Origin of the sequence: Mucilaginibacter sp. SG564 (assembly GCF_013149275.1) — a bacterium.
Taxonomy (GTDB): Bacteria; Bacteroidota; Bacteroidia; order Sphingobacteriales; family Sphingobacteriaceae; genus Mucilaginibacter.
Genome location: NZ_JABGNA010000020.1, coordinates 1 through 55048 on the forward strand (window position 1 = coordinate 1; position 55048 = coordinate 55048).

General features: G+C 44.6%; 49 protein-coding genes. 29 read left to right on the top strand and 20 right to left on the bottom strand.

Annotation, left to right across the window (positions count from 1 at the left end):
* Together FHW89_RS27100 and FHW89_RS27105 are read left to right on the top strand one after the other, a co-directional pair.
* On the top strand, positions 1 to 1002 hold a 1002-nt coding region (locus tag FHW89_RS27100; RefSeq protein ID WP_172338178.1), incomplete at its 5' end, for an RHS repeat-associated core domain-containing protein.
* A complete protein-coding gene (locus tag FHW89_RS27105) occupies positions 968 to 1381 on the top strand; it encodes a hypothetical protein (RefSeq protein WP_172338179.1) in 414 nt (137 codons plus the stop codon). The genes FHW89_RS27100 and FHW89_RS27105, both read left to right, overlap by 35 nt.
* A 74-nt stretch (positions 1382 to 1455) precedes the next feature.
* On the opposite strand, the gene FHW89_RS27110 is transcribed toward FHW89_RS27105, so the two are convergent.
* Positions 1456 to 1809: a helix-turn-helix domain-containing protein gene (locus FHW89_RS27110; RefSeq protein WP_172338180.1), complete on the bottom strand. Its 354-nt coding sequence runs from the start codon at positions 1807 to 1809 to the stop codon at positions 1456 to 1458.
* A gap of 142 nt (positions 1810 to 1951) precedes the next feature.
* Here FHW89_RS27110 and FHW89_RS27115 point away from each other — a divergent pair, with 142 nt between their 5' ends.
* Positions 1952 to 3565 (top strand): hypothetical protein, encoded by a 1614-nt coding sequence (locus FHW89_RS27115; protein WP_172338181.1) that lies wholly within the window; start codon positions 1952 to 1954, stop codon positions 3563 to 3565.
* A gap of 592 nt (positions 3566 to 4157) precedes the next feature.
* Here the strand turns inward: FHW89_RS27115 and FHW89_RS27120 are convergent.
* The 18 genes from FHW89_RS27120 to FHW89_RS27205 form a co-directional block, all read right to left on the bottom strand.
* Positions 4158 to 5111 (bottom strand): hypothetical protein, encoded by a 954-nt coding sequence (locus FHW89_RS27120; protein WP_172338182.1) that lies wholly within the window; start codon positions 5109 to 5111, stop codon positions 4158 to 4160.
* 8 nt (positions 5112 to 5119) lie between these two features.
* The gene (locus FHW89_RS27125) at positions 5120 to 6574 is read right to left on the bottom strand and encodes an MBOAT family protein (RefSeq protein ID WP_172338183.1); all 1455 of its coding nucleotides are present in this window, start codon (positions 6572 to 6574) and stop codon (positions 5120 to 5122) included.
* 624 nt (positions 6575 to 7198) lie between these two features.
* Positions 7199 to 8347: a type II secretion system F family protein gene (locus FHW89_RS27130; protein ID WP_172338184.1), complete on the bottom strand. Its 1149-nt coding sequence runs from the start codon at positions 8345 to 8347 to the stop codon at positions 7199 to 7201.
* Positions 8334 to 8843 (bottom strand): hypothetical protein, encoded by a 510-nt coding sequence (locus FHW89_RS27135; RefSeq protein WP_172338185.1) that lies wholly within the window; start codon positions 8841 to 8843, stop codon positions 8334 to 8336. The genes FHW89_RS27130 and FHW89_RS27135 overlap by 14 nt, the downstream gene beginning before the upstream one ends.
* Positions 8824 to 9198, bottom strand: coding sequence for a hypothetical protein (locus FHW89_RS27140; protein ID WP_172338186.1), 375 nt, complete (start codon positions 9196 to 9198; stop codon positions 8824 to 8826). Before FHW89_RS27140 ends, FHW89_RS27135 begins: the two co-directional genes overlap by 20 nt.
* A complete protein-coding gene (locus FHW89_RS27145) occupies positions 9186 to 10442 on the bottom strand; it encodes a hypothetical protein (RefSeq protein WP_172338187.1) in 1257 nt (418 codons plus the stop codon). Before FHW89_RS27145 ends, FHW89_RS27140 begins: the two co-directional genes overlap by 13 nt.
* A 9-nt stretch (positions 10443 to 10451) precedes the next feature.
* Positions 10452 to 11051: a toxin-antitoxin system YwqK family antitoxin gene (locus FHW89_RS27150; RefSeq protein ID WP_172338188.1), complete on the bottom strand. Its 600-nt coding sequence runs from the start codon at positions 11049 to 11051 to the stop codon at positions 10452 to 10454.
* Positions 11048 to 11554, bottom strand: coding sequence for a hypothetical protein (locus tag FHW89_RS27155; RefSeq protein WP_172338189.1), 507 nt, complete (start codon positions 11552 to 11554; stop codon positions 11048 to 11050). Before FHW89_RS27155 ends, FHW89_RS27150 begins: the two co-directional genes overlap by 4 nt.
* Positions 11555 to 11559: 5 nt before the next feature.
* Positions 11560 to 12519: a hypothetical protein gene (locus FHW89_RS27160; RefSeq protein ID WP_172338190.1), complete on the bottom strand. Its 960-nt coding sequence runs from the start codon at positions 12517 to 12519 to the stop codon at positions 11560 to 11562.
* Positions 12520 to 12597: 78 nt separating this feature from the next.
* Entirely contained in the window at positions 12598 to 13119 is a 522-nt protein-coding gene (locus FHW89_RS27165) for a hypothetical protein (RefSeq protein WP_172338191.1), read from the bottom strand.
* 1 nt (position 13120) lies between these two features.
* Positions 13121 to 14344 carry a hypothetical protein gene (locus tag FHW89_RS27170; protein ID WP_172338192.1) on the bottom strand — a complete coding sequence of 408 codons (1224 nt, stop codon included), beginning with the start codon at positions 14342 to 14344 and terminating at the stop codon, positions 13121 to 13123.
* 2 nt (positions 14345 to 14346) lie between these two features.
* The gene (locus tag FHW89_RS27175; RefSeq protein ID WP_172338193.1) at positions 14347 to 16281 is read right to left on the bottom strand and encodes a type II secretion system protein GspD; all 1935 of its coding nucleotides are present in this window, start codon (positions 16279 to 16281) and stop codon (positions 14347 to 14349) included.
* Positions 16282 to 16288: 7 nt separating this feature from the next.
* On the bottom strand, positions 16289 to 17722 hold the full coding sequence (locus FHW89_RS27180; RefSeq protein ID WP_172338194.1) for a GspE/PulE family protein: 1434 nt from the start codon (positions 17720 to 17722) through the stop codon (positions 16289 to 16291).
* Positions 17713 to 18216, bottom strand: a complete 504-nt coding sequence (locus FHW89_RS27185; RefSeq protein WP_172338195.1) for a hypothetical protein — start codon at positions 18214 to 18216, stop codon at positions 17713 to 17715. The genes FHW89_RS27180 and FHW89_RS27185 overlap by 10 nt, the downstream gene beginning before the upstream one ends.
* Before the next feature lie 25 nt (positions 18217 to 18241).
* Positions 18242 to 18619: a general secretion pathway protein GspG gene (locus tag FHW89_RS27190; RefSeq protein WP_172338196.1), complete on the bottom strand. Its 378-nt coding sequence runs from the start codon at positions 18617 to 18619 to the stop codon at positions 18242 to 18244.
* A 576-nt stretch (positions 18620 to 19195) separates the two neighbouring features.
* Positions 19196 to 20254: an alpha/beta hydrolase gene (locus tag FHW89_RS27195; RefSeq protein WP_172338197.1), complete on the bottom strand. Its 1059-nt coding sequence runs from the start codon at positions 20252 to 20254 to the stop codon at positions 19196 to 19198.
* A gap of 89 nt (positions 20255 to 20343) precedes the next feature.
* Positions 20344 to 21576 (bottom strand): winged helix-turn-helix domain-containing protein, encoded by a 1233-nt coding sequence (locus FHW89_RS27200; protein WP_216650703.1) that lies wholly within the window; start codon positions 21574 to 21576, stop codon positions 20344 to 20346.
* Between the two features lie 11 nt (positions 21577 to 21587).
* Positions 21588 to 22418 carry a hypothetical protein gene (locus FHW89_RS27205; RefSeq protein ID WP_172338198.1) on the bottom strand — a complete coding sequence of 277 codons (831 nt, stop codon included), beginning with the start codon at positions 22416 to 22418 and terminating at the stop codon, positions 21588 to 21590.
* Between the two features lie 393 nt (positions 22419 to 22811).
* On the opposite strand from FHW89_RS27205, the gene FHW89_RS27210 reads away from it, so the two are divergent.
* From FHW89_RS27210 to FHW89_RS27295, 18 genes are all read left to right on the top strand, one after another.
* Positions 22812 to 22964 (top strand): hypothetical protein, encoded by a 153-nt coding sequence (locus FHW89_RS27210; protein WP_172338199.1) that lies wholly within the window; start codon positions 22812 to 22814, stop codon positions 22962 to 22964.
* 119 nt (positions 22965 to 23083) lie between these two features.
* Positions 23084 to 24757 carry a tetratricopeptide repeat-containing sensor histidine kinase gene (locus tag FHW89_RS27215; RefSeq protein WP_253952334.1) on the top strand — a complete coding sequence of 558 codons (1674 nt, stop codon included), beginning with the start codon at positions 23084 to 23086 and terminating at the stop codon, positions 24755 to 24757.
* A 10-nt stretch (positions 24758 to 24767) separates the two neighbouring features.
* Positions 24768 to 25433 (top strand): response regulator transcription factor, encoded by a 666-nt coding sequence (locus tag FHW89_RS27220; RefSeq protein WP_172338200.1) that lies wholly within the window; start codon positions 24768 to 24770, stop codon positions 25431 to 25433.
* A gap of 642 nt (positions 25434 to 26075) precedes the next feature.
* Positions 26076 to 26351: a hypothetical protein gene (locus FHW89_RS27225; protein WP_172338201.1), complete on the top strand. Its 276-nt coding sequence runs from the start codon at positions 26076 to 26078 to the stop codon at positions 26349 to 26351.
* 265 nt (positions 26352 to 26616) lie between these two features.
* Positions 26617 to 27177, top strand: coding sequence for a hypothetical protein (locus FHW89_RS27230; protein ID WP_172338202.1), 561 nt, complete (start codon positions 26617 to 26619; stop codon positions 27175 to 27177).
* Positions 27167 to 28504 carry a DUF4407 domain-containing protein gene (locus tag FHW89_RS27235; protein ID WP_172338203.1) on the top strand — a complete coding sequence of 446 codons (1338 nt, stop codon included), beginning with the start codon at positions 27167 to 27169 and terminating at the stop codon, positions 28502 to 28504. Before FHW89_RS27230 ends, FHW89_RS27235 begins: the two co-directional genes overlap by 11 nt.
* A complete protein-coding gene (locus tag FHW89_RS27240; protein WP_172338204.1) occupies positions 28464 to 29471 on the top strand; it encodes a DUF4407 domain-containing protein in 1008 nt (335 codons plus the stop codon). The genes FHW89_RS27235 and FHW89_RS27240 overlap by 41 nt, the downstream gene beginning before the upstream one ends.
* A complete protein-coding gene (locus FHW89_RS27245; protein ID WP_172338205.1) occupies positions 29468 to 31123 on the top strand; it encodes a hypothetical protein in 1656 nt (551 codons plus the stop codon). The genes FHW89_RS27240 and FHW89_RS27245 overlap by 4 nt, the downstream gene beginning before the upstream one ends.
* Positions 31120 to 31623 (top strand): hypothetical protein, encoded by a 504-nt coding sequence (locus FHW89_RS27250; protein WP_172338206.1) that lies wholly within the window; start codon positions 31120 to 31122, stop codon positions 31621 to 31623. Before FHW89_RS27245 ends, FHW89_RS27250 begins: the two co-directional genes overlap by 4 nt.
* Positions 31620 to 32558 (top strand): hypothetical protein, encoded by a 939-nt coding sequence (locus FHW89_RS27255; RefSeq protein ID WP_172338207.1) that lies wholly within the window; start codon positions 31620 to 31622, stop codon positions 32556 to 32558. Before FHW89_RS27250 ends, FHW89_RS27255 begins: the two co-directional genes overlap by 4 nt.
* A 198-nt stretch (positions 32559 to 32756) precedes the next feature.
* Positions 32757 to 32978 (top strand): hypothetical protein, encoded by a 222-nt coding sequence (locus FHW89_RS27260; protein WP_172338208.1) that lies wholly within the window; start codon positions 32757 to 32759, stop codon positions 32976 to 32978.
* A gap of 188 nt (positions 32979 to 33166) precedes the next feature.
* Positions 33167 to 33724 (top strand): hypothetical protein, encoded by a 558-nt coding sequence (locus tag FHW89_RS27265; protein WP_172338209.1) that lies wholly within the window; start codon positions 33167 to 33169, stop codon positions 33722 to 33724.
* Positions 33725 to 33782: 58 nt separating this feature from the next.
* The gene (locus FHW89_RS27270; protein ID WP_216650704.1) at positions 33783 to 34349 is read left to right on the top strand and encodes a hypothetical protein; all 567 of its coding nucleotides are present in this window, start codon (positions 33783 to 33785) and stop codon (positions 34347 to 34349) included.
* A 121-nt stretch (positions 34350 to 34470) separates the two neighbouring features.
* Entirely contained in the window at positions 34471 to 35547 is a 1077-nt protein-coding gene (locus FHW89_RS27275) for a type I restriction endonuclease (RefSeq protein WP_172338210.1), read from the top strand.
* Between the two features lie 11 nt (positions 35548 to 35558).
* The gene (locus FHW89_RS27280) at positions 35559 to 36452 is read left to right on the top strand and encodes a hypothetical protein (protein WP_172338211.1); all 894 of its coding nucleotides are present in this window, start codon (positions 35559 to 35561) and stop codon (positions 36450 to 36452) included.
* Between the two features lie 670 nt (positions 36453 to 37122).
* On the top strand, positions 37123 to 38070 hold the full coding sequence (locus tag FHW89_RS27285; protein WP_172338212.1) for a hypothetical protein: 948 nt from the start codon (positions 37123 to 37125) through the stop codon (positions 38068 to 38070).
* A gap of 229 nt (positions 38071 to 38299) precedes the next feature.
* A complete protein-coding gene (locus tag FHW89_RS29240) occupies positions 38300 to 42055 on the top strand; it encodes a DUF5977 domain-containing protein (protein WP_172338213.1) in 3756 nt (1251 codons plus the stop codon).
* Between the two features lie 20 nt (positions 42056 to 42075).
* A complete protein-coding gene (locus FHW89_RS27295) occupies positions 42076 to 45594 on the top strand; it encodes a DUF6443 domain-containing protein (protein ID WP_172338214.1) in 3519 nt (1172 codons plus the stop codon).
* 312 nt (positions 45595 to 45906) lie between these two features.
* On the opposite strand, the gene FHW89_RS27300 is transcribed toward FHW89_RS27295, so the two are convergent.
* On the bottom strand, positions 45907 to 46104 hold the full coding sequence (locus FHW89_RS27300) for a hypothetical protein (protein ID WP_172338215.1): 198 nt from the start codon (positions 46102 to 46104) through the stop codon (positions 45907 to 45909).
* 283 nt (positions 46105 to 46387) lie between these two features.
* On the opposite strand from FHW89_RS27300, the gene FHW89_RS27305 reads away from it, so the two are divergent.
* The 8 genes from FHW89_RS27305 to FHW89_RS27340 all read left to right on the top strand — a co-directional run.
* Entirely contained in the window at positions 46388 to 46852 is a 465-nt protein-coding gene (locus FHW89_RS27305; RefSeq protein WP_172338216.1) for an SMI1/KNR4 family protein, read from the top strand.
* Positions 46853 to 47243: 391 nt separating this feature from the next.
* Positions 47244 to 47600: a hypothetical protein gene (locus FHW89_RS27310; RefSeq protein WP_172338217.1), complete on the top strand. Its 357-nt coding sequence runs from the start codon at positions 47244 to 47246 to the stop codon at positions 47598 to 47600.
* Positions 47601 to 47804: 204 nt separating this feature from the next.
* Entirely contained in the window at positions 47805 to 47942 is a 138-nt protein-coding gene (locus tag FHW89_RS27315) for a hypothetical protein (RefSeq protein ID WP_172338218.1), read from the top strand.
* 502 nt (positions 47943 to 48444) lie between these two features.
* A complete protein-coding gene (gene kwaA / locus FHW89_RS27320) occupies positions 48445 to 48999 on the top strand; it encodes an anti-phage protein KwaA (RefSeq protein ID WP_172338219.1) in 555 nt (184 codons plus the stop codon).
* Positions 48999 to 50033 carry a Kiwa anti-phage protein KwaB-like domain-containing protein gene (locus FHW89_RS27325; RefSeq protein ID WP_172338220.1) on the top strand — a complete coding sequence of 345 codons (1035 nt, stop codon included), beginning with the start codon at positions 48999 to 49001 and terminating at the stop codon, positions 50031 to 50033. Before kwaA ends, FHW89_RS27325 begins: the two co-directional genes overlap by 1 nt.
* Positions 50034 to 50064: 31 nt before the next feature.
* A complete protein-coding gene (locus FHW89_RS27330) occupies positions 50065 to 50286 on the top strand; it encodes a hypothetical protein (RefSeq protein ID WP_172338221.1) in 222 nt (73 codons plus the stop codon).
* Between the two features lie 342 nt (positions 50287 to 50628).
* Positions 50629 to 51693 carry a hypothetical protein gene (locus FHW89_RS27335; protein ID WP_172338222.1) on the top strand — a complete coding sequence of 355 codons (1065 nt, stop codon included), beginning with the start codon at positions 50629 to 50631 and terminating at the stop codon, positions 51691 to 51693.
* A gap of 29 nt (positions 51694 to 51722) precedes the next feature.
* A partial coding sequence (locus FHW89_RS27340) for a hypothetical protein (RefSeq protein WP_172338223.1) occupies positions 51723 to 55048 on the top strand: 3326 nt, incomplete at its 3' end.

A 55048-nucleotide genomic window follows, 5' to 3' on the forward strand; every position in this document is an offset into this window, starting at 1 on the left:
AGGGCATTGCCTAAAGACGCGGCAAGTTACAACTATGAATACACGTTAACCGATCACCTGGGCAATAGCCGGGTAAACTTTGATACAGGCACGGGGACAGCCAGGCAGGTACAGGTAGATGATTACTATGCTTTCGGGATGGAGATCAGCACGAGTGTGGCCAGTCCAAAAAATGAGTATCTTTACAATAAGAAGGAGCTGCAGGAGAACCTGGGTTTATATGACTACGGTGCGAGGTTCTATGATCCGGTGATTGCCAGGTGGACGAGTGTTGATCCGCTGGCAGACAAGTATCAATCTTGGTCGCCCTATAATTATGGATTGAATAATCCTATACGGATTTTCGATGTAGGGGGAATGGCTCCGGCTGATATTCATATAACAATCAGCGATAAGCCAGTTGGATCTACGCAAATTCGAGTGATCGGCAGCGAGAGTGTTAAACAGCCTTATGGTTTCACTATGTCAGTTCCAACATACCAAATGACTATTACAGATGATGCAACCGACAAGGTTTCAACATATACAGTTACAAGAGACGCTCCTATATTAAACTTTGGCGACAAAGGCTCTGAAGGAAGTTACAATGTAAATAATACTGCCTTTGAGCCTAAAACATCTGAAGGTTCATATAACGGTATTATGGTTAATGATTATCCAAAAGACACAGGTTTTCCGGCAATTGTGTTAACAAATAAGGATGGCTCAAGAGGACTTGCAGCAGAGCCAATGCCCGGCGCACTCAGAACAAAGCCAGATGTAGCGAAAGGTGTATCTATACATGTAGGTGGAAACTATACAAACTTAAGTGGTGAAGGTCGAACAACGGGCTCCGAAGGATGTTTTACATGTGTAGCAGGTAATAAAACCATTAATGCAGTCGGCGCAGATATAAATCAAAGATTAGACGCCAATAAAAAGGCAGGTACAGGAACAAATATTGATATTACAGTTCAGAAAAGAGAAGATGTTAAAAAGAAACTTACAGCGACAGGGCAATAAATTGCTTTTCATTTCCCTGTTAGTTATGATCTGTTTTATAAGCAGTTCATTCCAACATAAGAAGCAGAGTATACACAAGACTTATAAAAAGCTTATCATTGGAAAATGGGTTTATAAAAGCAAGGAGGTTGGAGATGTTATGATGGTCTTTAATGGAGATGGTTCTGGTTTAAGACGAATGGATTCAACTCAAACAACGTACAAGTTCAAATATTGTCTTGTAAAAGATTCTATTCTTAAAATTGTTGTTGGAACACACAAGCCTGAATTGCATGTGATAAAAAACTTAACTGCTGCTACTCTAAGCATCAGAGAATATCCTTTTAAAAAAATCCGAGAGAGTATAAGCTTTTTTGATACAGACTACAAAAAAGAGTAGATTATGGCCTTATTATCAGTTATATATAAAACGACAAAAGCCCCTGCAAAGGGGGTTTTGTTTGTTAAATAGCCTTACTTAGCTAATTCCTGGATATGCCTTTTAGTAATAAAGGCATCAATAAAAGTCTTCACAAGGTGCTTGTCCTCCGGGCTAAATAACTCCACTTCTTTAAACTGTTTAAGCAGTTCCCGGTCGGTCAATTGCGCTGTTACGGATGCATCGTTCACATCATCATTTACCAGGTAATCGGTAGTGGTGTCCAGCGCTTTGGCCAGCTTGGAAAGCATATCTGCTGCGGGTTTAGCTTTGCCTATTTCATATCGGCCGATCTGTACATAAGAGTTCAGGCCGGCGATTTCGGCAAGCTCTGCCTGTTTCAATCTTTTTTGCGTACGTAACTCCTTGATCCGGGTTCCTAAACTCATTATTCCTTGTTCCTATCACATCAAAAATACTAAGAATGATACATAAAGTACGTGGTAAAATACAAATGGGTATCATTTGCGTTTATACAAGCACCATACTTATTATTGCAAAATAAAAAAGTAGTATACAACATCATTTCCAATGAATATAGTATCTAAGCTTATTGTAGAAAATCCTGAACTATTGTTATACATTGATGGTAAACTGCACATTACCGTCCTGGGGGGCATCAAACTGACCGGCTTCGACCGCTTAAAAGTAATATTAAAGATAGTCTGCGGTGGCAATACCAACAGGGCTTTCCGCCACAACCTTGACTTGTACAACAGCGTTCACACCGAACAGCTGATAGAGAAAGCCGGTGATGCGCTGGATGTGGCTGCGGCTGAACTGGCCGGGGTGATCAGCCGCCTGACTGCTGCCCTGGAAGATTACCGGACTGAGCGGCTGGAAGCCATGAAGTCAAAACAGGCAGAAAAGAAGCAGCTCACCGAGGCCGAGCGGAAAATTGCCCTGCAATACCTCAAAGCGCCCGGCCTGCTCGGACGGACCCGGCAGGCGATCTCGGCCAGCGGTATTGTCGGCGAGGAAGTTAATAGTCTGATCGCCTACCTGGTCTATACATCGAGAAAACGGAATACACCATTGCACCTGATGTGCCTGGGGCCATCCGGTACCGGCAAGACCTGGCTGCAGGAAAGGGTCAGCGAATTGATCCCTGAAGAAGACAAACTGGAGATCACTATGCTGTCCATGAATGCCTTTTACTACTTTGGTAAAGATGAATTGAAGAATAAGTTATTGCTAATCGAGGATATGGACGGTGCCGATAACGTGCTGTACCCGCTCCGGGAACTGCAAAGCAAGCGCCGGATCAGTAAGACGGTGACCCTGAAAGACAGCAAGGGTAACCTGAAAACGGTTACGCTTAATGTCGAAGGCCCGGTATGTGTAAGCGGGTGTACCACCCGTGAACAGCTTTACGAAGATAACGCCAACCGCTGTATCCTGCTGTACACGGACGGCAGCCCGGAACAGGATAAAAAGATCATGGACTACCAGCGCAGGCAAAGCGCCGGGCTTGTGGATCAGCAGGCCGAGCGCAACGTGCGCGAACAGCTGAAGAACGTGCAGCGGCTTTTGCAACCCGTCAGCGTTAAAAACCCGTTCGCCACCTACCTGCAATTGCCGGAGGCCATCTTTAAGCCCAGGCGTACCATGCTGCTGCTGCTTTTGTTCACCGAAACCATAACGTTCTACCACCAGTACCAGCGGGAACTGCAAACCGATACTACTACCGGTAAGCAGTACGTGGAAACTACGATTGAAGATATCGAGGTGGCCTTTTCACTGCTGGAAACAACCCTGCTCAAAAAGAGTGTTGAACTGAACGATGCTTGCCGTACTTTCTTTGAGAAGCTAAAGACCTGGTTAAAGCAAAACCATACCGAAAGCTTTTATAGCAAAGATATCCGCTCCATGCTTCGGATAACACCTAGTAGTATGCAACGTTACCTATATGTACTGGAACTGATGGGTTACATCAAAATAGTACGTGGCAGCAGCTACAAAGGCTTTGAGTATAAGGTAAACAGCTGGAATGACCTTGAATCCCTAACCAATGATACCCGGCAAATGGTCAAGACTATACTGGAAACGATCAATTCAGTAGCCCGTAACCCAACAGTAACCCAAACCAGCGATGGGTTACAAAAAGTGCAGAAAGCCAGCAAGAAGAAGTCAGTAACCCAATAAGCCTATAAAACAAGAGGGCACACAATTTAGCAAACTAACACATGAACCGTACCTACACCCGTTTACATGCTGGCTTTACCGAATGGCTGCGCATACTGAACTTTGAGCCGACCATGATGTCCCACTAATTTGGCTGATTGTCATGATAAGGCGGGATGCCGCTCCAATCACAGAACACACAGAAAAAGAAAACGAGATTGAAGGGCTCATGCTAAAAAAATGAAATACTTATACCTCTTACTATTGACGCTGATTATCACATGTCGCCATCGGCGGTATCTCTCCGAACAGATTTGATCGGCCCGTCACCAAACGCAGCGGCACTCGGTAAATATGGATTGATCCCGTTAATTTGTATACCGGGGTTCCAGATATCGCCATAAATCTTGGAAATGCCGAAGGCGGGGGGATTTCTGTTCCGATTAGTTAAATTATCATCATAACGGACTGCACTCGTGGGGAAAAGCATCTTGGGCGGGGTTGGCCGGTAAACGCGGATGGGATAATCACCAGGATCATTAAGGATAAGCTTGATGAAAATTTTTTATAATTTATTCAGATAAAAAATATAATTATCATCATTGCATAGGTCCTATTTATTATATGCCAAACTTGATTTTAGGTCATGAATCAATAATTTGGTTCTCATATCTACCCCCTTTTTAATGAGGTGATACTTGGTATCAAAGCATAGCGAGTCGGGTATTCTATATTGATAGGGGTTTCCCAGCAATTTAAAATTCGCCTTTTTCAATTCATATGAAACTTGATTTATTTGTCCAACGCTTTTCGCAAATGAGCTTGACTGAAGGCCAGGATAGGTAATATAAACTATTGCTCCTTTTTGCTGAGCAGCGGCTTGAAATGCTTTCAATTGTTTTATAACATCAAAATTAAATTGGTCGCCTTTATTTTTAATATCCTCGGGTGGAACGGTTATGCCTTTTAACTTCCAATGAACCGTAGCATCGCCAAACTTATCAAATGAACTTTTTAAATAAACTGAGTCTGACGGTGAATAAATAGGTATTCGCTTGAAATACAAATTTCTTAAATTATATTTTGAATAGCCATATTGGATAATATATGGGGTTAAATGTACCCATTGGTCAAAAGTTAAATATTTGTAATCGCTTTTTGAAACGTCAAAAATGGTTCTGACGAGCTCGTCACTCCCCAAAAAAAGATTACCATAATACTGTTCATATTCTGGAGAGATGATAACAATATCGCCTTTTTTTACAAAAGGAATAGTGTGCGATAGCATATACATCAATCCAATACCTGCATGTATTGCAGTATTAACAGGTGTTATTTTTAGCGAATCTTTTATTGTATAACTATCTATACCAAAACTAACGTTCGAGCCTCCTATGAGTATCACTCTTGGAGAGGGCGTATTTCTCAATAAAGAATCTTTTTTTATTTTACCAGATAATAAGGAATTAGAGACGTAAGCTGTTGGTGGAATAACAAGTATCCCTAAAATATTAAAAGAAACAAGTAAAAAAATAAAAATTGCGACACTGCGGATAAATGATTTCATAATCAACTTTAGAAATGAAAATATATAAATTGCTGTTGTTGATCCTTACTCCAAATAGCGATAGTTATAATAATTATTATATAAAATGGCCACCTGATAAATCGTTTGGATTTAACAAAAAGTGTTTCTAACGCGAAGTTTTGTTCGCGGCCCGCCCACTCTATTAATAAGAATAATAATATCAACACATCCAGCGCATAAATATTAAATGTAAATGAAGCAAGATGTGGGAGGGTAATTAATGATGGTGAAAAAATCGCAGAAATATAGGATATCGCCGCGGTCATATTTTCGGCTCTGAAAAAAATCCAAGCTAAGGTTGTCAAAATGAAGGTTATAATAATACTTAAGGTCTCTTTAAGCGTGGGGAAATTACGGCCTTTGGCAACTATTTCCAAATTGCTTCGATTTTTTTTGAGCAACAATAATGGTAAAAAATATACAGCGTTTAAAAGTCCCCAAACAATAAAAGTCCAATTCGCGCCGTGCCAAAAACCACTAATTAAAAAAATTAAAAATGTATTTCTAACTCTTATCCAGGTACTTCCTTTGTTTCCTCCTAGCGGAATATAAACATAGTCTCTAAACCAAGTGGTTAATGATATGTGCCATCGTCTCCAAAACTCAGCGATATCACGGGAGAAATATGGATAATTAAAATTCTTTAATAATTCAAACCCAAACAGTCTGGCAGTTCCCAGGGCGATATCTGAATATCCGGAAAAATCACAATATATTTGAAATGAAAAGAAAACTGCGCCTATAAAGTAAGCGCTGCCTGTATGTGATGTAGAAGTATTATTAAAAATTGAATTCACTACTTCAGCACAATTATCCGCTATCACTACTTTTTTGAAGTAGCCCCAAAGTAATTGCCTTAAGCCGTTAACAGCTTGGCTGTAATTAAAATATCTTTTTTTTTGAATCTGCGGCAATAAATGAGTAGCCCTTTCAATAGGGCCAGCCACCAGTAAAGGGAAAAAGCTTACAAAAAGTGCATAGTCAACATAGTTTTCTACTGGTTTAACTTTTTCTCTGTAAATATCTGTTATATAGGATAATTCATGAAAGGTGTAAAAGGAAATACCCAGTGGTAATATCAAATTTAGAATACTCACATTAATTGGAATTCCAATAGTCCCAAACGCGGAAGAAAAGGATTCAATGAAAAAGTTGAAATATTTAAAAAAGAATAATATCGCCAAATTGAAAATTATACTGGTTAAAAACCACAACCTCTTTTTCGGTCCTTCTGCATTGTGAATTTTTTTGGCAACTACGAAATCGAGGGAAATGGAAAGTATCAGCAGTAATAAAAATCTGTAATCCCAATAAGAATAAAAGAAAAAGCTTGATATAAGAAGTAATACATTTTGGATTCTTAAATTTTTACCTGTTAGAAACCAATATAAAATAAATATGATTGGCAAAAATATGGCGAAAGCAACAGAATTAAAGAGCATATTATGGAATATGGATTAAGTGTCCAAATATACAATCCGCTATCCAAATAACCATTTTTTAAATAAGCCCCCAAGTAGTCTAAGTGAGATGCCATCCGATCAAACGAGCTGGTGTAAAATGGTGGAACAATTTTTTATACTATTATGGGGTAATACCATAGGTGAACAGTCATTTGTTTTGTCAACTTAAGGCTGCAGAGACAGAAGGCGCCGGGGTTTGTTATTTTTTCTTTATTTTATTAGACGTCATTCAATAATCCAAGCCTGGTTTTACTTTTCCTGGTTGAGTAGTTTACGCAAGCCTTTCCTTTATTTACCTTTCGTTTCTACTTGATGTGAATGAAGTGTCGGTACCAATAATTTACCCTGTAATATTCGAGTTTTTAATTACATCCAGGAAGTTGGAGCAGTTCTGAATGTTTTGTAAATATATATCGTAAGGTTCGTAATTCATCTGCATCAAAAAATGGTTAGTAGTTCGGCCGCCAGTTAGGTTGGCATAAACACCGGCTTTGACAGCTGGAATAGCTTCACGATATCCTCTGTTCTTTCCTGATTGGCATTAAAGGCCTGCTAAAGTCATCACCATGGTGACGTAGTTTTAAGAAAACGCCTGAGGCTCTGCTATTGAAAAGTATTGCTCATTTGGAACATGGGCAGGTACATGGCCACCATGATAATACCGACTATAAGACCCAATACCAGGGTGAAGACAGGCTGCATGACGCTGTTCAGTGTGGCGGTCTGATATTCTACTTCTTTGAGGTATTGATCAGACAAACGACCAAAAAAAATGTCCAGTTTATTACCTTCTTCTGCTATTTTGAGTTGCATGATCAATTTAGCGGGATAGATCTTGTAATCACGCAGGCTTTCGTGTAAGGAACGGCCTTTCAGGATCTCGTTTTCCACCTGTCCTAGTGAAGATTCGATCGGATAATAACCGATCATCTTTTTACTCAGCGTGATGGCTCTCAGCAGGGGAATGCGGGCGCCCAGCAGCAGACGCATGGAATTACAAAAGCGTGCCAGGTAAACTTTTTGTACCAGATTACCGATGACCGGTAAACGGAGAACCAGTGCGGCGGCGGTTTTCCGGAACTGCTCGTGCTTACGGAAGTACCAAAGCAATCCGCCGCAGAGCATGGTGACCAGCAGGACCGGCAGAAAATAAGTTTGTATCGCTTTGGACAGACTGATGATCTGTTGGGTGATCCAGGGCAGTTCCCCGCCAAAGCGCAGGAAAACGTCGCCAAACATCGGCACCACGAATTTGAGCATGAAGAAAACGGCGCCCACAGAGGTGCTCATCACGATACAGGGATAGGTCAGCGCAGAAATTACCCTGCGCCGCTGCTGTATCTTGTTCTGATAGAAGTTGGCGAGATCTTCGAGCACCTCGGTCAGCTGGGCGGTTTCTTCACCGATCTCGACACTGAAAACCTCATAGGCGGAAAATTTTTCGCTTTGCTGTAATGCCTGGGAGAAGGGGGCGCCTTTGAGTATCTTGTCCTGGATACTTTGAAACAATTGCTTGTCTTTTTCGGTCTCTTGTCCGCTGGTGATCAGTTCAACGCTGCTTTTTAGGTCAATACCGGCCCGGAGCAGAGAGCTCAGTTCAAGATAAAGGGCCTCTTTTTTTTTATCATTCAGTTCTTTGTTGCCGAAGCTGATGTCTTTATTCATCAGGTCATGAAAGCTGTTCCTCCGGGTGACGGGGGAAGAAGGGGCGCTTTTTTTACGCTCGTACCTGCTGAGATCAATGGATGGCATCGGTGCTGGGTTGAAAAAGGTTTTCGGAACTGTATAACTTATGGTAATGATACGGAATTTTTTGCTTTTGCAGGAATACGGTCAATTGCAGATCGTCAACGGTATTATCCGGTCCGGTCTGGGTGCTATCTGACCGGAGCTCTTCAAAGGCGGTGACGGGAGCGGTACTTTGCACGTAAAACGTATCGGTCAGCCCCCGGGTCCGGAGAATATAATCCGGCCGGAATTCATAGTCAGTAACCATACTATCACCGTGAAAGATCAGATGCCGGTCTTCCAGGGTGATCAGCCGCGCTTGTATAAAATCTTTTTTCAACAGTTTATCCAACTGCAACACGGTCATCATATGCTTGTTTTTGGTATTAAAGGATTGATAGGAGCGGCTGATGAGGAGGTAAGCCGAATAGGAAAATCCGATCAGGATAGCGGTAACGACCATGACCAGGATAGTTTCCATGATGGTAAAAGCCGGAAGTTTAATGTGCCTCGTTTGCATGGCTGATGATTTGCTGTAATTGCACTAACTGCTGGTGGTTTTCACCGAATGCGGTCAGCTCAATTTGAATAAGTCCCGATCCCGGTCCGAAGGGGCTAACCTTTTGCTCGATCTCGAATTCGTCGACCTGGATATGCTGGTTATCGGTATTGCCGTTTTTAACCGTTTGATATAAGCGTTCCTGCAAAATGGCCTGTGCCCGGATTTTCCTGACGGAAAGGGATAAACGGGTCACATTCGTATAGATCATCATGGCGATCCCGAAGACCAGGACCATAATTACCATCGCGATGACCGCTTCCATCAGGCTGGAAGCGGATAACCTGCCCTGAAACCTGATTTTTATTTTAACCATTGCAGTATGTGTTGGGTGGCGCCAGCGGACGGGCTTAAGTTGCTGCTCAGATAATACCGGGATAGAGCGGTCATATCGATACGGGTATTGACCAGGTAGTTCTCGTAAGAGGTGATGCTGTTTTGGTAAAGAAAACGGGAGGTCATGACGCTGCCGCGAATAGTTACTCCTTCCTTTAAAGAAAGGATCCCTTGTGAATACACCTGGCCGGAGACGACAGCGTTTTTGGCGAGGCTGATCACAGGTGGCAGTTTGCTGCTTTGTTTTTCATAGGTAAAGATCAGTCCTGCAAGACTGCTGTGTTCACCCAGACTTATTTTTCCAGGTAGGTCGGTAACGCCGGAAGTGTTCCTGACTAAGGCCAGGCAGGAGGGATAAGTAAAGTGACAATTGCCGCCCACGCTGAGGGAGTCGGTCGCGTAAAGTTGACAATGACCATGAAAACCGCTTTTGACCTGTATGGATTTCGCCACAACGATGACATTTTCCAAAGAAACCGTACTGTCGATGGTCAGCGTAGTATCCGAGTATAAGATCAGGTTTCCGTTAAAGCTTGCGTTTTGCAGGGTGGCCTGAGCCTCTAAGCGGATCACCCGGGTGGGTAGCCGGAAAGACCGGGTTGCTCCGGCTGACGGTCCCGGGCGCCCGCTGTTATCTGCGGGCGCCCGGAAAAGATGCTTGATCATTTCCAGACGCGGGCCGGCAAGTGGGGGTAGCTGCCGGTCGCTGTCATAGATATGCCCTTTGACCAGTTGCTCATCTCCGCTATAGGACTGGTTATCCAGATAGGCGGTTTTAACGCCTGCTTTCGGAAGACGTGCGTCTCCCTGGATACTTGTTTTTCCGCTGAGAGAAAGTGGCCGGTCTTCATCGATCAGGTAAATGGAAGACCATTTGCTGGAATCTACCTGATTGGCGATGCTGAAAACTCGCCATAGCGTGTCCCGGTGACTAAAGGTTTTGATGACCCCAATGTCGAATATCCCCCAGGGGTATTTCTGAAGGATGACGGAATCTGTAGATGCCCCGGAGAAGGACAAACTCTGGGGTTCCCGGTAGCTGCTGTCTGTATTGTTCAACAGGATCTGGATACCGGAATTGCAATTGTTGATCAGCCGGTCATATTGAAAATGAAGCTGGTATTGCGACCGGTAAAAATAAGCCGCGCTGATCAGCGCGGAACAAATGAGGCTGATAACAAGCGCGATAATGATCACCATATATAAAGAAGAGGCTTTGAGCATAGCTGATCATTAAACCGCCGGTTTTACTGCGGACTCTTTCTTCTTTTGGAACAGGTGCAGCCGTTTCAGGATATTGCCTTTTCCCGGCGGCAGGACTTTGCCGCTTTTATAACGCAGGGTTTTAACGGAGTCTGTACCCATATGAAAGGTAACGGGGCCATCCAATAGATCATGTTTGTAATAACCTGAGGTGCTGACTTTGCCATCGGTGGTATACCATTGGAACGGTCCGTTTTGTTCACCCCTTGCCCAGGTGACCAGGCGGCTCATTTTTCCGGTCTCGTTCCATTCTTTCCAGATGCCGTCTTTCAGTCCTTCCGCGAAGGTCCCCTGCGTCCGCAGATTTTTATTGAGAAAATATTCTTCATAAACGCCATGGAGCAGGTGACCGCTGTAACCACCCTGTGTTTGGTGGATCCCGCCGCTTCCGTACCAATAATACAGACGGTCGGGAATGGTTTTGGGTGTAGCCGAAATAGCTAAGATCCCGGCACGTATCATCCTGTCCGTATCATTAATACGGACCTGGCTGATGCCATCACCGGGTATCTGCTGCGCCCGTACTAAAGCAGAACATAAGAGCAGTATGGAGAGTAGCAGTTGTTTCATATTGCAGCCGGATTGATCGGTATAAATTTATGGTGCCCCTGATAGTCGACGCTGACGGAATCCCGGAGGTTCCGGAGCAGTTTAACCGGTCCCGAACGTTCTCCTTCAGCGAGCATCACAGGTTTTCCGTTGATCGTCATAATGGCGATCAGCTTCTTTGACCCCGGGTTACGGATAAAGCCCCGGTAGCTGATCATATCCCAGTTGATCAGGGATTTGACAGCTGGCCGGGAGATATTGACATTGGAAAGGACTAGTTTTTTTACAGGTATGCTGCCCGCTGTGTCCCTGAGTCTGGTCTGCCCGAAGGGATCCCGGTACCCGGTATGCAGGTGCACGGTGTCGCCGATGAGCGCATGGTCATTGTAAATTTCACGGGGTTTTGTTTGTGGGAGGGGAAGGCCGCTGTCGCCATTAAGGGCGGCAACGACGCGGTAAATGATCGATCCCCAGATGATCACGACCAACAGCCCCAGCAGATAATTTATCTTTTTACTTTTCATCCGTGTTATTGTAATGTGAAGCTCCGAAGTTCGCTGCTTTTTCCTTCATTACCGATCGCGTCCAGTGCGCTGACCTGCCAATAGATCCGGTCACCACTGTTACCCAAATTAAAGGAATAGCTGGTCGCGGTCAAGGTCAAAGGGAAGGTACTGCTGTACGGCGTGCTTTGGTCGCTTTTGTATACATATAGCTTGTAACTCGCCGCTGAGTTTACTTTATTCCAGGACAGGGTGAGCGGTTTGCTCAGCGTGGTGTTATCCTGGGGCTGAACGAGGGTAACCGTCCCCGGCGGAGTGGAATCATAGCTGAGTTGGTTAATAGCTGACCATTTGGACTGACTCGAGTCGTTCTCCGCCCTGACCCGCCATTGATAAACCTGGTCCCGGGGGAGTTTGAATGAAAACTGCTGACCCGGAGTCAACTGATCTTTGACCAGGGCGCTTTCATCGGCAAAGCTGTTGGTATCGATCTGCAAATGATATCTGGTCGCTTTATACAGACTGCTCCATTTGAAAATAACCGTGCTTTGTGTAGTCGCCGCGTTATTCGCCGGGGAGGACAGGACGGGGATTTGATTGGTTAGGGAGGAAGCCAGAATAAGCAGGTTCCTGGGTTCGGTATATCCGGTTTGTGTGCTCCCATTCTCCGCCCTGACCCGCCACTGGTAGGTTCCGGGATCCAGGGTCTGTACGAATTTAGTGCCGCGGATCAGGGTGTCCAGCACCAGGACGCCAATGGAATCAAATTTGGGAGAAACTACCTGGAGACGATAGGATAAAGCGTCTTCTACACCGTCCCACCAGAAAGTAATATTATAACTGGTGCTTTGATAATTATCAGCGGGTGCATTGAGTTTGACCGTCCTTTTACTGATAGACGGTTCAATAAACTCTTTGCAGGAGGAAAGGCTTTCCGTTAATAAAAGCACGATGAATAAGCAGGTGGACACGTATTTAAGTTTCATTCGCCGACAAATAATTAATCGCATTCAAAAATAATATATACAAGGGTAATAAGCTAACGTTAAACATGTTACCCCGGGTCATTTACTGATTTCCAATAAAACCTCCAGAACCGGCGTGCCGGAGGCGGCAGGAGCGACCTTTCGGTCTGTTCGGTAGACGACAGATCTGGGAAGACCAATGCCCCTGGTGGACTCCAGTTCATACAGGAAGCGGTTCAGGGAAAAAAAGTCTCCGGTAAAACGAAGTTTTTGCAGAATGGCGCGATCGGTATGAAAGATGTCCTGTTCAGCAGGCACACCGGTTAACCGGACATGCTGTTTTTCCGCCAGTATAGCGATCTGGCTCAGGGTATTGCTCCGAAATGATGCGGTATCCGAGTGGTAAAGCGCTAATGCCCGCTCCAGGTTCCTTGATTTGCGCTCCATGTAGCCAGGCTGATAACTGAGGTCATTATTTGCCGCTAACTCCTGGTTTAGCTCGCGGTAAGTATGCCATTCATCCAGGGTTCTGGAGAACGCCAGCCCGTAAGAAATAAAAAACAAGAGAACGGCACCGGTATACACCAGGTAATCTTTTCGAAACGGCCAATACTTCCACATATCAATAAGTAATAAACAGGGTAAATACCCCGGTGTTTAATTCACTGTTGTAATCATAACTCTCCAGTTGCACATCTTTGACCCATTTGCGGCTTTTGATCCGGGCCAGCCACTCATTGACCGGGATGATCTGAGGGCATACGCCTTTGACCACAATACGGCGGTCTGCAAAGTTGAGCGTATGTTTATCTTTACTTTTTCGCTCATCAATGGGATTGACAGCTACTTCCTGCCAGGTGATCTCCGGTGGCAAGAGCGAGGCGATCTCATCTATCCGTATACTTTTCCGGCCGCCTTCATCCCAGCCCAGGTCCCGGAGCAGATGTTCTTTTTTGTTGATCTTGGTGATCATCCGCTGTTTTTGGTTCGCATTTTGTGTGCTGCTGCTGACCTGCCCGGATAGGGTATCATTAGCCCCCTGCAGCCAGGAAAAAACCAGGAAATTACAGAGCAATACGATAAAAAAGGCCAGCAGCACAATAAAGGCTTTAACGCGGATCTTTTTCATTTCCATTGCCTGGTTAAAAGCGGTATCCGGCACTGGGGCCGATGCCTTGCTGGGATGAAGCCGGGTAGCCATCACCAGTTGAAATGCCGAGGCGTAAGGTATGATCAGTCTTTGATCGATGGGCTCGTTCTCTACTTTGAGCGGAAAAGCTGCCGGGGCGAGTTCCGGTTCCTGATACCGGACGCTTGTCCAGTTCAGGGATATATCCCGCGAAATGGTATGACCGTTGAAAATTACCTCTTCATTATAAATATTCAGTTGCGGGAGAATATGCTGGACCGGAAAAGGACCCAGGCTCAGCATCAGCACCCGGAAGCCCTGCTTGTCCAGTAAGCTTATCCATTCGTCCGCTTCTGAACGGCGGATGATCGCGGCAAAGGAAATATCCGCGGAACGGAAGTGCTGTACATAAAAATCGGTCATTTCCGCCCGGGGTAGGAGCACCGCGAACTCCTCCGGTCCGATGTCGTCTACCCCCGGCATTTGCTTGTAGAGAATGCCTTTCCCGCAAAGGTTCAGGGATACCGGAAGCTTGGTGTCAAATCGTTTTCCAAGTTCTTCTATCTTACTGACCGCGGTGATCTTTTTCTCCAGGTGGAGTTTGTTGTTTTTAACCAGAATCCCGCATCCGTCCAGCTGTATCTGCCCGTCGCGGCTGATCGTGATACTGAGCCCCGTCGCCTGGTTAATATTATAATAACTTTCCAGCAGTGACATGTTTAACGGATTATAGTAGACTTGATAAATAATACAGTGTATATTTTAGCGTTTGTCTTGCTGCGACTGCTGAATAGCCATTTCAACACCGGTATCCGGGATAGTATAGGGATGCCCGAAGCATTTTCGTCCGCTTCTGTACGTTCCAGACCTCCGAGTACGATGGTATCGTCGCTATGGACACGCAGGCTGGTTTCGAATTTATTGTTAGACTGAGGCGGTGGTGACCCGTCGGTCGGAAAAGCAGTAAACTCTGAATTATTGACGGTTATTCCCAGCGTGACCTGGTCATTACCGGATACAATGGGTCTGATATTTACAGACAAATCTGCGTTCACTTCCTGGAATACATTCGTAAAGATGGTCTGCGCACTGTTGGTAAACGGGACAAGATTCTGAGTGGTGTTTTTATAGTAGCGTTTATTACCCATGTTGAGTTTGGCAGAATGTCCGTTCAAGGTAGCCATTTTGGGAGTTGAACGGATTTCTATGTTATTTTTAGCCTCCAACGCATTTAGTGTCAGGTAAAAATTGGGAGTAACATGGCCGAGGTTGACGGAAGTAAACTTACTCATGCTGCTTAAAAAATCATTAAGCGGTTTGGATCCGAAGGTATAGTTCAGGCCGGACAATACCGTACCGCCTGTTTTTACGCTGTCAGAGACACCTGCGGAGATCCCGGTCGATACCGTACGTGTTTTTCGCACGTCAACCATAATCACTTCAATGAGTACAACCGGTACTAATTCATCAAGTTGCTTGATAAACGCCTCAATTTCATTGATCTGCGCAGCTGAACCGGATAACATAATGGTATTCTGGTCACGGAACTCCTTAATTTCCATACCTCGTTTCCAGTCAGCCGGAATCATAGATACGACCGTGTCAATCGTTCGGTTTTGCAGCCGCACAGCTTTAAATGTACGTAAGCCCTCCAGTTTACGGTCTCCGATCAGGTAGACTCCTCGTTCCGTGTGAAATGTATATTCCGTACTTTTAAACAGAAGATCAAGAAAGGTATCATAGTTCACATCGCTGACATGTATGGTAATCGCGCCTTTGATATCGGAGTACAGGGAATAGCTTTTACCGGTCTCCTGTGAGGCCTGTTTAACGAGGTCAAGGATCGGCGCGTTAACAGCGTCGACCGAAATGAGCTTTTGCCCGCTCACGGAGCGAACAAAAAGACCGTTTGCCCCCGGCTGCACCTGGGGACCGGTCGCGCGAAAGGTCTTTCGGATATCGGTGTGATGGTCACCGTTGACATAAAGTTCTTCATTCTCACCTAAAGGTTGAAACAGGTAAAAATTATCGGTGGTACGGACCATCTTGATCTCGTTGCCATAAGCCAATTTTTCTAAGGCGACCTCAAACGGTGCGTCCCGGATAAATGCGGTAACCCGTTTGCTTTGCAGCGCGCCGGGTACGATAATGTTTTTGCCTGATATTTCGGTGATTTTTTTGGCAACGGCGGGTAAACTATCTCCCTCGAGTTCCATAGAAAGCAGGTCACCAGCGGCAGCATAACTTATCTTAAACTCTTTAGGTTTGGCTTGCGGAACCGGGTTTCGGTAGGGGCTAATATAAATGATCGAGCCCACGATCGTGATATCCAGATTATATTTTTGTGCGAGCAGCAGCAGTACATTCTCCGCGGTAACACCATTGAAGGTATCATTAACCTGGAAATTTAGTGATGGGTCAACGCTGACACTCAGGTCGTTAGCCCGGGATAGTGCGCCGATATACTGTTGTATAGAGACCCCGGTCACCATGAGCTGGATTTTTTGGTTCAGGCCAGGGACCAATCCGGCGGCGTTGTCTAATTTAAATTGCAACGCCTGTATGCGGTCCCCCTGCTGTGCCTGTGCCCATAGATCAGGGGCGTTAACGCTCAGTAACAATATCCATAGGATTCGGGTAAAGGTTTTGTGCATAGAGGAATTAATAATTAAATAAGAGCGGATAAATTTCTTCCAGGGAGGTATCGCCCTGGCTGAAGATATGGAATGCGTTTTCAGCCAGCGTTTGTATGCCTCTGTCTTTAAGCAGGCGCGCGATCTGCGTGTGGCCTGCCTTGATCTCCTGCGCCAGTTCCAGGTCAACGGGGATAACTTCATAAACGGCTTTCCGGCCTTTATAGCCGGTATAATAACAGTGTTCGCAACCCCCTGCTACATAATGCTGTTTAACTTCGTGGTACGGCTTGAACTGGCCAGGGTAAAGCTTAGAACTAAAGTCCTGCTGTTTCTTGCAATGCGGGCACAATAAACGGATCAATCTTTGTGCTGCAGCGGTATTGAGCGTGTCGGCCACCTGAAATGCCGGAATGCCCATATCGATGAGACGGGAAACGATACCCCAGGCGGAATTGGTATGGATTGTCGATAGAACGAGGTGGCCGGTAAGGGCCGCGCGGATGGCCATACCGGCTGTTTCCGGGTCCCGGATCTCACCGACCATGATCACATCCGGGTCCTGTCGCAGAAATGTCCGGAGCGCGGCGGCGAAGGTCAGGCCTATAGACTCCCGCAATTGCACCTGGTTGACCCCTTCCAGTGTGTACTCGACGGGATCTTCTATCGTCAGGATATTCCGGGTTTCCTTGTTCAATAATTTGAGGGTGGCATACAAGGTGGTTGTCTTACCGGAACCGGTCGGCCCACTGATCAGCAACAAGCCGTTCGGTCTTTTAGCGCCTTGCAGGTAGTTGGCCAGGTCGGTCCCGGAAAAACCCAGGCTGTCCAGTTCGATGCCCGTAGCATCGTTATTCAGTAGCCTCAGGACCACTTTTTCCCCATAGAGCGTCGGCAGGACCGATACCCGTATATCAAACTGGTATTGTTGGTAGCTGAAGTTGATCCGGCCATCCTGGGGGAGTCTTTTTTCAGCGATATCAAGCTCGGCTTTGATCTTGATCTTGTTGATCAAGGCCGGGTAATCGTCATTTTTCAGGAGATGGCGCTCTACCATATTACCGTCAATACGGATCCTGACACGGCATTTTTTTTCGTAGCGTTCGATATGGATATCGCTGCTTTTCAGGTTTTTCGCTTCTCGGATCAATTGGATCAGAAAATCCTCAGCATTCTGATTGACCGATACCCGGACCGCGGTCGTGGACTCTTGTATATAATATTGGGATAGCAGCCTGTTCACTACCTCCGACCTGATCGGGAATAAGCTTATCTCCAGACCGGATACGATCTCTAATTCCGCCTGAAGCGCATTCAAATCCGTTTGCTCATCGCAATAAAGCTCCAGAAGACTGGCGGATGCTAGTTTGGGCAGGACACGATAATGCCAGGCTTGTTCCCGGGAAAGCATATGCAGATCTGCGGTCTGCAGAACAATGGACTCCGATTGTTTTACATCCATGGCGTATAAAATTGGAGCAGCCAGCTATCGTTAGTCACATTCTGGTGAAAGAGCCACCAGTCACTGGAAAAAAAAAATATAAGGAACAGCGCTTGTAAGCCCGCCAGAGGGATTTGTTTGTTTTTGTTTACCGTCCACCAAACCAACTGGATCAGCGCGGTAAAGAAAAGGCTGCTTACAAAAAAGAAGAGAAAGTTCAACACGGACAGGCTACAGGCGGGTACTAAAAAGAACAATAGATCTCCGCTTCCGAGGTGCCGTTTGGTGATGTTGACCAGGCGCCCGGATCTGATCCCTATATACAGGGTAAGCAGTAACAAAATAATGAGCAGCAGGCTGATATTGATCAACAGTTCCGGCCAGATATCCGCGAAAGTCACATGGGATAGTAATCGCAATAGAATGCCTCCGCCCAATAGGAACGGAAAGATTATCCAGGAAACCGCACGATACCGAAGATCCTGTATCCATACGAGCCCCAGTAATAGCAACACCAGAATTTGTAAGTAAAGCTGCACGTTAATCCTTCGTCACTTCTTTCAATACTTTATTCTCGTCGATCTCCCAGACATCAAAGACGCCATTGCCATTAAAATCTACTACCGAGGTTGCTCGTGCTTTAAATTCGGTATTGCTCGCGCTAATAATCTCGATCCGGTAATTGGCACGGGCATCTTTACTATCGGTCACCAGTTTTTCCTGGACGAATCCTAACTCATCCATATCGGTCGTATATCTGGAATATTCGTAGAAATAGCTTTTTTCCAATGTCTGCAGGTGTTCCAGTTGTAGTTTGGCCTCGGTCGATTTTGCCCGGGTAACTACGGTTAACAGGTAAGGTAAGGCCAGGAACGACAGGATGCCGATAATGATCAGCACGACCAGGATCTCTGACATGGTATAGGCTTTTAAACGTTTGTTTAATTTAGGTTTAAGGTACTTCACAAAATTATCCCAATGACTTAACGGCCACTAAGATAAGTAATAATATAATATATTCGACAAAAAAAAATATTTGTTACAAACAATACTTTTCATTATTTGTAGGGGGCCTTCTGAAGACCGGAAAAAGCCTGGTAGGGACATTTAGGAAGACCCGTAGCGTATTGCCTGGGATCGATTTAGATACCGGTCTACAGGACCAAATTACCGTGGTCCCCCTGTTGTATTGTTCTCCGGGCTGCCGTCATGTTTTTCAAAAGATAGAATCTGCGCCTATTATCATGCGGGCAGGAAGATATAGATGCAACCATACCGGATTTTGAGGGTTATTAACAGGCTTCCAATTTGGGCCGGTTGGGGTTTCTGGACGGGACAATCCCATTTTTTAACTGAAAAAATAGGGATAGTTCATAAGTTTTTTTATTTGTTTAAAAGTTTGTTGCTATTTCTTCATCGCTAAACTGTTCACGTAAATCGAAAGGTACGGGAGCCAGCTACAGGTACCTTAGTGCAAATGGCCAGGAAGGGTAATTACAGCCATTTGCTAAACCAATCCAGTGCCATTTTAAAATGTTCAGTCGTGGAGGTATGGAATAGTTTAGGGGTAGTATCACGACTTATTTTGTTGGCCGCATTTTTGGAGCGGTAAGCCTGCATGGCCGACGCATAAGCGATATTGGCGCCGGGTAGCGGACAGTTTGGATCGTTTTCGGTGCCGAGAACCAGCAGGGGGCGTGGTGCTATGAGTCGTAGTAATGACGGGCAGTCAAATTCCCCGGTAATATGGGGCAGCAATTTATCCCATACTGCTTTTACATTCTGTTTGTTTACGGCCGAATCGCCCAGGTCTTTAGCCGCCTGCAGGTGTGTACCCCGGATCGTACCTGCACGCCCCTGCCATTGGTCATTAACCAAAGACCATTGAAAGCTTTGTACGGAAATATCCAGCACGATCACCCTGATCCGCGGGTCCACCGAGGCGGCAAGCCATGTTTCTATTCCGCCCATGGAGATACCACCCATGCCTATGCGGTTGGGATCGACATCAGGCCTGCTGGTGAGGTAATCGGTCACCCGCCACAGGTCAAAAGCGGTGTCAAATAAAAAGGGATGGGTTTGATGGGCCCTGTCTTTGTTTTCCCATGCAGCGGTTGCAGCGGCCACGTATTCCCTTGAACCATGCGCTCCCCCGGCGATCCGTTCACCATGAAAGCGGGCATCAATAGAGACACCCATAATACCTCTTTTAACCAGCTGGTATAAAAACTTCCTGTTATCTTCCTTTTTGCCGCCCGTGCCGTGTAAAAAAATAACCGCAGGGTATAACCGCATACCTGTAGCTGGTTTATAAATCAGGATAGGTATCCGCTCGTTCTTTTCGCTGTAAATAAAGCCGTGCTCGATGATAACCGAATCTGTTTGAATTACGTCGAAGGCGGGGTTTAACGGAACACGTGGGCGCTCCAGAAGCTTTTTGAAGTCAGCCGCCACCTGGTCGGTGGCAGGGTAATCAATTTGCTGTGCGGCAGAGGACAGTACGCGCAACACGAATAGCATGCTGACGCAAAATACTTTGATCTTAAACGGCATATGGGAATGGATTTGCGAATACAAGGTATAAAACACAGGGCTTAATTATTGTAACAATATGAATATGACTAGGGCGTCAAAGATGAGATTTACCGGAAAGCCCGGGTGATAACTTCCAGATAAATCGGGTGATTGGATTTCTTAAAGTCAACGTCCCTGCATTGGTTGAATTGGACGAATGCTTGTAATGCCCTTATTATTTCCCCGAGCCCGGTTTCGCTGAGTTCGACGGCCTCGAAGTGTAAATTATGGACGATGAATAGTTTTTGTTTACGGTCGGCTTTGGCATCCATCCGGGCAACAAAAGTATCACCCAGCAATATAGGCAAAGAGAAGTAGCCATACTTCCGTTTGGCGGCCGGTACAAAACATTCGATCTGGTAATCGAAATTAAAGAAATCCCTTAAGCGGTGCCGGAAGACATTCAGGATATCAAAGGGGGAGAGAATAAAGGCTTCGCCTGACAGCTCGATTTCCGTTTTTTGTTCGGGTAACATATACAACTGGGCATTTTTCAGCCCCTCGACGATGACCGTTTTTAGCTCACCGGCCTCGACCATTTTTTGCAGTTCTTTTTTAACCAGATTGCCTTTTACACGGCGGGCGCGCCAGGCTATTTCCTTCGCGTATCCGATGCCCAGGGCACCTAAAGTAAGGCGGATCACCTGGCGGGCGAACTCTTCGGGATCAGGTATGGTTTGATCTATATCTGCCGGGATGAGGTTGTGGGGGAGGTCATAGATTTTATGAAATGCTTTTGTGCGGCGGATCATCAACTCACCGTTAAGGTAAAGCCGTTCAAGCGCTATTTTGGCTGGGCGCCAGTCCCACCAACCCGAGCTGGCCTCCTGGCGGTCATTTTCAAAATCCCCGACCATCATTGGACCTTCGCGTTCCACCCGGTCCAATATCTGCTTCATCAGATGGCGTTCCGGTTTGGTCAGCAGTTTTTGCTGTGTGGCAAAGGCTTGCTTGACCGGTAGTGAAAAACGGAAGTCGGGCATAGGGAGATAACCGGCATCAGAGGTGAAGTATTCAAAAATCCGGCCATCTTCGGTCAATTCCGTTAACCATTCGGGCTTGTAGTCTGGTATGCGCGTGGCCATGACATGGTGATGAGCCCGTTCTACTACATAATTAGTATCCAATTGTACAAAACCCAGGTGGGTGATCAGCCGGTAAACGGCTGCTATACCCGTTCCAAACTGTGCTTTCCTGGAGAGCCCTGCGGCCTCAAGTATGATCTTGCGTGCCTGGGCTTTGTTAAGTATAATAGATTCCATTATGCTAAAATACCGAAAAATATAGATGGGATTCACCATGGGGAAGTCCATTAATGATGGTCCGGCACATGATAGATATATTTATTAAGGATATAACTGCTCAGTCGTAGCAGGTGTCTGCTGGTATCGACCGGATGGTTCCCACTGGCGGTATAAAATTCTATCCGCCCATTAATTTTGATATACCAGACAGATCCCAAGGAATGCGGTGTAAGGGTATCGGGCTGGGTAATGCGTCTGAAGTGGGTGATTTTCTGCATATCCAGTAGATAAAACGGGGTTTCACCAGGCGGTTGATTACAGGGGACGGCTTGATAATGGTCCTTATCCCAGTACATACATCCCCCCTTTATCGATGTAGATGCTGGTTTTAATATAAAATAAGTCGTGATACCAACGATGGTGGCGGAGGCTGCTAAAAGGATGAGCTTTCCGGGCTTTTTTATAGAAGGGATTAATCCTGCTGGTCCGGGAAGCTGGGATGACCGGGTATCTACGAGTTGTTCCGGTGCATCCATTTTGGGTCTGCTCAGGGCTGGCTGAGCCGGGTATGGTTCCCCCGGACGGAAGGGCCTGGGTTCGAAATCAATGAGCCAGGCCAGTAGCTCAATATTCTTTTCACTGGTCCGGCGCTGGCCGCTTTGTTTTAGATAGGTAACCAGCGGCCTGAATTTATCGGGGTCGGTTTTCCTGATCGCGTTTCTATAGCTTGCCGGATCCTCCTGCCGATCAAAAAAGGAGTGGAGTAAATTTTCGTCTTTCCGGTGATATCTTTTTTCGCAGACACGGAGGCATTCCGCTTTGAGCCGGGCGGCCGTGGGATGGCTCAGATGGAACGGGAGTTCGTTCTGCGCTTTCTTGTCGTGATAGGTTTGTAACACGAGTGCTTGATAATCAGCAAACATCTTTCAACTTTTTTAAGGTAAAGCTAAGGTAAATTCAGGAATACCGGAGGCATTTCAGGAATTCTTCCGGAATTATAGGAATTACCGGAATTCCTTGCTTTTAAGTGTTTTAGGCCCCCATACCTTTGTTTCGAAATCAGCAATGAGCCCGGTTCGCTACCGGGGCCATTTATACAAAACTGGTTTCGTCAGAGCAAAGAAAGCGGGGGCTGATAGCCGGCTTGGGAAGCAGTTAAAGGTTTCCGCGATCAATGCTCACACTTCCCAAAAAAATGTGAGAGGCGCCTCTTACGCGGTTTGCAGCGCTGTCCCCGGGAACAGTTCCCGGGGATGCCTGCAGGATTTATTCACCTTTTAAATTTTTTGAAAATGTTTGAGCTATTTTTTGCGCTCTTCCTGGCATACTCATGCCCTGCGCAACACCATAATACCCATCCGAATAATATAACCATCGTAGCCCAGGATGATACTGGCGGGGAAAACGGACATGTTCCGCCGGGGATTACACCTCCGAATCCCTAAGGTTATATGGACCAGCGTAAGGCAAGAGTGATCTTGCCTTACTTTTTTGGTGACTATCCCGCCTGGTAAGGCTCCTAATTAACAGTTTTAATTTTTTATTTTAGATCAAAATTTAACTGTTGAAAAAGCGCTTATTTCTTTTATTGCTGCTGGTGCAGGGCCTGCTGTCCTGCCAAACGAAAAATCCGCCCCCCGGGAAGCCGGTTAAAACCGCGGATTATAAAAAAGCAGAGTCTTTTTTATACCGGCAGAATGATTCCGCTTATTATTATTTCAATAAGGTCGTGGCTGTCTCGAAAGATAGCCTGCAGATCGCTATGGCCTACAATAATATGGCGGTGATCCAGTCCGACGCGGGGGATTATTTTGGGAGCCAGGAAAGCCTGGCGACCTCGCTGAGGTTTTTAGACGAGGAGAAGGAAAAAAACTATCCCTGTCTTTCCTCGGATTATAATGAACTTGGTGTGACCAATGTGAACCTGAAAAATTATGAGGCGGCGCTTCCTTTTTATGACCAGGCGATCCGGTTTACCAGGAAGGAGGCTTTCAAGCGGATTTTTCTGAATAATAAGGCTTTGGCCCTGGAGAAAAAGGGGGATTACGTGGGGGCATTGGCCCTATACCGCTCAACCATCAGCCAGACGCCGAAGAACGGAAAAGAATATGCCCGGATATTATCCAATATGGCCAGGACCCGATGGCTGCAGCGACCGGGATATAACGCGGCTCCTGAGCTATTAACGGCGCTTCGGATTCGTCAACGGGAGAAAGATCTCTGGGGGCAGAATGCCAGCTATGCGCATCTGGCTGATTATTATGCGATGCTGAAACCAGATTCGGCTTTTCGGTATGCCGGGGAAATGTATAGGGTAGCAAGGCTTATTGCAAGCCCGGATGACCAGCTCGAGGCCCTGCAAAAACTGGTCAGGCTCGGTCCCCCGGAGGCCATAAAGGGCTACTTTTTCCGTTATCAGCAGCTCAGCGATAGTTTGCAGGCTGCGCGGAACGCGGCGAAGAATCAATTTGCCTTTATTCGTTATGATGTAGAAAAAAACAAGGCGGATAAACTGAAATTCCAGCGGGACAATACGGAAAAGAAATACCAGCTTGTGCGGCAGCGTATCCTGCTTTATGGGCTTATTTTGGCGGTTCTGGCCGGGGTGGTTTTCGCCGTGTTCTGGTACCGCAAGCGAAAGCAGCGCTTAGAACTGGAGGCCCAACGGGCGATCTCGGAACATCAATTCCGGACTTCGAAAAAAGTACATGACGTAGTGGCCAATGGTTTGTACCGGATCATGTCCGAAATCGAATATCAGCACGCGATCGATAAAGAACAGTTATTGGACCGCATTGAGGTGTTGTACGAGCAATCGCGTGATATTTCGTATGAAAAGCAATCTGTCGCGGAAGATAATTTCCAGGACCAGGTGACAGCCTTGTTGATGGCTTTTGCGAATGCAGGCACCAAAGTAGGTATGGTGGGCAATGCGCGGGATATCTGGGAAAACGTTAGCGCGCCGGTCCGGGAAGAGGTACTGCACATCCTGCAGGAGTTGATGGTCAATATGGCCAAACACAGCCAGGCTGCCCATGTGGTTGTCCGGTTTGCGCGGGAAGAGAACAAGGTGGAGATTCATTATGCGGATGACGGGCTGGGCTTTCCTGCCCAAGTCACGTATGGTAACGGGCTTCGAAATACGGGAAACCGTATAGACCATATACACGGGGCTATTACCTTTGACACATCTGCGGAAAAAGGCCTCCAGATACAGGTTTCTTTTCCCGTGGCTTAATCGATCAATTATGTTCCAAAATGTATTAATTGCTGAAGATCATGAGCACACGAGTATTTCGGTGCGGAAGACGCTTGAGGACCTGGGTATCCTAAGTCCGCGTTATGCCTATTATTGTGATGACGCGCTGATGTGGGTGAAAAAAGGTATTCAGGAAGGTAATCCTTATGATTTACTGATCACCGATCTTTCTTTTGATGCAGATCACCGGGAGCAGAGGATTCCCGGTGGAGCTGAACTCATTCAGGCGGCCAAGCAAATACAACCTGATCTAAAAACCCTTGTCTTTTCGGCGGAAAGTAAGGTTGCTGTGATCGACGGCCTTTTTAAGGTGCAGGGTATTAACGGCTATGTGCGCAAGGCAAGGTATGATGCGCAGGAGCTGAAAGCCGCGATGGAGGAAATTTATAAGGGTAAGCTGCATTTTCCCGCCCATTTCCGGGAAATGAACAGACAGAAAAATGCTTATGCGTTCAGTAACCTGGACATCACTATTATTTCGCTGCTGGCACAGGGCGTGCTTCAAAAAGATATCCCGGCTTATTTAGCGCAAAATCAGATCCGGCCATCCGGTTTGAGCAGTGTGGAAAAACGATTGAACCAGATGAAAGAGGTTCTGGAGTTTTCGAAAAATGAGCAATTGGTGGCCTTCTGTAAGGATATGGGGATGATTTGATTGTTTCAGAACACTTTCTGCGCAAATATGTCACAGGGTTTCTCGTTTGGATCTACATGAGAAGGTCGTTGGTTTGAACCCAGTTTCGGGATGTCAATATCAATGTATTTCTTAACAGCTTCGTCATCTTTGCTCTTATAACTGATAGGAGCTTACGACCATCCAACCCTTTCTTTTCTTGCGCGTTGCACGCTAAACAAGGTGTTGAGGACACGGCGGTCGTTTTCGATTTCGAGCCCTGTCATCATTTTATTTTCCGGCAGAGACATGCCCAATGGCTGTTCGATAGCTTGTGGTGCGACACCCACGGATTACAATATACAAATCATTTGATAGTTCTCGGGCGCATTCCTGCTGAAGCGGTCCCATTTCGTGAGTAGTATTAGATCGATCTGATCTTTTCGACGCCTTAGATATTTTGCCAAATGGTAAAAAAAATACGAAATGTCGAAAATGCTTTTTGGGTCAGGAAATCAGAATGATTCTTACCGGGAGAAAAGGAAGTCTAATAAATGAAGTGCTGTGTCGCAAAATTAGGGTATCGAAAATAGATTCGCTGTTTTTGCTTTTACGGTTTCCCGTAAGAAAAGCCTTTCATTCCTGTATACTTTTGAAATACCATTAACGATTAAATTAATTCAAATGTCATTTACAAAAGCAGATTTACGCGGTAACTATAGCTGGATACATACTCAGGAGGATGATCCTAAATTAAAAGGTGAGCCGGATAGCAGTTTACTTAATCGTTCCGAAGGATATGAGGTATTGTATATGATTAAGAAACTGATGGCAGCGTGGGGGCTGACAACAGTGCTAGCGGGACAGAAAATAGAACGGATGATCAAAGCTCACCCGGCTCATTTAAGAAGTCAGGAGCATGTAATGAACTGGATCTATAATAATTGGAGTAGTTATTAAACCAACTGAACCAATTAAGAGATAGATCGTAATGCACGATAGTCGTGTGTCCGAATAGATATTACAACCTAAACCTTATCACAATCATGAAAAGAATATGTAAATCCGCGGCAGTGGACGCCATTTTAAGTAATAGCAAGCTTTTTTCGAACCGATCAGTTTTGTTGTCGGGGAATATCCGCCGCCGCCGTTTAAGCCAAAACCGCATATTTTTTTCTGTCATACGACCCCTTATATCAACCGTTAATGTCTTATTTATCAGTTTATGAGCAATCGTCGATCCCGGATTTTTTTGATGATATTTTGCCGTTGGACCTGGCTGGCCTGTGGATTGAAGCCTCTTCGATTTGCTGCTCTCGATACCGACCAGCGATTGCTGTTTACCGGTTCGTGTGTCCGGCTCATCTGGGATATTCGCGGCGCCTATCTGGTGAATGTTTACGTTGATGGGAAAAAGATAGGCTCCTATCTACCCAAAGACTATCCTGTTATTCCGGTACCGGCTTCCGGCAGACTGGAAGTGAAGGCCTGTGGCGTCTACGGGCGTATCCGGAGGTCATTGCATTTAACGGTCCGGGAGTTAAACTATCGCGAAGCAGGAGTGCCCATATGGACTAAATCCGATCATTTACAGCCGCCCGTGGTACAGGATTTTTTGCTCCGGTTAAAGAATCCGGAGCCCCGCACGCCGCAGCCGGTCATTTACCTGAAAGATATTTTACTGGATACACCTTATCGGAAATACCTGGAGACCGCGTTACAGGAACGCCTGATTCAGGATCAGTTCATTATGGAAAAACCAAACCCTTATTCTCATGGAAACTAATTATTACAAAAATCCCACCCCAACCTGGGTGATGCGCCAGTTCTGGAAAATATCCGGGGCAGATAGGTATATCCTGGAAAAGAGCACTTATTCGGATCAGGTCAAATATACCTGTATGGGCGGGATCGTATTGGCTACCGGTGTGATGGCCGCTTTGGCTGGTGGCTATGCGTTTTACACGATCTTTGCGCCCAAGGGGGACGCTATCGATGATATTAAAACGATCGTCCATTCGGGGCAATATGATCCAACAGATATACCGACCTTATTACTGGCTGTTCTTTTTGGCCTGATCTGGGGAGCGATCATTTTTAATATAGATCGCTTTATTGTGACGAGTACCGGAAAGGGCGATGGCACCGAAGCGATCACTAAACAGGAGTTAAAAAGCGCCCTCCCCCGCATTATTATGGGGACGATCATCGCTTTAACGATTTCCAAACCTGTAGAGATCCGGATGTTTAAAAGTGAGATCGACGCCAGGCTTTACCAGGTCCAGCTGGAAGCGCAAAAGGAATATGAGATCAAAACCCGCAAAAACTTCGAGGACCGGATCAGGGATCTGGACAGGGAAAACGCGGGTATACAAAGCAGGATCGATCAGTATATGAAGGTGATCGCGACCAAGGATTCGCTCTGGAATATCGAAACCTCCAAGGGGCAGGGCGGGCGAGGAGAGGGGGAGGGGCCTATGGCCAGATCCTATAAAGCGGAACGGGACCGGGTGGAAGCGGAAAAGGATCAGTTTACGGAAATGAATAAATCCAAGATCCAGGACATCGAAAAACGACGGTCCCGGATGAATGCGGAACTGGAAGTGGCTTTGAAAAAGAACAAGTCGGTGTCCGCGGGTTTGGATGGTCTGCTGGAAAGGATCAAGATCTCCCATGAACTGGCGCCTGGCATTTCTATTTTTATTACCCTGTTGTTCATGGCTATCGAGCTGACCCCTATATTTTTTAAGATGATGCTGATCAAAGGGCCGTATGATTACCTGGAAGAGAATATCAAAGACCTGGTCAAGGCGCAGAACGGCATAGAGATCCATCATGATTATTATAAGGATAAGGAAGGTATAGAACGGGAACTGGTCATCCAGCACGAGGTTGGACGAATGACCAGTATGAAAGCCCGGGTCATTGAAGCGCAAAAAGAGCTGAACGAATATATTATTGACCGCTGGAAGGAACAGCAAAAGGCGCATATTGATGCGAACCTGGATGCTTATGTCAGTACCATCACGCCCGACGGCATCGACATTAAGGAGCCGGAGATGACCGCAGCGGATGAAGAGAGAGACGGGATATCAGCACAGCATTCATCCTAAGGCGATGGCAGGTATCGTGGAATACTTTTGTAAACATTCCGGCGAAGATTGGTGGATCATCAATCACTGTGGGCACCGGGGTATCCGGGGTCGCTTCGCCCTGGTTGGGCTGGTGGCATTCCTGGTGGGTATGCTGAGTTTCTTATCCTGTTGGTATTCTTTTCAGATGTTGTTTGATAGCGCCTGGATGGCGATACCGGTTTCGCTTTTGTTCGCGTGGATGATCAATAATATTTACGAGGTACTGTTGACCACCTTATCCAAACCAGTATTGCGCATGAAATATCAAGGGGTCATCAAACACCTTTCCATTATTCTAAGGGTGGGTTTTGTCATTTTCTTTGCTGTATTTATTTCCAAACCGTTGGAGGCCTGGGTTTTTGAGCCCCAGCTTTCGGGTAAAGTGGAACAGCTCAAAGCAAGGCAAATCGGGAGGGCGGAAAAGGAACTGATGGCGCGATCGGCCAAAGTGGAAAAAAGGCTGTTAGCGGCCATCCGGCACAAGGAGCACCTGGGCTACCCGGCTCAGGATATCCAACCCCTACGCGACGAGCTCAGTCGCCTGATATTGGACAGGGAAAATGCGCTGGAACGTGTTAGTTTTGTGATTGGCAGGGCGGATTTCTTTGTGCAACGCTTGCAGCTGTTGGTCAGTGGCGGGTTATATATGCTGTCCTGGTTTTTTACGGTGATCGTGGTGGCCTTATTCCTGCTGCCCTTTTACCTGAAATGGCATATGGATATCTCTAACCCTTATTTTAAAGATAAGAGGGCTGTGTATGAAAATATCATTCTGCAGGATTACCAGGAATTCAAGCGGACCTATACAGACCTGTTCGAGGACCAATACCGGTTGGATATCCAGGTCGGGGAGACCTATCAGGATCCACCTTTCAATACCGAAAGAATAGTAGAAAAACGAGACCTGAAGGATCAGGAAGATTTTTTAGAACGGATTTACCGATGAGCAATTTCTGGACAGAAGATACGATCACGACCGTGCAGCGCACTTTTATCAAAGGTACGTTTACGGGGAAGTATTATGCGGAACATCGCGGGGAGTGGTCACAGACGCACAGCGAGTTTTATCATATGCATATCTATCAGGCGGAAGTCAGGCTGGAAGAAGTACGGAAAGATGAGGAAGGGGATTTTCCGGAGGTGACGGGGATGCGTTCCTTCAAGGGAACCTTTGGTCAGCCGATCAGTTGTTATGACCCGGGTTCCGGGGCATATTTTCAGCTGAACCTGGAAGAGCCGCGGATCGCGGACCCGGTACTGTCCAAAGTGATGAAAGAGGACAATGAGCACCTGGGGACCATATCCGGTACGATCTACGGTTATATTTCCAAAATACTGACCGAGCGGGTCAGGACGGAACACGTGTTGCCGGACCCGCCTCCCTTCAGTGCACCGGCTCCTCCGGTCACTGCCGCGGCTTCAACGGGTACTGGGGGGAAGGCCTGGACAAGGACGGCCAACTTTGAGTATAGCTATATCCATGGTTCACGGCATCGCCGGGATTATTACCGTCATGGGAATGGCGCTTACCGGTGGGGGGACTGGTATGCGGTGGAAACGGGATGGTCGTTTACGACCTTGATCAAAACGGTTCTGGGTATTTGCTTCATCGGGCTGCTCTTACTGTGGCTGATCAACTGGTCATGGCCGGGCCTGTTTGTTTTGGGGCTGATCTTATTGGCGGCGATCACTTCCCGTGTCGGGCGTACCGGTTGGGGAAATACTTTCCGCTCCATATTTTATGGGTTACTATGCCTGTTGTACCTGGCCGGGATCGCGATTAGTATTTTCCGGGTGTTCCAGGCCCGGCATCCTGGTGTCCCCCGGCCGGATCAGCGTACCGACAGGCGGGATTTCACCCGGACACAGCCGGTCAGGCACCGGGCTGTCCGGAAAGAGATGCAGAAAGAGGATGACGAGTGGATCATTCATCACCGGGCCTGGACCGATCAGGATGGTCATCCGTACGAGGGCGATGTCAGGGTACTCCGGTCGGCGTACCGGCGCGCGGTAGCGGAACACGAAGGGCTCAAGGATGTGCGTTCCTTATCCGATGTTTATACGGCGATGACCCTGGCGGACCGATCACGGCTGAACGGCGTATACCCTTTGTTCGACAGCCTGCGCCGGGTTAACCGGCTGGATAGCCTGCAATTCGCGCAAATGCTGGTGGGATTTGTACAGGATATTCCTTATACGACGGTAACAGAGGGTAGCTGCGGCAACAGTGCTGCCGATCTGAATTTAAGCGGACCCGAGGGACGGGTGAAAGCCTGTCTGGGGCATATCCCCTATGGTGTACAGTCTCCGGTGGAGTTCATGGCGAATTTGGAAGGGGATTGCGATACCCGGACGCTCTTTTTGTTTACTTTATTTAACCATTACCGTTACCGGGTGGCTATCCTGGGGAGCACGGCGTTTCGGCATTCCCTGCTGGGTCTGGAGTTGCCGCTGCCGGGTTCGGCGAAAATGGCGGGACCGCAGCGTTTTGTGTTATGGGAAACGACGGCGAAAGGATTTACCGCGGGGCGGCTCAGCCCGGAGGTCGATCATATGGACTACTGGGATTTTTACCTGATTAATACACTTTCATCATGAAATCATCATTTTTAATGGCCGGAGGCATTATGCTGGTGCTGGCTGTCGTATGGACTTACTTATTTGTTCTGGTAGTGACCGCTGCTTTCCGGAAAAAGCATTTTCCCAGGGAGTCGCCAAATCCGGCACAGGCGCTGGTTTTAGCCGGTAAAACATTGTCGGGTATCATCCTGATCACGGCTTTGTTCGCGCCGGTGCGGGACTTTCTGCTGGTGGTGTCTTCCCTTAATCCATGGCGCTCGGGGGCTTTCCTGAGTTTTCTGCTGATCTGTTGTTGTCTGACCGGTGTCGCCTGGGTGATCGCTGCTGTTCTGGAGGGCCTGTTGTCCCGTCAGGTGTTCAAGGGGCAATCCCTTCGGGTCGAGTTACAGCATGGTAACCTGGCCGTTGCGGTGACCCGTGTGGTTCTGCTGCTGGGTTTTGCCTGGGTTTTATGGTTTGGCCTGGGTATGGTCCTGCAGTCATTTATACCCACGCCGATGATTCCGACGATCAGATGAAAAAGTGGTTGTGCTGTGCTTTACTGGTATGGCCGCTTGCTTTATTCGGCGGACAGCGGGATACTTGTTATACGGGGATATATTTGAAAAATATGTATGATCTCCGGCCGGAGGAATATGCCTGCACGACGGATTTCTGGATGTGGTTTGATTACCGGCGTAAGGGTTTCGACCCTTTGAACAATGTCGAGCTGATCAACGCGAAACAGGTGTCCTTTGCTGATCCGTATTACGCGCGTGCTGACGGGCGTCTGTTACTGGCGAGCGAATCGTGCCGGGCGATTCTGATCCATGACTGGAAGCTGAAGAATTACCCTTTTGACCGGCAGGCGCTGCAGATTCAATTGGAAGCGGGCTTGGATACATCCAGGATGATCTTAAAGGGGCAGGCGGAGGGTTTAAAGCTGTATAGCGGGCTGGGGCTTCCAGGCTGGCATATTATCGGCTATGGGGCGAAAGAGAGCCTGGTGCATTATGATTCGGACTTCGGGGAGCGGCGTTTAAAAGGGCATAGTGCTTTTTCCCGGATCACGTATGAGGTCCGTATTCAAAGGAACAGCTGGGGGCTGTTCTTTAAATTGTTCATCGGGTTATATATCTCTTTTGCTGTGGCCGTTTTGGTGTTTTTTGTGCCGCCGGCGCGTGATCAGCGCTTTGGCTTGAGCATCGGTGGCTTGTTTGCCGCGGTGGGCAATAAATATGTTATGGACAGTAATATTCCGGCTACGACGGCCTTTTCCTTTGTAGATCAGATCCATGACCTGACTTTTTTGTTTATCCTGGCAACTTTGGTTTTATCGGTGGTCTCCCTAAGGATGGCGGAGAACGGGAAACTGGAGCGGGCGCTGAAATTTGACCGGCGCGCTGCCTGGGTGGTGCTGGGTTTGTATATGGAGATGAACCTGGCCCTGATCGCTCTGGCCACTTCGGGATGAGATGACGTCGCAGGAGCTGGAAAACGGGTGGGCCTGGAAGGGGAAAAACAGGTCAGGAGGATCGCGTTCTTATGGAGACCTTTCTTATGGAGGAAGTAGCCTGAATAGTGTCATGGTTTAGTGCTCCATATAGACACATGAGGATATATTTTGATTGATCACCTGCATTTATTAAAAGTATTATTTAAACCAAATCACATGAAAAAGTTAATTGTGCTCTTGTTGTTGGGGCTTTGTGTCCTGACCAATTGTTCTAAAAAATCCGATGTCAACACGGATCGGGGTTCCGGTAATTCCAATTGCGGTACCTATAAAAGCGGTCAGCAGCTCTATTTAGGTCCGGAGGGTGGCTGCTACTATATGAGTTCCGGGGGAAATAAGGAATATGTGGAGCGGTCGGCTTGTAAGTGCGGGCTGTAAGACAGGAACGATTATCTCATCCGATGGTTCGAAAATGGTATGGAACAGGCGGTTGACCTCGTCTCGACAATGGGGGCGTTTTTTATTGTCAGATGACCTGACGCATGGTCAATGGGTTTACGGGTTCCCGTAAAAAACACATCTCCGGACTTGATACTTTTGAAGCGTTACCTTAATCTAAATTCATCATGATAAAGTATATCCGATCAGTTATTTACCTCGTAGGTATCCTGTTACTGGCTTCTTGTGCCGGTCGTGATACGCAGATTGCTGAAAATACTTTTATTCACGGAAATAAGATCTATAAGGTAATTGATAATGAGCTCCGGGAAATAGGGGACCTGGCTGCCCGGGACATCAAGAAGTTCGAGGTTTCTAAACCCAAACAAAGGGATTTGGGGGTAAGTACCCTGAGCTTTGTCAAGCCGGGTGCATCAACCTCGCTCAAGGCTTTGTACCGGGGTAATTTTCTTTACTATAATTTAAGAGTGTCCGATCTCAATGACCTACGGGAAAATTACTCGCTCAACGGAACGCTGACGATTCAGTTTATAGATGAGTTTGGATTCATTCTGCATTCCACACAGATCCCTGTTATGGAATTGGTGGGCGTCGTCAATGATAACAACAAGGTGGAATACCTGATGTACAATGGTAAAACGGAGATGAGTACGGAAATCAACGCTGCTATTAAAACGTACAGTGTCGCCGCCAGCGTCAAGCGTAAAAGTTTATATGGATTCTAAATCGTATCACTTTCTGAAAACAGTCTATCAAATAACCTAAAACAAAATTTGTCACACCATGAAATTGTCATCTGTTAAAATGATCCAGGCCCTTATGTTATGCGGTTTTATTTCAACTGCTGCCTGGTCTCAGGAAGTCAAAAAAGAGACGAAGGTCTTTGAAACAAAAATGGATAAGTTCTCTTCCAAAACGGGGACGATATCCAAGTTTGTGGATTTCCGGTTGCCTGACCTGAAAACCGGCTATACAAACGCGGAGACCAGGATCAGGAAGTTAATGAGCGGCACGGAGTCGCTCTATTTTTATCAGATCGAGAAGAAAGGTCAATATAGCAATACGACGGCTTCGATCGAATATTCCGATTTGTTGGAAGTTATCAAAGCATTGAAAACCCTGACACAGGACGTTGAAAAGGATATCGCGGGCAATCCGGACTACCTGGAAAATAAGTTCGTCACCACCGATGGTTTTCAGCTTGGCTATTATGTTGAAAAAGGAAGAAGCACCTGGTATGTGAAACTGGAAAAGTATGGCACTGACAATACTTTGTTTATCAAAGACAGGACGGTCATTGAAAGTGCTTTCGGAGAGGCCAGGGCAAAAATTGAAGATTTAAGGAAATAAGAACAAACGTACGGATAACAGGGCGGCATTGGAATGAGGCCTGTTTTGACAACCGTGTTATCCTGCATTTAAACCTGCGGCTGAATTTTATCAGTTGCGTTGAACCTATATCACTATCATCATGGATTTTAAAGATCAAATATTACAACTCGCTGGGCGTGTCGAAAAGCTGTTACCCCAGCTGAAAACGGAAGAGGCGACCAAAAATGCGCTCATCATGCCTTTTATACAGGTATTGGGCTACGAAGTATTTAACCCTTTTGAGGTCAATCCGGAATTTATTGCGGATATCGGTATCAAAAAAGGGGAGAAGGTCGATTACGCGATCATGAAGGATGGGGAACCTACGATTCTGATCGAATGCAAGCATCACCTGGAGAAGCTGGATCCGCACAATTCGCAATTGTTCCGTTATTTCCATACGACCAAGGCGAAGTTCGGTTTACTGACCAATGGACTGACCTATCGTTTTTATACGGATCTGGACGAAAAGAACAAGATGGACAGTGCGCCCTTCTTTGAGTTTACGATCACGGAGATCAAAGAGGCAGAAATTGTAGAGTTAAAAAAATTCCATAAATCATATTTTGATATAGAAAGTATTACGAATACGGCCAGCGAACTGAAATACCTGAACGAGCTGAAGAACTTATTGAATAAGGAAATGCTGGCGCCTTCGGATCATTTTGTTTCTTTCTTTACCAAGCAGGTCTATGCGGGTGTGTTGACGGCTAAGGTTAAGGAGCAGTTCGGGCCGATCATCAAACGCTCTTTTACGGTATTGATCAGCGATGCGATCAACGAGCGGCTGAAATCTGCGCTTAACCAGGAAAAGCAAATTGAGGTGGCGGAAGCGGGTAAACTGGAAGAGGCTATGGCGACGGAGCCGGCCTCGAATATCGTAACGACAGAAGAGGAGTTGGAAGGTTTCTATATTGTGAAATCCTTGCTGCGTCAGCATGTTGAGGCGAAGCGGGTCACCTACCGGGATGCGCAGTCTTATTTTGCGATCCTATTGGATGATAATAACCGTAAAACGATCTGCCGTTTGTACTTAGGCGGTACTAAGGAATATCTGGTGGTGCTGGATGAGGCAAAAAAAGAGGTAAGATATGAGCTGCAATCCCTGGACGGGATCTATCAGCATGCGGAGGCTTTGCTGGCTGCGGTGGCGAGACTGGAAAAGGCTAAAGTTTAAATCTTAGTAGGATGTATCGGTTTAATGAATATCGTGCTGCGGTACTCCGGGATTATGAAGAACGAAAGACCGCTTGCAGTCTTTCGCATGAATTAACGCATCCAACGGCGGCGAATCTGCGGCGGGAAGCGGTTAATGCTTGTGAAAGCCGTTTCAAAGGATCTGACGAAAAGCTACTGGCTTCATTTTTTCAGCAACGCGAAGACTATACGGAATATGCACGGGTGATCAGAAGGGGAGGCGTTAATAGTTTTAGAGCACTTAGTAATCTGTTAAACGGAGAAGTCGCTGAACCCGGAGAAAGGCAAATAGAATTATTAGCCTGGTTAACCGATTTCACACCCAGGCCATACCAGGAGTACCTGAGGCTATACCCGGTTCCAATTGACATAGCCGGTCCGGTTGAGCCAGAGGATATCCCGACCGCTGTTGGAGATGATCATATTGGAACGCGAGAGGATATGATAGTGGAGCCGCCAAAAGAAAAACAAACAGGGCTGTCGGTATTGACTTATCCCTGGTATGTGATAGGGTTATCGGCTATGTTGCTGCTGGTCGTAGCGCTCGCTGTGATCTACCGACCTTTTGATGTAGGAAAATGTATACGCTGGGATGGAAAACAGTACGAGGTCGTTACCTGCGATGCTTTTCCCGGGGACCCTTCGGTCATCCCGTATGATCGTGTTAAATTGAACGACTTCAAATTGGTCCTCCGTTATGATACTTTGACCACCTATTCACTTGGAAAAGTTTGGTATGCCAAAAGAAAGGACGAATATGAGTTCTTTACTGCTGCTGGTGTCCACCCGGTGTACCGGGATGTGCAGTTGAAACCATTGAGCGATTTTATTTTGAATACCGTCGTCCGAAAAAAAAAGGCGCAGCTTCTTTTGAATGGCCATTGACTGAGCCGTTGTCAAACTATCTTCCCCAGGCAACCGGTGATTTCAAATTAATTGCAGGTAGCATAAAACGGGTTCTGCTCTTGTCGGGACTAAAAGCCAGTAATTCATTGTAATCACTGGCTTTTTGCGTCAAGGGGCGAAATTGTAGGGAATATTTTTTTAGTTGATTTGATGTTATTTGAACTTAAACAGGGATCAACTTATTGATGGATTTTCTCTTATAGCTTGTTAACACCAACCTCAGGTCATAATTATATTTAGCTATTAACCTAGCAGTTATGATGGTCAATTATGAAGAAATTATGAAGATGTGATATTCGTTGGGTTAGTGATATTGTTTATTATACTTAAAGGATATAGCTTTATTGCGGGCTAACCCACGTAAGAATTAAATAACAAGATATTTAAACCTATCACAATAATATGAATACTTTTCCCTTAGAGTTCTCCTAAAGCAATCAATCACCTGCTAACTTGTAATTAAGTAATTTAAATATCATTTAATGTGGTTGTTATTTCTTAAAGGAGATGCTGTGTTGTAAACTTTTAAAAGCTAAATCTATCTATAAATAAAGGCTTTTGAAGCAAGCATGCTTAACCTCTGTTAAGCCCACAGTGAGATCATTCTAATACTCTAATATAATCAAACCCAACCTATTCCGATTAAATCATGAAAAAAGTAAGTTTAACCATTCTTGCAATGCTGTGTATTGTGCAACTGTGTCATGCCCAATGGACAATCGCCGGCAACAATATTTACAATAGTAATACAGGAACTGTTGGTGTAGGCATCAGCAGCGGCTCGGCTAAGTTCGCAGTCTATCAATCTAGCGCTTTAGGCAGCGTAGCCAAAAACAATCTTTTGTTGAGTTCGGTGGGTGGTTCAACCACGAATAGTGTCCAGAACAATATATGGCTGGTCCGGAACGCGGCAGGGAGTGATTTTACCACCAGCAGGCTACATGATGGGATATCGATTGATGGTTCCTACATTACGCCTCAAACCGATACCCGCACCTGGTGGGAACGCGATCCGACCTCAGATATACAATCATGGGGAACAGCAGCAAACACTTATTTAACGATTAAACAAGGTAACCTGGGATTAGGAACGACAGCACCTGCAGCCAAGTTGGATGTTACTGTCGGTAGCTCCAATTTTACCAATAATATCAAATTCGGAGATACCAATCCGGGGTATCTGGCTGCGGGTACAACCGGGATATTCATGAGCAATAATGTAGGCACGCCGGTATTTACAGTATTACATATGGGTAATGTAGGTATCGGTCAAACCAATCCACAGAATAAGCTGGATGTGAACGGAACTATCCACTCAAAATCGGTATTGATCGACTTAAATGGTTGGTCAGATTATGTATTGAAGAAAGCCTATCAATTACGTCCGTTAAGCGAGGTAAAAGACTATATCGAACAAAACCAGCATTTACCAGAGATCCCGTCAGAACTGGAGATGATCAAGAAAGGACTTGATGTGAGTGAGATGAATAAGCTGTTGATGAAAAAGGTGGAGGAGCTGACATTGTATCTGATCGAACAAAACAAACGAATAGATCAGCAGCAGAAGCAGATCAATAGCTTGCTCAAAAAGCGATAAGAGTTGAGCAAACCGCAAATGATTATTACACTAAATGATTTATAATTTTTATATGAAATTTGATCAATTTAAAACAGTCTCAAAAAGAGCTTTTCTATTAAGACTACTGACCCTTATCGGGATTTGTATAGTCAATAAGGCATTTTCCCAAACAGACCAGTCGATTATTCCTAAGGTTTTTCACGAGGCGCCCAATTCGGCTTCCTTAAATAGATATGGGGACTATCCTGTGAATCTAAGTACAGGCGTACCAGCCATTACGATTCCACTATATGAAATAACAAGTGGAGGCTTTAAAATCCCTGTTACATTGAGCTATCATGCCGCTGGAAATAAAGTAACTGACTTGGCCAGTTGGGCCGGATTGGGCTGGTCTATTGATGCGGGTGGAGAGATTTCCAGGAGGGTACAGGGCGGTCCGGACGATAATTCTAATGGATATCTGCACGGTCATTTGCGTGACGCATCTACGATATCCCCATGTACGAATAATGATGATGTCATTTATTTGATTAGTAACTCCTCCGGGGAATACGACGCTTTGCCGGATATCTTTTCCTATAATTTCCCTGGTGCCGATGGGAAGTTTTTTCTGAATGGACAAAACAATTACCAGCCAACTTTAATCCCGTTTGCTCCGGTTAAAGTAAACAGGAATCCAAAACCAAACGACCCTAGCAGTATTGCTTCTTTTAATATTACCGATGATCATGGGAATATTTATGATTTCGGCACTACAGGAGCAATTGAAAATACAAACTCTTTTTCGGGAGGGGTCTCTACTCAAAGTCAATCAGCATGGATGTTAGAACGGATGCTGTCACAGGACCGGAGGGATACGGTATTCTTTAATTATGTAAATTCTATCGTAACCACCCCTCCGGAAACATCAGAATCATTAACCGTTGACGATGCGGTGAGTAGCGTTGGCTTGCCAAGTGCGCCCAATCCATATTTCGAAAACAAAGGGACACTCAACCCGGTGAGTTATGAAGCATCCACAGTCAATGAAAAGCAAATTAATAGTATATTATTTAAAAATGGCAAGGTATTATTTCATCAAAGCGATGCCGATCGTCAGGATCTATTGACCTCTTCCGGGGTGAAAAGTCTGAAAGATATACAAGTTTACGCTTACGATTATAAGACTAAGGCATACCAGTTGCTAAAAACCATTAAATTTTTCCAAAGCTATTTTATCAAAGACAATGATGCGACAACACAACGCTTGCGATTGGATTCTATCCAAATTTTAAATGCTCAGGGTCTGAGTATCCAGCACTACCGTTTTGAATATAACCCTTTGCCTTTACCAAAATATACTACGTTTGGTAAAGATTACTGGGGCTATTACAATGGAAAAGATGGGCAGAGCTCGCTTATCCCGCAACAAACAGTTGAATTCAGTAATTCCGGGGCGGGTACCATAAGCACGTATACGATTGGAAGTGATACACCCAATGGCAGGGACCCGGATTCAGTATACATGCAGGCGAGCATCCTGACAAAGATATTTTATCCGACAGGGGGGTACACAACATTTAAATATCAGACAAACCAATACAGGGATACTGATGGAAGTACTAAACTGGCGGGAGGATTAAGAGTTACTTCTGTTAATAGTTTTGATGGTGTCAGTCCCTATCCATTGAGTAAGACCTATCAATATTATAGTCCGGTAAAGAATTTTGTTCTAAATAATTATTTCTTTACGATAACCCGGCAACATAAGTATTGGGCAGGAAGTAACGACGGAGAAGTTGTCGCAGGTAGAAAAAGAAGTCGTATTTTTATGTCTGCCCCTACAAATCAATTGTTGCCATGGGATGGTAGTCCGGTAACATATACGCAGGTGGTGGAATACCAAGGGAATGGGGTGTATAACTCTGGTAAATCAGTGTATAATTTTACCTGGAGTAATGATCTGAATGCTGCCAGAGCTACGGAGAAGCCCTTGGCAAGTAGTTTCTTTTTTTTACGTGGTTTGTTGTTAAGTAAATCGATATATAAACATTTACCCAGTAATAATTATCAGATCGTAGAGCGGGAGACTCATAAATATACCGCTTTTCCATTAACCTGGTATAACAATGTTGGCATCGCTTCAGTGAAACAGGTGGTTAATGAAGGCGGGGCAGGTGGGAGTTTTATGCATGATGCTGCCGGAGAAGAAGGTCAGGATTGCCAATACTGGCAGTTTGCCCGTTATGATATCCCTTCTGATGATAATTATCAGATATCGAAAGTAGTAAACGTATATGATCAGAACGACACAACCAAATTTACAACCGATACCGTAAAATATTATTATGATAACATTGTTCATCAGCAGGTAACGCGGGAAGTTCATACAGACAGCAGAAATAAGGTGACCGCAAGCCGGGTTAAGTTCCCGGCGGATTACATCCCGTCAGGAGGCTCCGGTACCGGTAACGCGGTGTTGGATAAAATGCTTGAAATCAATATGCAGGCTTTCCCTATTGAAAGCTGGGATACACTTAAAAATGCAACGGCAGGCATCATATCCGGGCAAGTAAATTCATTTTCCATTGCCAAGGGAAAAATGGGGGCAGTTGTGCCGGATAAGATCCTAAAATTGGGTATTATAAAACCTTTAAGTGATTTCACTCCTTCCGGTATATCCGGCGGACAGCTGGTATATGATAACCGGTATATTCAGAAAATAAGTTTCGATGCATATGATACAAAAAACAACCTGACCAGATATACGGTAGATACGAAAACGCCGACAAGGATCATATGGGATTATTTGAATGATTTGCCGATTGCAGAGGTCGTAAATAGCCCGGATACAGCAGCTTATACCAGTTTTGAAGCCGATGGAAAAGGTAACTGGGCCTATAGCGGTGTTCCCATCGCTGATAATACAGCTCCATCCGGGAATTTGGCTTATAACTTATCCTCCGGATCAGTAACTTTTAACGCTTTAAATAATACGAAACCCTATAGTATTTATTATTGGAGTAAAACGGGTTCTGCGAGTGTAAACGGCAGTACAGGAACGATGGTTATGACCAATAGCAAAGGATGGAGCTTATTTAAACATAGTCTGGCCCCGGGAATCGCCACGATCACGATGAGTGGTAATGTGATTATTGATGAATTAAGGATGTACGCTGACGGAGCACAAATGAAGACCTATACCTACAGACCATTAATCGGGATTGGCGACATAACGGATGCGAAAGAGAATACACAGTATTTCGAATATGATGACTTTCAAAGACTAAGCAATGTCAGAGATACTCATGGTAATATAATCAAGAATGTCGCCTATAATTACGCGGTCAACAAAACGCTCCCCCAGGAAATATTCTTGAGTGCCCCGGCTCCCGGTACATTCACAAGGACTAATTGTGGCACAGGGCAGATTGGTTCCCAGGTGTCCTATACAGAACCTTATGGGAAATTTACATCCACGATCTCGCAGGCAGACGCGGATCAGCAGGCCCAAAATGCATTAGCCATTGATGGCCCTAACTATGCAAACACCACGGGTACCTGTAGAACGCCCTATCTGAACGCGGAGACATGGCACGATTATCAGAAGAATAATTGTGGGGTGGGATTGGCAGGGTCCACTGTAAGATATACGGTTCCTTTAGGCACTTACAGCTCATTAATTTCACAAGACGATGCAGATCAGCAAGCCCAAAACGATATCGCGCAGAATGGTCAAACCTACGCGAATAATAACGGCAGCTGTCCTAATGGCACTGATATAGCACAATGGCATATCAGTGCATCGGTTCCTTCTTCAACGGGACATACGATCAATGTAACGGTTACACGGCCAGCGGGAGATATTAATAATGTAAATACAGCTAATATCAGGATTCCGGCTAAGAGCTTTACCGGTATCGTCACGATGCCATCCGGTTCAACCAGTGTCACCAAAACGTTTACTTTCGCCACGGCGATCGGCACATCATCGGTAAGTGTATTTTTAGATTCGATCAACTAATTAACCTAAACACGTATCACATGGCTATTAAACAATATAAAATAAGCAAAAGATTACTGCTGGTGATCAATCTCCTGTTTATCGGATTAGGCGTAAAAGCACAGACGCAAGTGACCGCTCCAATGACAAATACGCCCGCGCCAGGTGAGTATTTCAGTACCAGTAGCATTACATTAAATCCGGATTTTAGCTTCACTGCGACTGCGGGGAACTCGTTTCATGCCTATATTCTAAGCCCGGATTGCTCGCTCATCAATAACGGATTTAGTGCAAATCAGAACTTTGTTGTGACATCGGTGCCCAGAATACCGATGAATACTTTTACCCTGACGGGGAAGACAAGCTGCGATATTATGCAATCGGTCGCTTATTTTGACGGACTTGGAAGACCGTTACAAACGGTACAGGTAAAAGGGTCTCCGGCAAATAGGGATGTTGTGCAACCCGTAATCTATGATCAGTTTGGGCGGGAAACACAAAAATATCTTCCTTACACCGCGACAGGGGCGGACGGAAGTTTTAAGGGAGACGCCCTGACTTCAGGGGCAGGGGTATTTAATTTTTATTATCCCTCGGGCAGTACTGCTGTTTCCGGTGCGCAACAAAACAATGGCATAGTATATAACCCGGCTCCTTACGGCGTAACAAATTTTGATTCCTCACCGCTTAACCGGGTAGAGGAGCAAGGTGCTCCGGGAACGGACTGGCAGCCTATAACAGGCAGTATCTCTGGGCATACGGTAAAAACGACCTACAAGGTAAATAATGTCGTTGGTTTTATAGATACCGCAAACACTTACCAGGTAGCATTATATTCAGCAACGGTCAATGCTGATCAGACCCGTACGCTGGTTTTGGGAAACGCGAATGGTAATTATTACCAGGCGGGTCAGCTTACCATAACCATTGCAAAGGATGAAAACAACAAAAACACCAGGGGAGGAAGTGTAGAAGAATACAAAGATAAAGACGGGCATGTAGTATTGAAACGCGCCTTTAATTTTACGGGTGGCGTACTACAGATTTTATCGACATATTATGTGTATGATGACCTGGGTAATCTCGCTTTTGTGCTTCCTCCCAAAAGCAATGCGGATAATGCGCTGCCTTCGCAGGCGATCCTGAATAATTTGTGTTATCAATACCGGTATGACGAACAAAACAGGCTCACGCAAAAAAAGATTCCTGGTGAAAACCGGGATTGGGAGTACATGGTATATAACAAACAAGGGCAAATAGTGCTCAGTCAAGATGGCAGGCAAAGAGTAACCAACCAATGGACTGCATCCAAATATGATGCCTTGGGCCGTGTGATCATGACGGGACTATGGAATGCCGGTTCGGTGATTCCTCTGTCTACATTACAAGGTAGTATATATTCCGGAGATCAATGGGATGTACGCAATTATACAGACAACAATACGGGGTATTCAGTGACCAGTTATCCGGCGTTAAGCAGCATATTGACGATTAATTACTATGACGATTATATTAATATTCCTGGTAAACCATCACAATATAGCGCTCCAGCAGGAGCCAATCCGATGACCACAGGTTTATTAACGGCAACCAAAACGGCTATTCTTGGTAGTAGCAATATGTTATTGAGCGTCAATTATTATGATGATCTGGGCCGTACGATACAGAGCTACAGGCAGCACTATTTGGGTGGCGGTATACCGAACGCGGGGAACTACGATGTGATTACGAATACCTATGATTTCAGCAACGCAGTGATCTCAAGTACAAGAAATCATTATACATCGGCAAATGCGACAAATCCGGCGGTAACCATAGTCAGTACACTTAGTTACGACCATATGGGCAGGAGGATAGATAGTTTTGAACAGATCAATGGTGGAACAAATGTACTTTTATCACGTGCTGAGTATAATGAGCTTGGCCAGTTGAAGATTAAACATTTGCATAGTGAAACCGGCTCGACGCCATTTTTGCAGGATATTGCATATGCCTATAATGAACGGGGATGGTTAAGAACTGCGGGAGATGCCAGCAATCAGTTTAGTTATGAATTACGCTATAACAATAGTACTGATGCTATCAGCAAACAATATAATGGCAACATTGCTGAATTGTTGTACAAAGGGCCCGCCAGCGGCAGTAAAAACTTTATCTACAGTTATGATCAGTTAAACCGTCTGGGAAAAGCGCTATCAAACGATGGTTTACTAAATGAACAACTAAGCTATGATACGCAGGGTAATATCGCAAGCCTGAGCCGGACAGGAAATAGCAGTGCTTCTTTAACCTATACTTATCAAAGTAGTGGTCAAAGCAATCAATTACAAACGGTAACCAATAGTGGCTCCGCATACCGGAGTTATACTTATGATGCTAATGGGAACGCCACTGGCGATGGGGTAAATAAAACCATAGGCTATAACCTGCTTAATCTGCCGCAAACCGTAACTCAGGGGACATCGACGCTGGCAACTTATACTTATGATGCGGGTGGCCAGAAATTACGGAATACGGGGAGTGATGGAAGCTGGGATTATATCAATGGTATTGTTTATAACAATAACGCGATCAGTTTTATCCAAACGGAAGAAGGACGAGCTATACCGAATGGTGGGAATTACCATTATGAATACAATTTATCGGATAACCTGGGCAATGTACGGGTTTCCTTTGATAAGAATCCGGCCAATAGCGCGGTGAGGACCTTACAGGAAGATGAATACTACGCTTTTGGATTGAGGAGTCTGAAACAAGACAATTCGAATAATAACCGTTATCTTTATAATGGAAAAGAGATACAGACTGATTTAAGCAATCAGTACGATTACGGTGCAAGGTTCTATGATCCGGTGATTGCCAGGTGGAATGTGATTGATCCGAAAGCGGAAGCCGATAGAAGATGGTCTGTATACGTCTACGGCTTTGATAATGCAATAAGATTTGAAGACCCGGACGGGATGGAGGCGGAAGAAGGGGGCTGTTGTGATGTACCAAGTGGAGGGCCTGTTATTACTAATATGCCTAGAACGGTCGGAGGACATCTAGTATCAACGGCAGGATTTAATAGTCCTGCTCCGATACCAAAAATGGATGCTGAGACCTTGGCGGGTGGTTTAGCCATTAGCGGAACCGCGACAGCTGGTGCTGGATACGTTTTTGCTCCATTTACAGGAGGGGCATCTTTAGAATTAGTTCCGATTGGCGAAGGCATCAGTTCACTGAGCTCAGCCATATCAGCTACAAAGGACGTTAGTGACGGGCATTATGGGAGTGCACTTACGACAATAGCACTAGATAGAGGATTTGGCTCATTAGGTAAAGTAGTGGAGGAGTCAAAGGGGATTACAAGTGTTGGAAAAGTGATTTTGCGTGGAACCGCTTTTGCTGCTAACAAGATAGCTGAAAATATAGCTGAAAAATTTAAAGCGGATCACGAACAGAAAAAAGAAGTTAAAGAGGCTCCGAAATTGGCTAATACGAAGGCGAACAAGGATAGTGAGAAGAACGCCAAAGAATTCTTTAAAAAGGCAGAAGAAAAAGAAAAGAAAAAAAAATAGTAGGAGTATGAGTATTTTATATACAATAGGGGGATGCATTTTATTAATGTACGGAATTTGGCAAACTATAACTTCCGCCAAAGTTTTTATAAGAGGAGAGCAAGATAGACTTGGAGCAGATATTAAAATATTGGGGGTTGGAATTACTTGTATTATCTGCGGCATTATAATAATTTTACAACATGTTTAGCATTGCCAAAGCCCAGGCTACTGCAAGGGTTTTAGCTACCGTAATGTAATGTATCCCTGCTGGCGCACATCAGTGGTGTGAGCAAGTATTAATAAATAACAATAAGCCCAACCAAGAGGGCTTTACTTTTTATAAGCTATTCGGGTCTTAGCATACTGAATGAGGCCATCTATAGCGTACATAATGTGTTCTCTGTCCTCATTAGGCAGTTGCCGGATACTTATTGCCTTATCTAATAAGGATTGATCTATCTGCTTATCGGCCTTGCCTACCAAGTAGTCCGACGATACGCTAAGTGCATCAGCAATCTTACTTGCCACCTATATGAAGTGTATGCCAACATGTTTAGTAAGCAAATATAAAAATTATTGCAATTGTCAGCTTATAGCAAGGCAAGCTGTACTCAGGCAAAACCTTTTAAATTTTGCCGATGGTGCTGATGATAGTCGATTGTTAAAAAACATAGTCTTGCCGTCTGTTGAAGGAAGCTGGACCAACCCTGAACTCGGACTGAGTACTAACGCGCGCTCATCCAGCGCGGTCTAAACTAAAGAACGGTCAATTACTACCGAGAAAACTATTAATGGAAAAAATATTGAAATTATGGTAGATAATATTCAAGTATCAATTAATCGACTTTTAGAAAATTGGATAAAGCAGGGATTTGGAATTTTCCCTGCAACAATTGAGAAAATTGAAAAAACTCAAAGGGAAAAAGAGGTTTTCTTGCCGGAAGATTTCGTAAAACTATATACTGTTGTCAACGGAATGCGAACACATTATCCCGATGATATGGACGAAGAGGGCTTTTTCTTTTATTCAGTTGAACAACTAATTCCATGTGCTGGAGAGTTGAAGGTTCCGTTGACAACCGAACTGGATGATGTATTGATATTCGCAGAATATATGCATAAGAGCTGGTGGTACGGATTTAAAGCACAAAACGGAAGAAACGCTTACACCATCGGCCTTATCCTGGACAAAGATAGTTTTAAGCCTGTTACGGATTCTCTTTCAGAAGTTATTCAATTTTACCTTGAAGATTCTCCCAGGCTGTATCCGCAATAGTTATTTTATCAGAAATATTGATCCTTTTTAACTGATGTCGGCTAAGCCTGGTTTACGACCATAGCTATTCGTTTGATCGTCGGAAAAGAATGCTCATGTATCCGATTTTGACATCGATAGCAACAAGATGGGTCGGATTGTAATCTCTAAAGTAAGATGACATGAAAAGTGGATCATTATTAATTGCGATTTTCTTAATTGCTTGCACAACTCGGTGCTCCAAAGTGCACGGAATAGCCTGGTCAAGCCTACCGGAATATCCAGGCCAACTTTATTAACACTAGATTACAAGCTATATTTTCAACCACCGGAAGCTCCTCAGTTAATCCAGGGGGCCCAGTAAACCCAATAGAACCAATAGATCAGATAATCCCATAACAATAAACACATTATGAATACAGAAAATTATCATATAGATGAAAAGAAGATAGTCTTTGAAAAAGGACGTACAGTCGAATTTGATTTTCCTATAAAGGAGACCCTGGTATTTAATGATAAAATAATTGTTCTTTTAGATATCGTGGGAACTACTAATACTAAATATAATCAAAATGTCTTTGCTATAGACCGCAATGGTAAGATTCTATGGCAAATAGAAAGAACAGAAAATCTTGATGCTATTGGATACTGTCCTTTTATAAGTATTGAAATGGATAATTTGAATTTAGTTTCGTTTAATTGGTGCGGATATAAATTTATAATAGATCCTAAAACAGGGGAAGTAATTGAAAGAATATTTACCAAATAACCACCCTTGAGCTGATCTGTGATCAGTGCGTAATAAGGATATAGCATTTGTGATGTGAGAGTAAAGCCCAACCACAACGGTTGGGCTTTTACTTTTTATAAGCTAACCTTGTTGTAGCATTTTGAACGGGGCCATCAATCGCATCGATATGCGCTCTCTGTTCTCGTTAGCGAATTGCAGTTGATAAACAGTACTTTTATCCCGGTGGCAAACAATAGCAAGAACGGTAAGATACAACCAGAAAACAAGATTCTGAAAATACTGACGGTGCCGAAACGGCATCATTTTGCTTTACTGGAGAGCGATAACCGGATATCTGTTCACCGGTTAAAAGAAGATTAAAGCAAGCGGGCCCTGGACTGGCCTTCATGCTGAGGCGATCAAACAAAGTTAGCTGAACCGATGGTCAGCAACGTTATCATCGATCCACATGATTTCCTGCGTATACGGTTTCCCGTAAAAAAGAGGGTTTGCGCGATCTTATTTTTGTTTCAGCTGGTTGAAATAATGGGCTGGGCTATTATACAATATTCCTAATCGATCAAAAATGAAAACATCTGTACTGCTTTTGGGGCTTTTACTGAGCGGGTATGCTCAGGGTGATTCTGTGGTTTATATCTGCGACAGCGGGCATGCGAAACGGTATCACTTGCGGGATGATTGCAGGGGCTTGCACAATTGCACGCACCACATTGTTAAAATCAGCTTGGGTGAGGCGAAGAGGGGTGGGAGGACGCTGTGTGGTTTGGAGGGTAAATAAATTCTGCCTGATGATGGATCTAACAAATCAACATTCGGAATTCACAGATACCAGTTGCGATTGGTTTAACCAAAGGTTGTAAATATGACAAAGTATAAAATAGGTTTGTATATCGTGTCTTTGGTGTTATTGTTTGTTAGCATCATTATCAAGAAGGTGGACTATGCAATATATGATCAGCATCATGTATTTATTGGTTATAAAGCAATTGCGCTCAAAAATGTACCCACTGTAATGTGCCTTTTTTTTATCCTGCTGGGTGGGATTATATACAAATTGTTTTTTTATGAACTGGATGGTGATTTCGCCCATCCCAAGACAATTAAATCGATAGAAAATATCAGTAACAATCATTTGTCTTTTTTGGCTACGTATATATTGCCTTTTGTGACGTTTGATTTTGCCGGTTGCCGTAACTGGCTACTGTTCTTTTTTATGATCATCATCATTGGAATCATATACGTCAAAACAAACTTCTTTTATACCAATCCGACCTTGTCTTTATTCGGCGTGTATGTCTATTATATCGACTTTGAAAACGATGACCAAAGGATTATCGCTATTTCAAGAAAAAAGCTTCTGTCTCATGACGTTGTTAGAAGAAGGCTTATAGATGAAAACATATTTTTTGTAAAGTAATGGATAGATCGGCATTAATTAATAAACTTCAGTTCGTCAGTACGGATGCTGTTGGTTTGGAACTTTATTTTTTACATCGTAAAAAACAAATAGATCCTATAGAAATACTACGTGTTGATTTAGAGGATACATCGACACAAAGCAGGCTGGAGTCTGTTTTTATTAATAAAATAAAAAGTGAATTCCTTAACCAGGATGAAGAAGGTCGAAGCCTACAGGAAGATTATGTATGGCATCTGAAACACATCAGGGACGTTAATGATTTAAAGGATACTTTTTATTATTTCCCCAATGTGGCTCCAACAAATGATGATTATCATATTCCTGAGGAATTTAAGGAAATGGTGAACTTGTTTAACAAGGGGTATCATGCCTTCGATGTTTTTAAACATGACAAACATTTGCTTGATCATGTATTTGCTTATTTGATACGGCTCCAAATCGATCAAAAACAGGTAATCATCTTTAAACAAAAGTATCCGATTGATATTTTAAGCCGCTCAACAGTTTTAAAAGTAATAGATCACGCCAGCAGGTTTGTTCTGGAAACGGATCCCCTGCTGAAAATAAGCGATAAGATTGATTTTATGCTGGTGGATAACCATTTTATTATTGTTAATCTGAAACTGCTGGAAACAAAATATGGCTTTAATGATCGGTATCTGAAGATGGGTACGCAGTCTTTAGAGATTATAAAAAATAAGAATGTTGTCTCAGATACGAGTAAAATTGAGGAATTAGCTAAAACGGTTGGCTTTTCAAAGAAACTGATGAAAGTTAAAGCGGATAATATTGTATTGGGGACCCCGATTGTAGAAATCAAACTTTTTTTGGAGGAGTACAAGACGATAGACGGTGCTGTGTCCTTGTCAAAAAGGATTAAATATATACCCGCGCAAAATAGATTTGAGGTCAAAAGCAAGGAGGCTGCGCGCGATTTTATCAAGCTGCTGAATGATGAGTATTTAATTTCTTTGTTGACAAAAAGGCCGTATGTGTCCACGATTAAGGAGGAGTTTGAAAATAATGAGTAAGTATACAATAACCATCTAAAACGAAATTGATATGGCAAGGGGAAGTTACGATCCTTGGAAAAAGAAATCTAAGGCGGGGACTAAAATCCTGATGAGTATGTTGACCACTACTTACAAGGTGGGTAAGGCTGTGGCTAAATCTGCGCCAAAGGCCAAACAGCGGCCGGTGAAAAATCAGGGGTGTATGGTTATGTTATTGTTGTTCGGTTTGGTGATTAGTGCCGTGGTTTTTGGGGTTTTCAGATTGATCTGATTTTTTTGGTCGATTGGCTATTTAGTTTATTTGAAAGAATAGTAGCTCGCGCGGGAGGGGTTGATGGAGATAGTTCGCGACTGGCCCTTATAGGGTTTATCGTGGTTTTTGCTCGATGTTAAATATTATAAACATTTAGCCGTTTGAATTGATAAATAATTATATTTGGCACACCTGAACAATAGTATATGACTAAATTATCACAGTAAGAAATCCCCAGCCATTAGCCTTCAGAAGGCTTCAATCAAACAGCATTTACTCATTACATAATAGTTTAGCTTCAATCTAATACAGATTGATTTTGCCTATACATTTTTATCAAACTTTTAGCCCTTTTATATCATGAAGAAACTGATCTTTTCACTATTTCTATTTTTAAGCTTTTCATCATTAGTACAAGCTCAATGGACCACTAATGGCACTATTACTTCAACAAGCAATTCCATTGGCATCGGCACAACTACACCACAGTCGTTATTGCATATTGTTGGAGCCGGAACCTTTATCAATCAAAGCACACAGTTTGATGCGAAATCATTGATCATCCAGTCTAATAATGGAGGACGAGGTCTTGCCAATGGGGCGCAATTGGAATTTGTTATTCCTGCAAATACCGACGGTTCTAACCCCTGGGGGCAAGCCCGAATTATTACAGTTGCTGGTAATGGTAACACCAGCGATGCTACCGGAAAGATGGTTTTGGGTACCCGGAGAATGTTTAATAAAGTTGGGTCAGGTGCTACCTGGTATTACGGTGATGATATCACTATCGATGGAGGAGGTAACGTTGGTATAGGAACAACGACTCCATCTGCTTCATTAACCGTAGACCCTCAAGGACCCGGAGGAGTGGTGATAGGTAATTCAAATACAGGAGCAGGTGGGTTTACCTCATTGCTGCTAAAAATTTCTGCAAAACAAAACGGTTATTCAACGATTGAAAGCATTCAAAGTTCCGGCTCTACCCTTGGTAACTTGTTTTTAAATCCAAATGGAGGCAATGTGGGTATTGGAATTACTGACACAAAAGGATATAAATTCGCCGTAAATGGAAACGTCATTGCTACATCCGTGACTGTCAAAGCAGCGGGTACATGGCCAGATTATGTTTTCAAAAAGGATTATCAATTGCCATCGCTTCGAGAAATTAAAGACTACATCGATCAGCATCAACATTTACCGGAAATTCCATCTGAGGAGCAAATTGCTAAAGAAGGATTGAATTTGGGTGAGATGAATAAACTGTTGATAAAGAAGGTTGAGGAATTGACTTTGTATTTAATTGATAAGGATAAAGAGTTAAAACAGGAAAGGGCGAAAAATGAATCGCAGCAAACTCAACTTAACAAGATGAATCAGCGAATGGAGGAAATGGACAAGCAGTTAAAGCTAATTTCCCAAAGATGATATGCTCAATTATTAATTGCCGATTTGTTATGAAACTTCCTGTCCTTACTGTTTTTATATTTGTCCTTGCTTTGAATGCTAATGCACAAACAGCAGCTGAATTTCAAAATGTTATTCCGATAAGTACTGTTTCTCCAAATGCAGCCAGCCTGGGTAAATTTGGAAACATTCCGGTAAGCTATGCTACCGGGATCCCTTCAGTAACCATCCCGCTTTACGAAATAAACGTAGGCAAAATCAAAATACCGCTATCTTTAGATTACCATGGTGGGGGTGTAAGAGTAGATGAGGTATCATCGAGCGTTGGTACCAGCTGGGCTTTAAATGGTATTGGAGAGATTTCCAGAAATATGATTGGCTTACCTGATGAAAATAGCGGGGGCTATCTTTCCGCACTTTCGTTAGATTCCCTATACAATTACTATCAATATGCCAATTACAGCGTACCCAGAAAGTTGGCGTTTGCCCAATATATACTTGATGTAAGGGATAATGCAAAGGAAACACAACCGGATGTTTTTTCATATACGTTAAACGGCAGCAGTGGTAAATTCATGTACCGTCCCAATGGCTCGATTATGCAAATACCCATATCGAATAACCGTATCGAGAGAACAACCGGCAATAACTTTAAAATAACGGATGACCAGGGGCTGGTTTATCTATTTGACCAGCAGGAGCGAACGCAAATGGTATCCGAATCCGCGACCGGTCCGGGCAGCTATACCAGTACCTGGCGGCTATCAAAAATGATCTCACCAAGCCTTGCAGACACGATATACTTTAAATACACATCGGTTGATGGTGATTTGGAACATAACTGGAGCTTTTCTAACGTCTTCGGTGATAATCCGGGCGATGGTGATTACAGCCGCCAAAGTTCATCTGTTTCCACAATTTCCCATAGTATAGAATTAATCCCAAATGAAATTGATTGGCGCGGGGGAAAGGTTGTATTTTCTAATAAACGGGATCGATCCGACCGTACTTCAGAGTTGCGATTGGATAGTGTGAAGGTCTATTCAGAATTGAATGGAGCTTTTCAATTGATTAAGAACATTAAACTTTATCAATCTTATTTTTATAGTAATCCCGTTGCTGGTAAAACTCCGGATAACCGGAATTACCGTTTAAGATTGGATTCCGTTGCTTACTTGGCGGTAAATTCAAGTTTACCGGCCCAATCGTATCAGATGACTTACAACAACGGTCCGATAGCGCCAAATGAATCATTTGGACAGGATATATGGGGGTTTAATAATGGCGCTTTCAACAATCCTGCGCTAATGCCTACCCAAACTGTATTGTGGAATGGCACCTATCGAACTATTGGAGGGGGCAATATGGATCCTGACAGTACCAATACTTACGTACAGGCATGTATGCTTCAGTCTATTAAGTATCCGGCAAAAGGAAAGTCAGTTTTTGAGTTTGAACCCCATCGGTTTCCGCAGGATTATTCAACAACGCAAACGCAATCCGTGTCCTGCGATGCTTACGGAGGTGTGCAACTTAGCAATACAGCGAGCTTTACGGTCAGCGCTGGTCAACAGGCTTTCAGTTATAGCGCCACCCTTTCGGCTTATAATTATCCGGGCGTAACCGATAGACCACAAATAAAGATGGTTGACCAAAATACGGGGCAGGTAATTTTCATAGTCGGTAACGTAAGTAACCCTGGTCAAAGTTATAGTACAGGAACTATTGCACTTTCCCTGGTTACAGGCCATACCTATGTGATCACTACCAGTATTAATACTACCGATTCCAGGGTATCTGCCACCTGCCAGGTATCCTGGTCAGTTCCGGTTAGCGGTACTATGATCAAAATGGGGGGAGGATTACGGGTAAGCGCGATCACGAATTATGACAGTAATGGTAACTTTGTAAATAAAGAGAAATATCAATATGGTAATGATGGTACAGGTCAGCTTTTAACGGCCGCTTCGTATTTATCCATTAATTATGAAAATCCCTTTTATGAAAGCGGCACCCAGCCTCCCTTGAATCCTAATTCCTGTATTGTTACTACATCAAATATAAAAGCCGTATATTATTCAAGAGGGATTTACCCGGCGACGCAGTTCAGTGGAAGCCCAATTGTTTATGGCGCAGTTACAAAATTTGATGTCGACAATAATGGTGTGGCAAATGGCAAAAAGATATTCACTTATACATTTTTCAGTGATCAGGCCGGCCTGCCGATTACAGATTATGGAACGTCGGGGATCTGGCTTGTTTCTCATAACTGGAGAAACGGGTTCTTAAAACAGGAGTATACTTATAAATCACTTGGCGCTTCTTACAGTCCGGTTAGTATTAAACAATACAACTATCAAATATACCGTGCCGATACTTTGCTGGGGCTAAAGATTAAACCCTTGTATATAAATGAAGGAGGCTGTGCTCTCACGAAAGATACCAGTATTACCAGATCCGGCGCGCCGAACCATGTAGGCGATGGTAATAGAACACATTTTCTAATGGGCCGGATACCTACTTATACCGGCGCCATATTGCTTCAATCAGAATCAGACACCACCTTTAATGATGCGGGAAACAAAATCATAGAGGTTAATAATAACTATTACGATGATCCGACACACATTTTACCAACCCGGAAAGAGACCTTTAACAGCACGGGTGATAACCTGACTGACGTAATTAAGTATCCCCATGATCTTGCAGTAGCAGGCAATGTATACCAGACAATGATGTCCAGAAACATGATATCACCAGTTGTAAAGTTTCAACAACTAAAGAACGGAATACAACAGGCTTTATCAAATATTAATTATTACGACTGGTTTGGCAATAATAGTCTTCTGCTGCCGCAAACAGTTGACGGTCAGGTATTGTCCAATCCGACCGAGAACAGAGTAAGGTTTAATAAATATGATATCTATGGTAACATTCAGGAACAGCAAAAAGCGAATGCACCTGTTTTGAGTTACAAATGGGCTTATGACAAAACTTATCCCGTGGCCCAGATTGTGAATGCTTTATCCTCTGAATTTTACTATGAAGGTTTTGAGGATAGTTCGGCCGGTGGAGTAACGAGCGGAGCAAGCCATACGGGGAATAAATACACGACGAATGCAACCGTAAGCTGGACCAGGCCGAATAGTCGTATTTATGTCATCAGCTATTGGTATAGAAGCGGCGGGGTCTGGAAATATCAGCCTGAACAAGCTTATACCGCGTCAATTTTTGCCATGACAGGGGGAGACGGCTATGATGACATTCGGATCTATCCGAAAGATGCCCAGATGACAACCTATACCTACGATCCCTTAGTGGGCATGACAAGCTCAACGGATTCGAAGGGCGAGACGACGTATTACGAATATGATAG

Bases quoted from the DNA above. Each gene is read 5' to 3' on its own strand.
- FHW89_RS27105 (WP_172338179.1), top strand. From the start codon at position 968: ATGTTAAAAAGAAACTTACAGCGACAGGGCAATAAATTGCTTTTCATT.
- FHW89_RS27110 (WP_172338180.1), bottom strand. From the start codon at position 1,809: ATGAGTTTAGGAACCCGGATCAAGGAGTTACGTACGCAAAAAAGATTG.
- FHW89_RS27115 (WP_172338181.1), top strand. From the start codon at position 1,952: ATGAATATAGTATCTAAGCTTATTGTAGAAAATCCTGAACTATTGTTA.
- FHW89_RS27120 (WP_172338182.1), bottom strand. From the start codon at position 5,111: ATGAAATCATTTATCCGCAGTGTCGCAATTTTTATTTTTTTACTTGTT.
- FHW89_RS27125 (WP_172338183.1), bottom strand. From the start codon at position 6,574: ATGCTCTTTAATTCTGTTGCTTTCGCCATATTTTTGCCAATCATATTT.
- FHW89_RS27130 (WP_172338184.1), bottom strand. From the start codon at position 8,347: ATGCCATCCATTGATCTCAGCAGGTACGAGCGTAAAAAAAGCGCCCCT.
- FHW89_RS27135 (WP_172338185.1), bottom strand. From the start codon at position 8,843: ATGCAAACGAGGCACATTAAACTTCCGGCTTTTACCATCATGGAAACT.
- FHW89_RS27140 (WP_172338186.1), bottom strand. From the start codon at position 9,198: ATGGTTAAAATAAAAATCAGGTTTCAGGGCAGGTTATCCGCTTCCAGC.
- FHW89_RS27145 (WP_172338187.1), bottom strand. From the start codon at position 10,442: ATGCTCAAAGCCTCTTCTTTATATATGGTGATCATTATCGCGCTTGTT.
- FHW89_RS27150 (WP_172338188.1), bottom strand. From the start codon at position 11,051: ATGAAACAACTGCTACTCTCCATACTGCTCTTATGTTCTGCTTTAGTA.
- FHW89_RS27155 (WP_172338189.1), bottom strand. From the start codon at position 11,554: ATGAAAAGTAAAAAGATAAATTATCTGCTGGGGCTGTTGGTCGTGATC.
- FHW89_RS27160 (WP_172338190.1), bottom strand. From the start codon at position 12,519: ATGAAACTTAAATACGTGTCCACCTGCTTATTCATCGTGCTTTTATTA.
- FHW89_RS27165 (WP_172338191.1), bottom strand. From the start codon at position 13,119: ATGTGGAAGTATTGGCCGTTTCGAAAAGATTACCTGGTGTATACCGGT.
- FHW89_RS27170 (WP_172338192.1), bottom strand. From the start codon at position 14,344: ATGTCACTGCTGGAAAGTTATTATAATATTAACCAGGCGACGGGGCTC.
- FHW89_RS27175 (WP_172338193.1), bottom strand. From the start codon at position 16,281: ATGCACAAAACCTTTACCCGAATCCTATGGATATTGTTACTGAGCGTT.
- FHW89_RS27180 (WP_172338194.1), bottom strand. From the start codon at position 17,722: ATGGATGTAAAACAATCGGAGTCCATTGTTCTGCAGACCGCAGATCTG.
- FHW89_RS27190 (WP_172338196.1), bottom strand. From the start codon at position 18,619: ATGTCAGAGATCCTGGTCGTGCTGATCATTATCGGCATCCTGTCGTTC.
- FHW89_RS27195 (WP_172338197.1), bottom strand. From the start codon at position 20,254: ATGCCGTTTAAGATCAAAGTATTTTGCGTCAGCATGCTATTCGTGTTG.
- FHW89_RS27200 (WP_216650703.1), bottom strand. From the start codon at position 21,576: ATGGTGAATCCCATCTATATTTTTCGGTATTTTAGCATAATGGAATCT.
- FHW89_RS27210 (WP_172338199.1), top strand. From the start codon at position 22,812: ATGTTTGAGCTATTTTTTGCGCTCTTCCTGGCATACTCATGCCCTGCG.
- FHW89_RS27220 (WP_172338200.1), top strand. From the start codon at position 24,768: ATGTTCCAAAATGTATTAATTGCTGAAGATCATGAGCACACGAGTATT.
- FHW89_RS27225 (WP_172338201.1), top strand. From the start codon at position 26,076: ATGTCATTTACAAAAGCAGATTTACGCGGTAACTATAGCTGGATACAT.
- FHW89_RS27230 (WP_172338202.1), top strand. From the start codon at position 26,617: ATGAGCAATCGTCGATCCCGGATTTTTTTGATGATATTTTGCCGTTGG.
- FHW89_RS27235 (WP_172338203.1), top strand. From the start codon at position 27,167: ATGGAAACTAATTATTACAAAAATCCCACCCCAACCTGGGTGATGCGC.
- FHW89_RS27240 (WP_172338204.1), top strand. From the start codon at position 28,464: ATGAAGAGAGAGACGGGATATCAGCACAGCATTCATCCTAAGGCGATG.
- FHW89_RS27245 (WP_172338205.1), top strand. From the start codon at position 29,468: ATGAGCAATTTCTGGACAGAAGATACGATCACGACCGTGCAGCGCACT.
- FHW89_RS27250 (WP_172338206.1), top strand. From the start codon at position 31,120: ATGAAATCATCATTTTTAATGGCCGGAGGCATTATGCTGGTGCTGGCT.
- FHW89_RS27255 (WP_172338207.1), top strand. From the start codon at position 31,620: ATGAAAAAGTGGTTGTGCTGTGCTTTACTGGTATGGCCGCTTGCTTTA.
- FHW89_RS27260 (WP_172338208.1), top strand. From the start codon at position 32,757: ATGAAAAAGTTAATTGTGCTCTTGTTGTTGGGGCTTTGTGTCCTGACC.
- FHW89_RS27265 (WP_172338209.1), top strand. From the start codon at position 33,167: ATGATAAAGTATATCCGATCAGTTATTTACCTCGTAGGTATCCTGTTA.
- FHW89_RS27270 (WP_216650704.1), top strand. From the start codon at position 33,783: ATGAAATTGTCATCTGTTAAAATGATCCAGGCCCTTATGTTATGCGGT.
- FHW89_RS27275 (WP_172338210.1), top strand. From the start codon at position 34,471: ATGGATTTTAAAGATCAAATATTACAACTCGCTGGGCGTGTCGAAAAG.
- FHW89_RS27280 (WP_172338211.1), top strand. From the start codon at position 35,559: ATGTATCGGTTTAATGAATATCGTGCTGCGGTACTCCGGGATTATGAA.
- FHW89_RS27285 (WP_172338212.1), top strand. From the start codon at position 37,123: ATGAAAAAAGTAAGTTTAACCATTCTTGCAATGCTGTGTATTGTGCAA.
- FHW89_RS27295 (WP_172338214.1), top strand. From the start codon at position 42,076: ATGGCTATTAAACAATATAAAATAAGCAAAAGATTACTGCTGGTGATC.
- FHW89_RS27305 (WP_172338216.1), top strand. From the start codon at position 46,388: ATGGTAGATAATATTCAAGTATCAATTAATCGACTTTTAGAAAATTGG.
- FHW89_RS27310 (WP_172338217.1), top strand. From the start codon at position 47,244: ATGAATACAGAAAATTATCATATAGATGAAAAGAAGATAGTCTTTGAA.
- kwaA (WP_172338219.1), top strand. From the start codon at position 48,445: ATGACAAAGTATAAAATAGGTTTGTATATCGTGTCTTTGGTGTTATTG.
- FHW89_RS27325 (WP_172338220.1), top strand. From the start codon at position 48,999: ATGGATAGATCGGCATTAATTAATAAACTTCAGTTCGTCAGTACGGAT.
- FHW89_RS27330 (WP_172338221.1), top strand. From the start codon at position 50,065: ATGGCAAGGGGAAGTTACGATCCTTGGAAAAAGAAATCTAAGGCGGGG.
- FHW89_RS27335 (WP_172338222.1), top strand. From the start codon at position 50,629: ATGAAGAAACTGATCTTTTCACTATTTCTATTTTTAAGCTTTTCATCA.